Raw genomic sequence first — 57,671 nt, forward strand, 5'->3', positions numbered from 1 at the left:
CCGACTTGCTGGCCGAAAGGCCGACCTCGACCAGAAGGTCCACCACAGGGCCCAGCTCGGTGACCCGGGCGTGCGGCACCTCGGACAGGGCGGCGCCCAGCGTCGCCTCGTCCAGCTCACCGAGATCGCCCTGGCCGAACAGCGCCTTCGACGCCGCGATGACACCCGCGCACTGCGCGCCGCCGTGCACCAGCGTCGTCAGCTCCTCGGCCAGCGAGCGCTGTGCCGAACGCGCCTGCGGACGCTCCTCGGTGAGCTTCTCCAGCTCGTCGAGCTCCTCGCGGCTCTTGAAGCTGAGGATGCGCATGTACGTCGAGATGTCCCGGTCGTCCACGTTCAGCCAGAACTGGTAGAACGCGTACGGTGTCGTCATCTCCGGGTCCAGCCAGACGGCCCCGCCCTCGGACTTGCCGAACTTCGTGCCGTCGGCCTTCACCATCAGCGGCGTCGCCAGCGCGTGCACGGCGGCGCCCGGCTCCAGGCGGTGGATCAGGTCGATCCCCGCCGTGAGGTTGCCCCACTGGTCGCTGCCGCCCTGCTGGAGGGTGCACCCGTGGCGCCGGTACAGCTCGAGGAAGTCCATGCCCTGGAGGAGCTGGTAGCTGAACTCCGTGTAGCTGATGCCCTCCTGCGACTCCAGCCGGCGGGCCACCGAGTCCTTGGTGAGCATCTTGTTGACCCGGAAGTGCTTGCCGATGTCCCGGAGGAACTCGATCGCGGACAGGCCCGCGGTCCAGTCCAGGTTGTTCACCATCGTCGCGGCGTTCGGGCCCTCGAAGGTGAGGAAGGGCTCGATCTGCCCACGGAGCCGCTGGACCCACGCGGCGATGGTCTCCGGGTCGTTCAGCGTGCGCTCGGCGGTCGGCCGCGGATCACCGATCTGACCGGTCGCCCCGCCGACCAGGGCGAGCGGCTTCAGCCCGGCCAGCTGGAGCCTGCGCATCGTGAGCACCTGCACGAGATGGCCCACGTGCAGACTCGCCGCGGTCGGGTCGAAGCCGCAATAGAAGGTGACCGGGCCGTCCGCGAGAGCCTTGCGCAATGCGTCTTCGTCCGTGGACTGGGCGAACAGCCCGCGCCACTTCAGCTCGTCGACGATGTCCGTCACGGTCGTTTCTCTCCTCTGGGCATGCGAATGGTTCGATGGGTTGTCCGGTCAGTCTATGGCGGTCATACGCCCCGGCTGACCGAGCTCATGTGGAAGTCGGGGATACGCAGCGCCGGCATGGCGGCCCGGGTGAAGTAGTCGCCCCACTCGCGCGGCAGCGTCTTCTCCGTACGGCCGGCCTCCGACGCCCTCGCCAGCAGCCCGACCGGCGACTCGTTGAACCGGAAGTTGTTCACCTCGCCGACGACCTCGCCGTTCTCCACCAGATAGACCCCGTCCCGGGTCAGACCGGTCAGCAGCAGGGTGGCCGGATCGACCTCCCGGATGTACCAGAGGCAGGTCAGCAGCAGGGCCCGGCCCGTCGTCGCGGCCACCATCTCCTCCAGGGACCGCTCACCGCCGCCGTCCAGCACCAGATTGTCCATCGAGGGCGCCACCGGCAGACCGGTCAGCTCCGCGGAGTGACGGGTCGTGGTCAGCCGCTCAAGCCTGCCGTCCTTGATCCAGTCGGCCGGAGCCAGCGGCAGCCCGTTGTCGAAGACCGAGGAACCGTCGCCCGACGCGTGCGCGATCACGAAGGGGGCTGCTTCGAGACCGGGGGCGTGCGGATCGCTGCGCAGGGTCAGCGGCAGCTCCGAGAGCGTCTCGCCGACCCTCGTGCCCCCGCCGGGCCTGGAGAAGACCGTTCGGCCCTCCGCGGCGTCCCTGGCACTCGCCGACCAGTACTGATAGATCAGCAGGTCGGCCACCGCGGTCGGCGGCAGCAGCGTCTCGTAACGCCCGGCCGGCAGCTCGATCCTGCGCTCCGCCCACCCCAGGCGCTGCCCCAGTTCCGCGTCCATGGCCGCCGGGTCGACGTCCTCGAAGTCCCGGGTGGCCCGGCCCGCCCAGGCCGAACGCGTCCGGTCGGGGGACTTGGCGTTCAGCTCCAGCGTCCCGTTCGGCTGGTCGTGGCGCAGCCGCAGCCCCGCCGATGTGCCCAGATAGGTGGAGTTCAGCTGGTGGTGGGCGAAGCCGTACAGCTGGCGGCCGCCCGAGCGTGCCCGTGCGAAGGCGTCGCCGAGCGCCGGGGCGAAGTCGGCGAAGACCTCGGAGCCGGTCTCGGCCGGCGGTTCGGTGAAGTCGGCCGACACCGGGACCCCGGAGACCAGCGGCTGCGCGTCCTCGGCGGCCTCGGCACCGCGCGCGGCGGCCTCGGCGGCCCGGACCAGCGGCTCCAGGTCGTCGGCGGTGACGGCAGAGCGGGACACCACACCGGACGCCGTGCCCTCGGCGCCGTCCACGGTCGCGATCACGGTCAGGGTCCGCCCCCGCGTCACCCCGTTCGTGGTGAGCGCGTTGCCCGCCCAGCGCAGATTGGCGGAGGAGTTCTCCTCCGCGATGACCACGCAGCCATCGGATGTGGACAGCTCCAGTGCGCGCTCGACGATCTCGTACGGCCTGCTGACGCGGCTCATCGCCCGCCCTCCTGCGTGGTGTTGAGGATGTTCACGCCTCGGAAGAGGGCGGAGGGACAGCCGTGCGAGACGGCCGCGACCTGGGCCGGCTGGGCCTTGCCGCAGTTGAAGGCGCCGCCCAGGACGTAGGTCTGCGGGCCGCCGACCTTCTCCATGGAGCCCCAGAAGTCCGTCGTCGTCGCCTGGTAGGCGACATCGCGCAGCTGACCGGCCAGCTTGCCGTTCTCGATCCGGAAGAACCGTTGCCCGGTGAACTGGAAGTTGTACCTCTGCATGTCGATGGACCACGACCGGTCACCGACCACATAGATCCCGCGCTCCACCCCGCCGATCAGGTCCTCCGTGGAGAGCCCGCCCGGATCGGGGCGCAGCGACACGTTCGCCATGCGCTGCACCGGGACGTGCTCGGGGGAATCGGCGTACGCGCACCCGTTGGACCGGCCCTGGCCCGTCAGCTTCGCGATCCGCCGGTCCGTCTGGTAGCCCACCAGCGTCCCGTCCTTGATCAGGTCCCAGGACTGGGCCTCGACGCCCTCGTCGTCGTACCCGATCGTCGCGAGGCCGTGCTCGGCGGTGCGGTCACCGGTCACATTCATCACGGGGGAGCCGTACGTCAGCTTCCCCAGCTGGTCGAAGGTCGCGAACGACGTGCCCGCGTACGCCGCCTCGTAGCCCAGCGCGCGGTCCAGCTCGGTCGCGTGGCCGATCGACTCATGGATGGTCAGCCAGAGATTGGACGGGTCGACGACCAGGTCGTACGTCCCGGCCTCGACGCTCGGTGCCCGCATCTTCTCGGCCAGCAGCCCCGGGATGCGCTCCAGCTCGGCGTCCCAGTCCCAGCCCGTGCCCGTGAGGTACTCCCAGCCCCGGCCCACCGGCGGGGCGATCGTCCGCATCGAGTCGAACCCACCGGTCGCGGAGTCCACCGCCACCGCGGTCAGCTGCGGATGCACCCGCACCCGCTGTTGGGTGGTGACGGTGCCGGCGGTGTCCGCGTAGAACTTGTTCTCGTGGACCGTCATCAGCGAGGCGTCCACATGGGCCACCCCGTCCGCGGCCAGCAGCCGCGAGCTCCACTCCGCGAGCAGCGCCGACTTCTCCGCGTCCGGCACGGAGAAGGGATCGACCTCGTACGACGACACCCAGGTCCGCTCGCCGTGCACCGGCTCGCCGGCCAGCTCCACGCTCTCCTCCGAACCGGCCGCCGCGATCACCTTCGCCGACAGCTTCGCCATGGCGACGGCCCGCGAGGCCACCTTCGCCGCCGCGTCCATCGTCAGGTCCACCCCGGACGCGAACCCCCAGGCCCCGCCGTGCACCACCCGGACCGCGTACCCGGTGTCGGTGGTGTCCGACGCACCCGAGGGACGGGCGTCCCGCAGCCGCCAGGAGGCGCCGCGCACCCGCTCGAACCGGAAGTCCGCGTGTACGGCGCCGAGCGCACGGGCGCGGGCGAGGGCCGCGTCGGCGAGGGCACGCAGCGGCAGGGCCAGGAACGACTGATCTACCTCGTGGGCCACGCGGGCCTCCCCTTCTCCACTTCTGAACATGTCTCCGCAGTGAATCATGGGGGTTCGCGGCACTTCCGTGCTCCGGTTTTACGCTGCCGTGCCCCGCCCGGACCGTTCTGTAGGGATCCAACAGTCGCGGCCCGGCGGCGCTGTCAGAGGCCGATTCCTTGGATGAGGGGTGGTACCGATAGGTTTTCGATGTACCAGACCGTCAAGGAAAGGGTGATCCGTTGAGCCGCTCGGTTCTCGTCACCGGAGGAAACCGGGGCATCGGCCTCGCCATCGCCCGCACCTTCGCCGACAACGGCGACAAGGTGGCCGTCACCTACCGCTCGGGGGAGCCGCCGCAGGAGCTCACGGACGCGGGCGTCCTCGCGGTCCGGTGCGACATCACCGACACCGAACAGGTGGAGCAGGCCTACAAGGAGATCGAGGAGAAGCACGGTCCCGTGGAGGTTCTGGTGGCCAACGCCGGTATCACCAAGGACCAGTTGCTGATGCGCATGTCCGAGGACGACTTCACGTCCGTGGTCGACACCAACCTCACCGGCACCTTCCGCATCGTCAAGCGGGCCAACCGCGCGATGCTGCGCGCGAAGAAGGGCCGTGTCGTCCTGATCTCCTCCGTCGTCGGCCTGCTGGGGTCGGCCGGACAGGCCAACTACGCGGCGTCCAAGGCGGGCCTGGTCGGCTTCGCCCGGTCGCTGGCCCGTGAGCTCGGCTCGCGGAACATCACGTTCAACGTCGTCTCGCCCGGGTTCGTCGACACCGACATGACCCAGGTGCTCACCGACGAGCAGCGCAAGGGCATCGTGTCGCAGGTGCCGCTCGGCCGCTACGCGCAGCCCGCCGAGATCGCCGCCGCGGTGCGCTTCCTCGCGTCCGACGACGCGTCTTACATCACTGGAGCCGTCATTCCCGTTGACGGCGGATTGGGCATGGGTCACTGATCACCATGAGCGGAATTCTCGACGGCAAGCGCATCCTCGTCACGGGTGTGCTGATGGAGTCCTCCATCGCTTTCCACACCGCGAAGGTGGCCCAGGAGCAGGGCGCCGAGGTCATCCTGACGGCCTTCCCCCGGCCGACGCTGACCCAGCGGATCGCCAAGAAGCTCCCGAAGCCCGTCAAGGTCCTCGAGCTCGACGTCACCGACAACGAGCACCTGGACCGGCTCGCCGGCCTGGTCAAGGACGAGCTCGGTTCGCTGGACGGCGTCGTGCACTCCATCGGCTTCGCGCCGCAGGACGCGCTCGGCGGCAACTTCCTGAACACCCCCTTCGAGTCGGTCGCCACCGCGATGCACGTCTCGGCGTTCTCGCTGAAGTCGCTCGCGATGGCCTGCAAGCCGCTGATGGGCGACGGCGGCTCGATCGTCGGCCTCACCTTCGACGCGCAGTTCGCCTGGCCGCAGTACGACTGGATGGGCCCGGCCAAGGCGGCCCTGGAGGCCACCTCCCGCTACCTCGCGCGTGACCTGGGCAAGGACGGCCTGCGCTGCAACCTGGTCTCCGCCGGGCCGCTCGGCTCCATGGCCGCCAAGTCCATCCCGGGCTTCACCGGCCTCGCCGACGTCTGGAACCACCGCTCGCCGCTCGAGTGGGACATGGACGACCCCGAGCCGGCCGGCCGCGCCATCGTCGCGCTGCTCTCGGACTTCTTCCCGAAGACCACGGGCGAGATCATCCACGTCGACGGCGGCGTGCACATGATCGGCGCCTGACCCGCCACGGCTGACGGACGGCCGCGTACCCCTCGCCGGGGTGCGCGGCCGTCGTGCGTGGCTGAGGGAGCCCCCGGCGCTCAAGTCGAAAAGATGGCCGTTCCACCGCAGAATGTGGTGGAAGCGGACTTTTGGTCAGGCTGTGGGGAGGAGATCGCTGTGCGCTCCACACGTCGCCGAACCTGGGCCCTGCTCGCAGCGGCGGCCGTCGTCGCGGGGCTCCTCGCCCCGGTCGCCGTGAGCGCGGCCAACCGGGCGGGAAGCGGAGCGGCAGCGCCGCACGTGCCGGATCCGGAGCCCTCGGGCGCCGAATGCCGTACGTCGGTCGAGGGATCCCGGGTGGTCGCCTACTGCCACAATCCGTATCCCACCACCGATCACGTCCGGCTCCACACCGAGTGCGCGCGCTGGTGGGACGTCGACGCCGACGGTGCCGCGGTCGCCGTGCGGCCGGGCCGCACGGTCAGGATCGAGGACCGCTGCTGGAAAGAGGTCGAATCGGCCTGGGTCAGCCACTCGGCGGCCTCGTGAGCGGCCGGCCCCTCAGACCCGCTCGCGCAGGCAGTCAAGGGCGTGCGCGGCGGCCTCGGCGGCGGCCGTCTCCGCGTCGCCCGCGCGAATCGCCTCGACCAGGCGTGCGTGGTCCATGAGCTCCGTGGGCCCGAGCTTCGAGCCCACGTCGTCGCGCAGGTAGTCGCGGAGCAGATCGTTCAGGTCGGCGTAGAGCTCGGTCAGTACGTCGTTGTGCGAGGCGGCCACCACGGCGAGGTGCAGGGTCGCGTCCGCCGCCACGAATGCCTCCGCGTCCCCCGACCCCCAGGCCTCCTCGCGCCGCGCCATCAGCAGGTCCAGCTGCCGCAGGTCCCGGTCCGTGCGGCGCAGGGCGGCGAGCCTGGCCGCCGATGACTCCAGCGTGGAGCGCAGCTCGCCGACATGGCGGGGGTCGGCGTCCGCGAACCGGCGCTGCATCACCCCGGCCAGCTCACTGGTCGCCACCACATACGTGCCGGAGCCCTGACGGATGTCCAGCAGCCCGTTGTGCGCCAGGGCGCGCACCGCCTCGCGCACCGTGTTACGGGCGACCCCGAGCTGTTCGACGAGCTCGGGCTCGGTGGGGATCCGGGAGCCCACGGGCCATTCACCCGTGGTGATCTGGTTTCTCAGCTGGGCAATCACCTGGTCGGCGAGAGCCGAACGCCGTGTCGACGTCAGCGCCATGGTGCTCCTTGCTCCGGGGGTGGACAGCAAATCATCCCATGATTCTATGATGGGTCTCATGCGTCATGACGAGTCCCCGACCCTGAGCCCGCCCGCCGCCCCCGGCACGCCCACCTCCGGCAGCCCCACGCCCGGACCCTCACCCTGGGTGCTGCGGATCCTCACCGTCGGCCTGGTGCTCGCCGCGCTCAACCTCCGCCCCGCCATCACCAGCCTCGGCCCCCTCCTCGAAGAGGTCAGGGACAGCCTGCACATGAGCGGCAGCGTCGCCGGTGTCCTCACCTCGGTGCCGCCGCTCTGCTTCGCGGTGTTCGGCTTCATGGCGCCGCGGCTCGCCCGCCGGTTCGGGCCCAGTGCCGTCGTCTGCGCGGGCATGGTGGCCATCGCCGCAGGCCTGCTGCTGCGCCCCTTCGTGGGCGGCACCGCGGGGTTCCTGGCCGCCAGCGCACTCGCCCTGATGGGCATCGCCGTCAGCAACGTCCTGATGCCCGTCATCGTCAAGCGCTGGTTCCCCGACCGGGTCGGCACCATGACGGGTCTCTACTCGATGGCCCTCGCCCTCGGCACCGCTCTCGCCGCCGCCCTCACCGTGCCCCTGACGGACGCGCTGGGCGGCAGCTGGAAGACCGGTCTTGCCGTCTGGGCGACTCTTGCCGCCGTCGCGATCCTGCCCTGGCTGCCCTTCGTGAAGGACCGCAAAAACGCCTCGGGACCGGCCGCGGCAGCCCCGGCCCCCGTGCTCCGCATCACCCGCAGCCGTACGTCCTGGGCGCTCGCCTGCTTCTTCGGGCTCCAGGCGACGGCCGCGTACATCACGATGGGCTGGATGCCGCAGATCTTCCGTGACGCGGGTATCCCGGCGGGCACCGCGGGCGTCCTGCTCGCCGTGACCATGGCCATGGGCGTCCCCCTCGCCTTCGTCATCCCCCGGGTCGCCACCCGGCTGCGTACCCAGGGCCCGATCGTCCTCGTCCTCAGCGGCTGCGGCCTCATCGGCTACGGGGGGCTCTACCTCGCCCCGGCCGGCGGCGCCTGGCTCTGGGCGCTGCTGCTCGGCATCGCCAACTGCGCCTTCCCGCTCGCCCTCACCATGATCGGGATGCGTGCGGGGACCGGCGCGGGCATCGTCAGGCTCTCCGCCTTCGCCCAGTCCACCGGCTATCTGCTCTCCATCCCGGGTCCGCTGCTCGTCGGCGTGCTCTACCAGCACAGCGGCGGCTGGGGCCTGCCGCTCACCCTCATGGCGGCCCTCCTCGTGCCGCAGACGGTCGCGGGAGTGCTCGCGGGACGGGACCGGAAGATCGAGGACGAATGCTGAGATGCGAGACTGGGCGCATGCCAGTGCTCGATCCGAATCCTCAGAACGGCCAGAAGAAGCTTCTCCTCGTCCTCGGGACGATGCTTCTCATCTCCGTGATCATCGGTGTGATCGCCACGATCGCCTCACCCTGACCCTGCGGTCGCCCCGCCCGGGGTGGGGCCAGCCCCCCTGTCCCCTAGGGGGTCAGGTTCAGGGTCGAGTGGGTGGGTCACCGGATGGGACCGCCGCCGCCCGGCCCGTAGGTTTTCGGTAACACAGCCGAGGACCCACGGAGGCGGACATGTCGGCCCCTACGCACACCCAGACCCGCCGTGCCACGGACGCCGTGGACGTCCGGCTGCCGTGGTGGGCCGTCGCGCTGCCCGGCCTCGCCTTCGCCGCGCTCCTCCTGCTGATCATGGACCCGGGCCAGGCGCACGCCGCGGCCGGGGGCTCCTCGATCGGGGGCTCGGCGATCGTGCAGCTGCTCGGGCACATCCTGGGTCTGATGCCCGCCTGACCGGCCCCGTACACCCCCCGGCGCCCGGCAATCGCTCCCGGTGGACGAGCACGTCAACACCCTGCGCCCGCCCGCACATTTCGTGCGAAGCTGAGGTGTATGAGCGTCGATACACCTCGCAGGATCGTCCTTCTCAGGCATGCAAAGGCGGAATGGTCGCAGCAGTCCGACCATGAGCGGCCACTGGCGGAACGGGGCAGGAAGGACGCCCCCGTCGCCGGCCGCAAGCTGGCCGATTCAGGAACCGTCTTCGACCTGGCCCTGTGTTCGACCGCGGCCAGGACCCGCGAGACCTGGAAGCTGGCGGTCCATGAATTCGCGCAGCGCCCCAGGACCGTGTACGAGGAGAGGCTGTACGAGGCCTCCCTCGGCGAACTGATCGCCCTGTTCGGTGAGACCCCCGACGATGTGCGCAATCTGCTGGTCATCGGCCACAACCCCGGCATGCACGGTGCCGCGGACGCCCTCTCGGGCGGGGCCGACGGCGATACGCTCGCCCGTATGACCAGGGACGGCTTCCCGACGGCCGCCTACGCGGTCATCGAGTTCTCCGGCCCGTGGAAGAGCCTGGAACACGGCGTGGGAAAGCTCGTCGACTACTGGACGCCGAACGACTGACCGACGGCACACGCGACGGCAGGCGTACGAAGGGGCGCCGGCACACCTGGTGTGTGCCGGCGCCCCTCGCGTCGTGCGGGGCCGGGCCCGGTCAGTCCACCACCACGCCGTCGGCGGTCTCGACCTCTTCGCGGGTGATCCCGAGCAGATACAGCACGGTGTCGAGGAACGGCACGTTCACCGCCGTGTGGGCGGCCCGGCGTACCACCGGCTTGGCGTTGAAGGCGACCCCCAGACCGGCGGTGTTCAGCATGTCCAGATCGTTCGCGCCGTCACCGATCGCCACCGTCTGCTCCAGCGGCACCCCCGCCTGCTCGGCGAAGCTGCGCAGCAACCGTGCCTTGCCCGCCCGGTCCACGATGTCGCCCACGACCCGGCCGGTGAGCCTGCCGTCGACGATCTCCAGCGTGTTGGCGGAGGCGAAGTCGAGCCCGAGTCGCTCCCTGAGGTCGTCCGTGACCTGGGTGAAGCCTCCCGAGACCACGCCCACCTGGTAGCCCAGCCGCTTCAGTGTCCTGATCAGGGTGCGGGCGCCGGGTGTCAGCCGGACCTCGGCCCGCACCTTGTCCACCACCGACACATCGAGCCCGGCCAGCAGCCGCACCCGCGCGTGCAGGGACTGCTCGAAGTCCAGCTCGCCGCGCATCGCCCGCTCGGTCACCGAGGCGACCTCGGCCTCACAGCCCGCATGGGCCGCGAAGAGCTCGATGACCTCGTCCTGGATGAGCGTGGAATCCACATCCATGACGACCAGCCGCTGCGCACGGCGGCTCAGCCCGGCCGACATGACGGCGATGTCGACACCGATGTCGGCGGCCTCCGTCGCCAGCGCGGTCCGCAGGTCCTCCGTCGCGGTGCCGGACACCGCGAACTCGACGGCGGTCACGGGGTACTTCGCCAGGCGGAAGATGCGGTCGATGTTGCCGCCGGTGGAGGTGATCCTGGCCGCTATGGCCGCCGTCGACTCCGCGGTCAGCGGCTGCCCCAGCACGGTCACATGGGACCGGCCGTAGCCCCGGGGGCGGTTGTCGCCCGTGCCCGAGATGATCTCCGCCTGGAGCTTCAGCGACTCCGCCCAGCTGTGCACGGTCGCCCGGAGGTCGCCCTCGGCCGTGCCGCCGGGCTCGGGCGAGGTCACCAGGGCGCACAGGACGATGCGGCCACGGGTGACGACCTGCTCGATGTCCACGACATCGACCGCCCAGGCGGCCAGGGTGTCGAAAAGCCCGGCCGTGATGCCCGGCCGGTCCTTCCCGAAGATCTTGACGAGAAGCGTGGGGGCGTCCGTGCCCCGAGGAGACTCGGGAAGCTCAGGAGACCGGGGTGACCGAGATGGCTGAGGTGCGCTCATGGTGATCCCACCGTATAGGTCCACGGGACGAGGTCCGAAGCCGTCCCGAGTGACGGACAGCCGCCGTTCGGGTCCCGAAGGAGCGGCAGGTCCGATGGACGGGCGTCCCGGATTCGGTAAACGGACGCCTCGGATCCTGCGAACGGAGGCCTCGGATCCTGCGAACTGGCGCCTCGGATGAACACCCACGACCCATTTGTCCCGAGTCGCCGGAGGCAATGCCGAGCCTCCGCGCCGTCTTCACGCCGCCCGGCTTTCCGTTACGGGACAGCTCCTGGAATAGTTCCCCACGATGTTCAGCATCCCTAGGCTCCCTGCGACGGGGGCGACACGGGGGACAACTAGTGGGGCGCGGAGTGCCGGAACTCGTACTGGAATTGAATGGCAGGACCTGGGCGCTCGATCCGTCCAGGCCGTACACCCTCGGACGTGATCCGCAGGGCGATGTGATGATCGACGACGCCAGGGTGTCGTGGCGGCATGCCACGATCAGCTGGAACGGCCGTGCCTGGTCCATCGAGGACCACGGCAGCACGAACGGCACCTATGTGCAGGGCCGGCGTATCCAGCAGATGGAGATCGCCCCGGGGACCTCGGTCCACCTGGGCAACGCCACCGACGGCCCGCGCCTGAATCTCACCGCCGCGGCGGCGGGCGCCGCGGTCCATGGCGGGAACGCGGCGGGCGTACCGCAGGCGTCCGCGCCCCCGGTGCGGCAGCATGCCCCGGCCCAGCAGCAGCCGCCTCAGCAGCAGGCCCCGGCCGGCTGGTCCGGCGGTCAGGCCCAGCAGCAGGGCGCCTGGCAGCAGCAGCCTCCGGTCCCGCACCAGCAGGGCCACGCGGGCCCGCCCGGTGCGGGCGGGCAGGGGGGTGCCGGGACGCCGCCGGCGTACGGCGACCGCAGTCCGACGACGTTCCACCAGCTGGACCTCGGCCGGGTCATGCGTATCGGTCGTGCGCTGGAGAACGAGCTGGTCGTCTCCGACCTCCAGGTCTCGCGCCTGCACGCCGAGTTCCGGGCGACGCCCGACGGCCGCTTCGAGATCCGTGACCTCGGATCGCACAACGGCACCTATGTCAACGGCCAGCCGCTCAGCAAGTCCGGCTCCGCGCTCATCGGCCCGAACGACACCGTCGGTGTCGGTCACTCGACCTTCCGGCTGGTCGGGGACCGGCTGGAAGAGTTCGTCGACACCGGTGAGGTCTCGTTCTCGGCCCGTCACCTCACCGTCACGGTCGACGGCGGGAAGAACATCCTCAAGGACGTCTCGTTCGGCGTCCCCGAGAAGTCCCTCATCGCCGTCATCGGCCCCTCGGGCTCCGGCAAGTCCACCCTGCTCAAGGCGCTCACCGGCTACCGGCCCGCCAACCAGGGTGACGTCCTCTACGACAACCGGAACCTGTACAAGCAGTTCGCCGAGCTGAGGCAGCGCATCGGTCTGGTCCCGCAGGACGACATCCTGCACAAGGAACTCACGGTCACCAAGGCGCTCAGCTACGCCGCCAAGCTCCGCTTCCCCTCGGACACCACCGAGGCCGAGCGCACCGCCCGGATCCATGAGGTACTCGCCGAGCTCAAGCTCGACATCCACAAGGACAAGAAGGTCACCTCGCTCTCCGGCGGCCAGCGCAAGCGTGTGTCGGTCGCCCTGGAGCTGCTGACCAAGCCGTCGCTGATCTTCCTGGACGAGCCGACCTCCGGCCTCGACCCGGGCATGGACCGCGACGTCATGCAGCTGCTGCGTGGTCTCGCCGACGACGGCCGTACGGTCCTGGTGGTCACGCACTCCGTGGCCGAGCTGGCCATCTGCGACAAGCTCCTGGTGATGGCGCCCGGCGGGTCCGTCGCCTACTTCGGTCCGCCCGAGGAGGCGCTGAACTTCTTCGGCTACACCTCCTGGGCCGATGTCTTCTCCGCGTTCGAGAACTACCGCGACTACGACTGGGCGGGACGCTGGCGCGGCTCGCAGCACTACCAGATGTACGCCGCGGACATCGACGCCGTCGCCGCGCAGCCCGTGCACATGCCTCCGCCGCAGCAGATCCGGCCCCCGAAGCCGCAGGGCTGGACGGCGCAGCTGCTGACGCTGATGCGCCGGTACATCTCGGTGATCGCGTCCGACAAGGGCTTCCTCGCCCTGATGGTGATCCTGCCGGCTGTGCTCGGCATCGTCAGCGTGGTCATCCCCGCCGAGTTCGGGCTGGCGGAGCCCGATCCGCCGTCCCGCTTCAACGGCAAGGCCGGGACGATCATGCTGATCCTCGCGGTCGGCATGTGCTTCGCCGCCGCGGCCAACTCCGTACGAGAGCTGATCAAGGAACGGGTGATCTACGAGCGGGAACGGGCCACCGGGCTCTCCCGTTCCGCCTATCTGCTGTCCAAGGTGATCGTCCTCGGTGTGATCACCGCCTTCCAGGGCGTGATCATCTGCGGGATCGGCTTCTCCACCCGCGATCTGCCGGAGGAGGGGCTGTTCATGTCCCCCGCCGTGGAGATCTGCCTGTCGATCATCGTGCTCGGGTTCGTCTCGATGATGTTCGGCCTGATGATCTCCGCGCTGGTGAAGACCGCCGAGAAGACCATGCCGCTGCTCGTCATGTTCGCGATCGTCCAGGTCGTCTTCACCGGTGTGCTCTTCCAGGTCTACGGATCGCCGGGCCTGGAGCAGTTCGCCTGGCTGATGCCCTCGCGCTGGGCGGTGGCCGCAGCCGGTACGACGCTCGACCTGGCCCACCTCATGCCGCCGTGGGACCCCAAGAAGCCGACCGACCTGGACCCGCTCTGGGAGCACTCGGCCGGACAGTGGGGCGTCAACATCACGGTGATGCTCGTGATGAGCGCCGTGCTCTTCTTCGCGGTCTCGCGGATGCTGCGGCGCCACGAGCCCGAGGTGATGCGCAAGTGACGCCCGCAGGGCCGTGACGCCCGCCGGGCCGTAATGCCCGCCGGGTCCGCTCCGGACCTGGAAACGCCCGAGGGCGGCACCCCGCGGGGTGCCGCCCTTCGGCATGTGCCGGCCGGTCACGCGACGCTGCGGACCGGCAGGTCGGCTGCTATGCCAGGCCTTGCTCGGTGCGTGGCTCAGTAGGCGCTGTCGACGTTGTCGATCGAGCCGTACTTGTCAGCGGCGTAGTTGGCGGCCGCGGTGATGTTGGCGACCGGGTCGTACTGGTCCTTCTTGGTGCCCTTGACGTGGTAGAAGTCGAAGGTCGGCTTGATGACCTGCAGCAGACCCTTCGAGGGGACGCCGTTGATCGCGTTGATGTCCCAGTTGTTGATGGCACGGGGGTTACCGCTGGACTCACGGATGATGTTGCGGTGCAGGCCCTCGTACGTACCGGGGATCTTCTTGTCCTTCATGATCGCCAGGGACTCGCGGATCCAGCCGTCCAGGTTGTTGGCGTAGACCGGCTTGCGGTCGGCCGCACGGCTGGCCTTCTTGGCGGAACGCTTCTTCGCGTCGGCCTTGGCCTTCGCGGCGGCCTTCGCCTTGGCGGCGGCCTTCTTCTTCTCGGCGGAGTCCTTGCTCTTGGCCGCGTCAGCGGCCTTCATCAGCTGCTCGGCCGTCGAGTTCTTCTCTATGGTGCTGGACTGGACGCTCTTCGCCTTCGAGCCGGTGTAGGCGACCGGCGCCGCGGCCGATGAGGCCTGCGGCTCGGCCTTGGCCGAAGCGTCGTGGGGGATGAGCGAGAAGGAGACAGCGGCGGCGGCCAGGGTCGAGACCCCCGCGACGGAGAGCTTCTGCGCCTTGTTCAGACGACGGCTACGGCTGGAGATTCGGGACACGGACATACAGTCGTACCTCTTCGAATTGCAGGGGGTCCTCGGCGAGGACGCAGACGGAAGAAGCCGGGGCATCTCCGTCGGGGACAGATGCAATTCTTAGCGCCAGCAAAATGGCCTGGCAAAGGTGTGACGTACGAAGCTGTGTAGTGGACCGGGGTCTCGTTCATGCCTCCTTGTCCGGTTTGAACCCCGGCAAGTTGCCCGTTTTGCTCAAACTATCCGTCTTCGTAAGTGACGTGGGTCCTATGCCTGGGCTCACACGGGGACCCCTTCGCACTCACAAAAAGTTGCTTCAGTAATGCGGAGCGTAAGCGACTTTTCGGGCGGGACGCCTATGCGGCGGGGGGCAGTAGAAGGTGGGCGTCCCCGAACTCGTGCCAGAGATACCGGTGGGCCAGCGCCTGGGCGTACCCGCGCCGCAGAGCCTCCCGCCCCGCGACCGCCTCCAGCATCAGCAGATGGGAGGCCGCCGGCTCGTGCAGCCCGGTCAGCAGCCCGTCCACCACCCGCACACCCCGCTGCGGCGTCACCACCAGATCCGTCCAGCCCGCCGCCGCCCGCACCACCGCGTCCTCACCCGCCGCCGACTCCAGGGCCCGCACCGCCGTCGTCCCCACGGCGATCACCCTGCCCCCACCGGCCCGAGCGGCGTTGACCAGCCACGCCGTCGTGCGCGGCACCTCGAACCGCTCCGGGTAGGGCGGCTCGTGCACCTCCGCCGATGCCACCCCCGTATGCAGCGTCAGCGGTGCGAACTGCACCCCGCGGCTCACCAGCGCCGCCACCAGCCCCGCCGTGAAGGGGCGTGCCGCACTCGGCATCTCCGCCGAACCGCTCCCGTCGGGCGACGGCACGGCGAACACCGTCCGGTACGCCGACAGCGGCTGGTCCCGCTCCGTGTACGCGTACCGGATCGGCCGCCCGTACCTGCTCAGCAGGCCGGGCACGTCCCGTGGCACCCGCGCCCACCAGAGCCTGGCCCCCTCGCGCGGCCCGAGCGGCTCCTCCAGGACCAGCACCCCGCCGCCCGGGAGCCGTACCGCCGCTCCCGCCGGGCCGCCGGGACGCGGCCGGGTGGTCCCGTCGCCGTCCGGCCCGCGCAGCTCCACCGCCCACCGCCCGTCCTCACCCCGGGTCGAGAAGTGCACGACGACCGGCTCGCCGCCGATGCGCCCGTTCACCGCGGCCGCCAGCGTCATCGACGTATTGACCACCAGCACGTCCCCGGCCCGCAGCTCACCCGGCAGCTCACCGAACCGCCGGTGCGTGACCGCGCCGCCCCGCGAGACCAGCAGCCGTACGTCGTCACGCCCCGCGCCCCGCTGCTCGGCCGGCACCCGAGCCGAGAGCTCCTCGGGCACCCGCAGGGAGTCGAGCGCCGTCACCGCTCCGCCCGCCGGTCCGTGTCCAGCAGTGCGGAGGCCGTGTACCTGCCACCCGCGGGGCGCAGCTCCAGCAGCCGGACGAAGGCGGGCGCCACGCTCGTGGGGTGCGGCCGGGGATCGCTGTCGTCCGGCACCGCCGCCGTATAGAGGTCCGTCCCCATGTCACCGGGGTCCACCGCCCACACCCGCAGCCCCGGCTCCTCCTCGCCGAGCACCGCGCTCAGCTGGTCGAGCGCGGCCTTCGACGCCCCGTAACCACCCCACGTCCCGTACGGCTCGGTGGCCGCGTCCGAACTCACCGTGATCACCGCCCCGGCCGCCGAGGCCCGCAGCAGCGGCAGCGCCTCCTGCACGAGCCCGAGCGCCGCCACCACATTCGTCTCCAGCGCCTGCCGCAGCCCCTCCAGCGGCAGCGCATCGAGCCGCACCAGCGGCTCGGCACCCAGCGCGCTCGCATTGCTCACCAGTACGTCGAGACCGCCCAGCTCCCCGGCCGCCGCGACCAGGGCCGCACGGTGCGCCGGGTCCGTGACGTCCCCGGCCACGGCCACCACCCGCGTCCCGTGCCGGCCGCCCAGCTCCGCCGCCGTCTCCCGGAGCGCCCCGGCCGACCTGGCGCCCAGCACCAGATCCCAGCCCCGTTCCGCCAGAGCCGCGCCGAGCGCGCGCCCCAGCCCCTTCGATCCACCCGTGATCACCGCGACCGGCATGACAGCCATCCCCTCGATCCTCGTGGACTTCCGACGCCATCAACGTAGGAACCCGGTGAGGCCCGCCGCCTCGTCCATCGGCCGCAGCCGCCGACAGCACTTGGAACTAGGTCCTTTCGTTTGGATCAGGCCGGATCAGGGAGCGGGGTCTGGTGCCGTGCATCGCAAGGCGGAGGAAGGCGACAGGGCGGAGCCCTGGCAACTGACGACAACGCCGCGAGGTGCGGCACCAGACCCCGCGAGCCCGGCCTGATCCAAACGAAAGGACCTAGGTCCCGGGCCCCGGATGACGGAGGTCCACAGCCCGATACGGCGGCCGTATCCCCGCCGGTACGGTGAGCACATGAGTCATCGCCCGCCCTCCGGCCTCGCCGCGGTCAGTGCCGCACTGCTCGCCATGAGCAGGCACCTGGAGATGCGTGACGTCCTCAAGACGATCGTCGCCTCGGCCCGCGAACTGCTGGACGCCGAGTACGCCGCCCTCGGTGTGCCGGACGACCACGGGGGCTTCGCCCAGTTCGTCGTCGACGGGGTCAGCGACGACCAGTGGAAGGCCATCGGACCGCTGCCGCGTCAGCACGGCATCCTCGCGGCGATGCTCCAGGAGGCGAAGCCCCAGCGGCTCGCCGACGTCCGCGAGGACCCACGCTTCGAGGGGTGGCCCGACGCCCACCCCGACATGTCCGACTTCCTCGGCCTGCCCATCCAGGACGGCGACGAGACCATCGGCGCGCTCTTCCTCGCCAACAAGCGCTGCCCCAGGCCGACGGGCGGCTGCAACTTCACCGAGGAGGACGAGGAACTCCTCGGGATCCTCGCCCAGCACGCGGCGATCGCCCTCACCAACGCCCGGCTCTACGAACGCAGCCGCGAGCTGACGATCGCCGAGGAGCGCTCACGGCTGGCCCATGAGCTGCACGACGCCGTCAGCCAGAAACTCTTCTCGCTCCGCCTCACCGCCCAGGCCGCCGCCGCCCTCGTCGACCGCGACCCGGCGCGCGCCAAGGGCGAGCTCCAGCAGGTCGCGGCCCTGGCCGGGGAGGCCGTGGACGAGCTGCGCGCGGCCGTCGTCGAGCTGCGCCCCGCCGCCCTGGACGAGGACGGCCTGGTCGCCACGCTCCGCACCCAGATCCAGGTCCTCGACCGCGCCCACGCCGCGCGGGTCACCTTCGAGAGCGCCGGCGTGCGCGCCCTGCCCTCCGCCCAGGAGGAGGCGATGCTCCGGGTCGCCCAGGAAGCCCTGCACAACGCCCTGCGTCACTCGGGCGCCGGGCAGGTCACCGTCACGCTCGTCCGGCGCGCCTCGGACACCGTGCTGCGGATCACCGACGACGGCCGCGGCTTCGACACCCACGCGGTCCGGCGCGCCGGGCGCCATCTGGGCCTCGTCTCCATGCGGCACAGGGCCGCCGGGGTCGGTGGCCGGCTCACCGTCGCCTCGGAGCCAGGCCGGGGCACCACGATCCGGATGGAGGTCCCCTGTGGCTGACAAGATCATCAAGGTGCTGCTGGTCGACGACCATCAGGTGGTCCGCAGGGGACTGCGTACGTTCCTGGAGGTCCAGGACGACATCGAGGTCGTCGGGGAGGCGTCGGACGGTGCCGAGGGCGTCGCCAGGACCGAGGAGCTGCGGCCCGACGTGGTCCTGATGGACATCAAGATGCCGGGCACGGACGGTATCGAGGCGCTCCGCAGGCTCAGGGAGCTGGAGAGCCCGGCCAAGGTGCTGATCGTCACCAGCTTCACCGAGCAGCGCACGGTCGTGCCCGCCCTGCGGGCGGGGGCATCGGGCTATGTGTACAAGGACGTCGACCCGGACGCCCTGGCCGGTGCCATCCGCTCGGTCCACGCGGGCCATGTCCTGCTCCAGCCCGAGGTCGCGGGCGCGCTGCTGGCCCAGGACGACACGGGCAACGGCACGGGGCGGGGGAGCACCCTGACCGAGCGGGAGCGTGAGGTGCTCGGACTGATCGCCGACGGCCGGTCCAACCGGGAGATCGCCCGCGCGCTGGTCCTCTCGGAGAAGACGGTGAAGACGCACGTCTCGAACATCCTGATGAAGCTCGATCTCTCGGACAGGACCCAGGCCGCGCTGTGGGCGGTCCGGCACGGAGCGGCGGGCTGACGGGAAGCGCTCCCGTCAGCTGCGGCCGAACAAGCGGACGGTTCCACTCCAGTCCGAGATTCATACTGTCGGGTGGATGTCACCCGGACGGCGCATCCTTCGCGCCGTGACGGCGTTCTCCATGTGTGCTGCGGCGGTCGGCCGCAGCGATGCGAGGAGGATCCTGAAGTGAAGAACCTGAAGAAGGCCGCAGCCGTCACCATGATCGCGGGCGGAATCATCGCCGCCGGTGCCGGAGCCGCCTCCGCCACGGACCACGGCGGCGCCGGGGCCCACGGCACGGCCGTCGGCTCCCCGGGCGTGGTCTCGGGCAACGTCGTCCAGGTCCCGGTGCACGTCCCGGTCAACGTGGTCGGCAACACGGTCAACGTCGTGGGCCTGCTCAACCCGGCCTTCGGCAACCTCGGCCTGAACGGCTGACCGACGCCTCGCACCCCGCCGCCGGGAGGGCTCGCCCGAGCCCGCCCGGCGGTCGGGGGACGCTCGTATCGGTCCCACCGGCGAGGTCCCCGTCACGCCCCCTCCTACCGCGCCTGCTCCTCCACATACGCGTTGTACGCCGCGACCTGCGCCCGCCGCGCCACCCGCTCCACCGGCCGCAGCGCCTCACCCCGGGCCGCGATCTCGGACGCGCTCACCGCCCCGCCGTGCCCGTTCTCATGGGCCACCGCCACCAGCAGCCCCACACGCTGGGCCAGTTCGAGCACCCGGACCGCCCGCGGCGGATAGCCGGGCGCCAGCACCTCACGCCCCCGCTCCGCGCGCGCCCGGTAGGCGTCCACCGCGGCCTCCGCGACCGGCCCCGACCCCGCGACATCCAGCCGCGACAGCACCGCGGTCGCATCCCGCAACGCCTCGGCCAGCTCCCGCTCCGCCTCGCTCAGCGACGGCACATCGGCCGGCGGCGCCTCCCGTACGGCCAGGCAGCGCCAGACCACCTCGACATGCAGATCACCGGCGGGCCCCACCTCGCTCACCTCCGGTACGAGGCCGTACGCCGCCCCGGACATGACCACGGCCTCCTCCGCCTCCAACGCCCTGGCGTTGAAGTCCGGCGGACCGCTGAGCCCCAGCGGATGCCCGGGCACCGGGAGCGCGACCCGGAACCCGGTCGCGCCGAGCCTCCTCAGCCGGCCGAGCGCCAGCGTGAGCCCGACGGGCCCCGCCTCACCCGGCAGCCCGTCCACGCGGTGCACCGCGTCGTCGCCGACGATCGCGAGCGCCACGTCGTCCGGCGACACAAGTCCTGCCAAAAGCGCGTTTCCCCATGCGGCAAGCCGCCCTGAGCGTGGTTCCGAAAGCATGGGAACAGCCTAGGGAACAGCCCCAGGGCCTGAGCACTCCTCGGGTGGCGTAGGTTTTCCCTGGGAGCTGTGCCCCACAGGCACGCGACGATCTCGACACTGCATGGGGAGACAACGCGCCATGAGCGATGTACTGGAGCTGGTGGACGTATCCGTGGTCCGCGACGGACGCGCTCTGGTGGACGACGTCTCCTGGTCGGTCAAGGAGGGGGAGCGCTGGGTCATCCTCGGCCCCAACGGCGCCGGCAAGACCACCCTCCTCAACATCGCCTCCAGCTACCTCTTCCCCAGCTCCGGCACGGCCAAGATCCTCGGTGAGCGGCTCGGCGGGGTCGGCACCGACGTCTTCGAGCTCCGTCCCCGTATCGGCATCGCCGGGGTGGCCATGGCCGAAAAGCTCCCCAAGCGCCAGACCGTGCTCCAGACGGTGCTCACCGCCGCGTACGGCATGACCGCCACCTGGCACGAGGACTACGAGGCCGTCGACGAGGAGCGCGCCCGCGCCTTCCTCGACCGTCTCGGCATGACCGATTACCTCGAACGCAAGTTCGGCACGCTCTCCGAGGGCGAGCGCAAGCGCACCCTGATCGCCCGCGCCATGATGACCGACCCCGAGCTGCTCCTCCTCGACGAGCCGGCCGCCGGACTCGACCTCGGGGGCCGCGAGGACCTGGTCCGCAGGCTCGGCAGGCTGGCCCGTGACCCGTACGCCCCCTCCATGGTCATGGTCACCCACCATGTCGAGGAGATCGCGCCCGGCTTCACCCACGTCCTGATGATCCGTCAGGGCAAGGTGCTGGCCGCCGGCCCCATGGAGACCGAGCTCAGCTCCCGGAACCTCTCCCTCTGCTTCGGTCTGCCACTCGTCGTCGAGCACCACGGCGACCGCTACACCGCCCACGGACTGCCCCTCGGGCAGTAGTCGCACCACAGCCAACCTCCCCTGCGCCCTGTCGGGGAGGGTGCCCGCGGTCCTACGATGACCATGTGGACATCGACGCGTGGGTGTGGTGGCTGATCGGTGCGGTGGGACTGGGTATTCCCCTCGTCCTGACCGCGATGCCCGAATTCGGGATGTTCGCCGTCGGAGCGGTGGCCGCGGCCGTCGTGGCGGCACTCGGCGGCGGCATCGTCGCCCAAGTCCTGGTCTTCGTCGTGGTGTCGGTCGCCCTGATCGCGGTCGTCCGCCCGATCGCGGCCAGACACCGGTCGAGCCAGTCCACGCACGCCACCGGCATCGACGCGCTGAAAGGCCGTCAGGCGGTCGTCCTGGAGCGGGTGGACGGCGCCGGAGGGCGCATCAAGCTCGCCGGCGAGATCTGGTCCGCGCGCTCCTTCGACGGCGACCAGACCTTCGAACCCGGGCGCCAGGTGGACGTTGTGGACATCGAAGGCGCGACGGCTGTGGTCATGTGAGCGAACCGGTCACACCGCAGGCCACAGTCTGCCAAAATCGAAGTCGATCATCATGACTGACCATGTGACGGTGATGACCGTACGACAGCCATGACCGTTCGATCTCGATCACCGCGATCCATCGGCAACCGAAGGGCACGAGGCACACGATGCAACCGATCATCATCGTCCTGATCATTCTGGTGGTGCTCGTCTTCATCGCCCTGATCAAGACGATCCAGGTCATCCCGCAGGCCAGTGCCGCCATCGTGGAGCGCTTCGGCCGCTACACCCGCACGCTCAACGCCGGGCTGAACATCGTCGTCCCGTTCATCGACTCCATCCGCAACCGGATCGACCTCCGTGAGCAGGTCGTCCCGTTCCCGCCCCAGCCGGTGATCACCCAGGACAACCTCGTCGTCAACATCGACACCGTCATCTACTACCAGGTGACCGACGCCCGGGCCGCCACGTACGAAGTCGCCAGCTACATCCAGGCGATCGAGCAGCTGACCGTCACCACGCTGCGGAACATCATCGGCGGCATGGACCTGGAGCGGACCCTGACCTCCCGCGAGGAGATCAACGCGGCACTGCGCGGGGTCCTCGACGAAGCCACCGGCAAGTGGGGCATCCGCGTCAACCGCGTCGAGCTCAAGGCCATCGAGCCGCCGACCTCCATCCAGGACTCGATGGAGAAGCAGATGCGCGCCGACCGTGACAAGCGCGCGGCGATCCTCACCGCCGAAGGCATCAGGCAGTCCGCGATCCTCACCGCCGAGGGCGAGAAGCAGTCCGCCATCCTGCGCGCCGAAGGTGAGGCCAAGGCGTCCGCACTGCGCGCCGAGGGCGAGGCCCAGGCCATCCGTACGGTCTTCGAGTCCATCCACGCCGGAGACCCGGACCAGAAGCTCCTCTCGTACCAGTACCTCCAGATGCTCCCGAAGATCGCCGAGGGCGACGCCAACAAGCTCTGGATCGTGCCCAGCGAGATCGGCGACGCCCTCAAGGGCCTCAGTGGTGCCTTCGGCAACCTCGGAGGCGGCGGCGTACCCGGCTTCAACACCGGTACGGAACGACGGGAGCAGCCCCCCGTCGAGTGACCGGAGGACACCTTCGTGCATGATCGGTCAGGCCCCTCGACCTCGATGGCGGGGAGGCGTCACTGACCATCGAAGGAGATGGCCTTGTCCATCTGGGAAATTCTCGCGGTGTTCGCGGCCGGGGTCGGCGCCGGCACGATCAACACCATCGTCGGATCGGGAACGCTGATCACGTTCCCGGTCCTGCTCGCCACCGGACTGCCCCCGGTCACCGCGACCGTGTCGAACGCCCTCGGCCTCATCCCCGGCTCCATCAGCGGCGCCATCGGCTACCGCGCGGAACTCGCGGGCCAGCGCCGCCGCATACTGAAGCTGTGCGGGGGCGCGCTGATCGGCGGACTCACCGGAGCGACCCTCCTGCTCGCCCTGCCGTCCACGGCGTTCGAGACGATCGTCCCCGTCCTGGTGACCCTCGCGCTGGTCCTGGTCATCCTGCAGCCCCGCATCAGCAAGGCGGTCCAGCGCCGCCGCGAGCGCACAGGCACCGCCGCCCGCCTCGACGGCGGACCCCTCCTGTTCACCGGCATCATGCTCGCCAGCGTCTACGGCGGCTACTTCACGGCGGCCCAGGGCATCATCTACCTCTCCCTGATGGGCATGCTGCTCGACGACACGATGCAGCGCCTCAACGCCGTCAAGAATGTCCTCGCCGCCGTCGTCAACAGTGTCGCCGCACTGTTCTTCCTCTTCGTCGCGGACTTCGACTGGACGGCCGTCGTCCTGATCGCGGTGGGCTCCGCGATCGGCGGCCAGATAGGCGCCAGGGTCGGCCGCCGGCTCAGCCCGACCTTCCTGCGTGCCCTGATCGTCGTCGTCGGCACGGCGGCCATCGTCCAACTGCTTCTGCGCTGACGGAAGAAGCCCGCCCCTCCGGCAGGGAGGAGCGGGCTCGGCAGCTGTTGCCGCCGGGTCCCGCGGGACCCGGCCAGGCGGACCAGGTGCTCACGCCGCCGAGTGTGCCAGCCACTCCGGAAGCGCCGACCTGTCACCGGCCCCCATCGCGAGCAGCATCGCGTCCGCGGGCGACGGCACGAACGGCTGACGCAGCAGCGGCATGCCCGCCTGCTCCGGAGTCCTGGCGGCCTTGCGGTGGTTGTCCTCCGCGCACGAGGCCACGGTGTTCAGCCAGCTGTCCCGGCCGCCCTGGGCCCTCGGGACCACATGGTCCACGGTGCTCGCCCGGCGCCCGCAGTACGCGCACCGGTGCTGGTCCCGTATGAGCACACCCCTTCTGGACCACGGCGCCTGTCTTCGGAACGGCACCCGGACGTACCGGCAGAGCCTGATCACCCGGGGCACCGGAATATCCACGGCGGCCCCACGCATACGGAGGCCGGGATGCGACTGCTCGACGACGGCCTTGTCCTGGAGGATCAGAACCACCGCACGGTTGAGAGTCACCGTCGACAGCGGCTCGAAGCTCGCGTTGAGTACAAGTGTGTCCCGCATCCCGCCCACCTCCCGTGTGCCGCCCGTAGCCGGCGGGCCCGGATCAACTCTGGCCGGGTGAGCCGTGATGGACAACGCAATAAAAAGTGCCCTGCCCTGATCTCTCCAAGACCAGGGCAGGGCAAACAACAGGCGAACGCTCAGCTTTCGGGGGCGGCGTACTCCCCGATGAGCTGGGCGCGGCCCAGGGTGTGGAACCGCAGGTTGAATCCGACCACGGCGGGCGAGGCGTCACTGTCAGGGCCGAGCTTCTCGGTGTCCACCGCGTACACGGTGAAGACATAGCGGTGGTTCTCACCGGCAGGAGGCGCGGCGCCGCCGAACTCCTTCGTCCCGTAGTCGTTGCGCACCTGGACGGCACCCTCGGGCAGCCCCGCGAACGCTCCGCTCCCCGCACCCGCCGGAAGCTCGGTGACCGACGAGGGGATGTCGAACACCACCCAGTGCCAGAACCCGCTGCCCGTCGGGGCGTCCGGATCGAAGCACGTCACGGCGAAGCTCCGCGTCTCGGCGGGAAAACCCTCCCACCGCAGCTGCGGGGAGGTGTTCCCCGCGGCGAACACCTGCGCGTCCGCGAGTACGGCTCCCGGCGCGAGGTCCTCACTCACCACGCTGAACGAGGGAACCTCGGGGTGGAAGTCGTGCGGCAGCGGCGCCCTCTTCGGCTCGGTCACGTCAGCACCTCTCCTGATCGGTTTGCGGCTTCTCCCCACCGACCCTAGGCCTTGTCAGAGCCAGTTGCGCCGGCCGCCGACCTGCGCGAGCCACTGATTGAGATATGCGGCCCAGTCCGTGCCCTGGAAGTCGTGGAGGCCCACCTGGAAGGTGTGGTAGGAGTCGCTGCCCTCACTGAAGAGACCCGACTTCTTGTCCATCTCCAGGACGACGTCCATCTCGCGGTCGTCCGCGATGAAGCTCAGCTCCACCTGGTTGAGCCCCCGGTACTGCTGCGGGGGGATGAATTCGATCTCCTGGTAGAACGGCAGACGCTGCCGGGTCCCGCGGATGTGGCCGCGCTCCATGTCGGCACTGCGGAAGCTGAAACCCAGCTGCCCGAAGGCGTCCAGGATGGCCTGCTGGGCGGGCAGCGGATGCACGTTGACCGGGTCCAGGTCGCCGGCGTCCAGGGCGTGGGCGATGTCCAGCTCCGTGGTGACGCCGATGTTCATGCCGCGCAGCTGGTGTCCGGCGAACATGGTGATGGGCGTCTCCCAGGGGATCTCCAGCCCGAACGGCACGACGTGCACCGCGCCGGGCTGCACCTGGAAGGCCCCACCGAGCCTCAGCTGGGTGAACTCGATGTTCTGCTTGGTCTCCTGGTCACCGCTCTCGACCTCCACCCGGGCCTGCAGCCCGACCGAAAGCCCCTGGATCTGCTGGTCCACGGATCCGCCCTGGATCCGGACCTCGCCCTGGACCACCCCGCCGGGCACGACGTTGAGTTCGGTCAGTTCGGTCTCGACCGAAGCACCGCCGGCACCCATGCTCGCGAGCAGCCGCTTGAAGCCCATATCTTCTCCTCCTAGACGCTGACACCCCTACATACGCGGCAAGACGGTAGCCGGTTCCCGACGTGCCGAGGCCGGTACTCTCGGAGGTCATGAACGAGGGCACGGACACACACTTCACGGACCACGCGTACGGCATGGCCGGCCACGCGTACGGCATGGCCGGGCGGTCGGCATGAACGTCGGCCTCCTCGCCCATCCTGCTGAGGAGATCGCCCCCAGGCTGCTCGGGCGCGTCCTCACCTGTAGCACCCCCGACGGAACCGTGAGCATCGCCATCACGGAGACCGAGGCGTACTCCGGCACCGCCGACCCGGCCTCCCACGCCTACCGGGGCCGGACGGCCCGTAACGCCGTCATGTTCGGACCCGCAGGACACCTGTACGTCTACCGGTCCCACGGTCTTCACTGGTGCGCGAACGTCGTCACCGGGACGGACGGCATCGCCTCGGCTGTCCTCATCAGGGCGGGCAGGGTCATCGAGGGCGAAGAGCTGGCACGCGGGCGGAGAGGGGAGAAAGTCGAGAGCCCCCGACTTGCCCGGGGCCCGGGGAACTTCTGCCAGGCGCTCGGCATCACGGCAGAACACAACGGCGCGGACCTCCTGGCAGGTACCTCGGTCGTGCTGTCCGAGGGGGAACCGGTGGCTGCCGCGCTCATCAAGGCGGGTCCTCGGGTCGGCGTGAGCAAGGCCCACGACTGGCAGCACCGGTTCTACCTCGCCGGTGACCCGACCGTCTCGGCGTACCGACTGAGCCCGAGAGCCAAGCCGCTCGCCGGTGCCTGAGCTGCTCCGACCCTTACGCATGGCCCGCGGGTGCGGTCCGCCGACGCAGCGCAACTTGACTCGCCTCTGACGTTTCCCTAATGTAGTCCGAGCCGCTTGAACGGATGCAGCTGTTCTTGGCGCGGTCCATCGGACCGGGTCGAAGCATCGTGAGAGGGCCAACCACTACCTACGATTCACCCTGACGGGGTGCAATTTCGGCATGCCGAAATTCGCCTTTCGGCTCGATTATGAGCCGCCGCGGAAATCGGCTAACGTAGTGACCACGCCGAAAGGGAAACGCGAAAGCGAAGAACTGGACGCGAAACAGTGAGATCCCGCTTCGGCCGGGAATCGGACACGAAAGAGTCTGATAGAGTCGGAAACGCAAGAACACGAAGGGAAGCGCCCGGAGGGGCCCGGTGAAACGGGACCGAAGGAAGCGTCCGTTCCTTGAGAACTCAACAGCGTGCCAAAAGTCAACGCCAGATATGTTGATACCCCGGCCTGCTTCGGCAGGTTGGTGGTTCCTTTGAAAAGTCCTACCGGTCCTTCGGGTCGGGTAGGCAACAACAGCGAGGACGCTGTGAACGACCGGTCTTATTCCGACTTGGTTGTTCCGCTCTCGTGTTGTGATCCCGATTACGGGAAAACATTCACGGAGAGTTTGATCCTGGCTCAGGACGAACGCTGGCGGCGTGCTTAACACATGCAAGTCGAACGATGAAGCCTTTCGGGGTGGATTAGTGGCGAACGGGTGAGTAACACGTGGGCAATCTGCCCTTCACTCTGGGACAAGCCCTGGAAACGGGGTCTAATACCGGATAACACTCTGTCCCGCATGGGACGGGGTTAAAAGCTCCGGCGGTGAAGGATGAGCCCGCGGCCTATCAGCTTGTTGGTGGGGTGATGGCCTACCAAGGCGACGACGGGTAGCCGGCCTGAGAGGGCGACCGGCCACACTGGGACTGAGACACGGCCCAGACTCCTACGGGAGGCAGCAGTGGGGAATATTGCACAATGGGCGAAAGCCTGATGCAGCGACGCCGCGTGAGGGATGACGGCCTTCGGGTTGTAAACCTCTTTCAGCAGGGAAGAAGCGAAAGTGACGGTACCTGCAGAAGAAGCGCCGGCTAACTACGTGCCAGCAGCCGCGGTAATACGTAGGGCGCAAGCGTTGTCCGGAATTATTGGGCGTAAAGAGCTCGTAGGCGGCTTGTCACGTCGGATGTGAAAGCCCGGGGCTTAACCCCGGGTCTGCATTCGATACGGGCTAGCTAGAGTGTGGTAGGGGAGATCGGAATTCCTGGTGTAGCGGTGAAATGCGCAGATATCAGGAGGAACACCGGTGGCGAAGGCGGATCTCTGGGCCATTACTGACGCTGAGGAGCGAAAGCGTGGGGAGCGAACAGGATTAGATACCCTGGTAGTCCACGCCGTAAACGTTGGGAACTAGGTGTTGGCGACATTCCACGTCGTCGGTGCCGCAGCTAACGCATTAAGTTCCCCGCCTGGGGAGTACGGCCGCAAGGCTAAAACTCAAAGGAATTGACGGGGGCCCGCACAAGCAGCGGAGCATGTGGCTTAATTCGACGCAACGCGAAGAACCTTACCAAGGCTTGACATATACCGGAAAGCATCAGAGATGGTGCCCCCCTTGTGGTCGGTATACAGGTGGTGCATGGCTGTCGTCAGCTCGTGTCGTGAGATGTTGGGTTAAGTCCCGCAACGAGCGCAACCCTTGTTCTGTGTTGCCAGCATGCCCTTCGGGGTGATGGGGACTCACAGGAGACTGCCGGGGTCAACTCGGAGGAAGGTGGGGACGACGTCAAGTCATCATGCCCCTTATGTCTTGGGCTGCACACGTGCTACAATGGCCGGTACAATGAGCTGCGATGCCGCGAGGCGGAGCGAATCTCAAAAAGCCGGTCTCAGTTCGGATTGGGGTCTGCAACTCGACCCCATGAAGTCGGAGTTGCTAGTAATCGCAGATCAGCATTGCTGCGGTGAATACGTTCCCGGGCCTTGTACACACCGCCCGTCACGTCACGAAAGTCGGTAACACCCGAAGCCGGTGGCCCAACCCCTTGTGGGAGGGAGCTGTCGAAGGTGGGACTGGCGATTGGGACGAAGTCGTAACAAGGTAGCCGTACCGGAAGGTGCGGCTGGATCACCTCCTTTCTAAGGAGCATCTAGGTTCCTTTCGGGGAATCCAGAGACCATTTCGTCGGCAAATGTTCGACGGTGGTTGCTCATGGGTGGAACGTTGACTATTCGGCGCGACAGGTTGTTTTCACTAGTACTGCTTCGGCGTGGAACGTGAGGGTGATCGGTCGGGTCGGGCACGCTGTTGGGTATCTGAAGGTATGGCCGTAAGGCTGCCTTTGGTTGCCGGCCCCAGTGAACTCGCCTGTAAGGGTGGGGTGGTGGGTGGCTGGTCGTTGTTTGAGAACTGCACAGTGGACGCGAGCATCTGTGGCCAAGTTTTTAAGGGCGCACGGTGGATGCCTTGGCACCAGGAACCGATGAAGGACGTGGGAGGCCACGATAGTCCCCGGGGAGCTGTCAACCAAGCTTTGATCCGGGGGTTTCCGAATGGGGAAACCCGGCAGTCGTCATGGGCTGTCACCCGCTGCTGAACACATAGGCAGTGTGGAGGGAACGAGGGGAAGTGAAACATCTCAGTACCCTCAGGAAGAGAAAACAACCGTGATTCCGGGAGTAGTGGCGAGCGAAACTGGATGAGGCCAAACCGTATGCGTGTGATACCCGGCAGGGGTTGCGCATGCGGGGTTGTGGGATCTCTTTTTCATAGTCTGCCGGCTGTGAGACGAGTCAGAAACCGTTGATGTAGGCGAAGGACATGCGAAAGGTCCGGCGTAGAGGGTAAGACCCCCGTAGCTGAAACATCAGCGGCTCGTTTGAGAGACACCCAAGTAGCACGGGGCCCGAGAAATCCCGTGTGAATCTGGCGGGACCACCCGCTAAGCCTAAATATTCCCTGGTGACCGATAGCGGATAGTACCGTGAGGGAATGGTGAAAAGTACCGCGGGAGCGGAGTGAAATAGTACCTGAAACCGTGTGCCTACAAGCCGTGGGAGCGTCGCTGTGTGTGCTTGCACATGCAGTCGTGACTGCGTGCCTTTTGAAGAATGAGCCTGCGAGTTAGCGGTGTGTAGCGAGGTTAACCCGTGTGGGGAAGCCGTAGCGAAAGCGAGTCCGAATAGGGCGTTTGAGTTGCACGCTCTAGACCCGAAGCGGAGTGATCTAGCCATGGGCAGGTTGAAGCGGAGGTAAGACTTCGTGGAGGACCGAACCCACCAGGGTTGAAAACCTGGGGGATGACCTGTGGTTAGGGGTGAAAGGCCAATCAAACTCCGTGATAGCTGGTTCTCCCCGAAATGCATTTAGGTGCAGCGTCGTGTGTTTCTTGCCGGAGGTAGAGCACTGGATAGGCGATGGGCCCTACCGGGTTACTGACCTTAGCCAAACTCCGAATGCCGGTAAGTGAGAGCGCGGCAGTGAGACTGTGGGGGATAAGCTCCATGGTCGAGAGGGAAACAGCCCAGAGCATCGACTAAGGCCCCTAAGCGTACGCTAAGTGGGAAAGGATGTGGAGTCGCAGAGACAACCAGGAGGTTGGCTTAGAAGCAGCCATCCTTGAAAGAGTGCGTAATAGCTCACTGGTCAAGTGATTCCGCGCCGACAATGTAGCGGGGCTCAAGCGTACCGCCGAAGTCGTGTCATTCACACATATAGGGCCAACGCCTGTGTGGATGGGTAGGGGAGCGTCGTGTGCCGGGTGAAGCAGCCGTGGAAGCGAGTTGTGGACGGTTCACGAGTGAGAATGCAGGCATGAGTAGCGATACACACGTGAGAAACGTGTGCGCCGATTGACTAAGGGTTCCTGGGTCAAGCTGATCTGCCCAGGGTAAGTCGGGACCTAAGGCGAGGCCGACAGGCGTAGTCGATGGACAACCGGTTGATATTCCGGTACCCGCTTTGAAACGCCCAGTACTGAATCAGGCGATGCTAAGTCCGTGAAGCCGGCCTGATCTCTTCGGAGTTGAGGGTAGTGGTGGAGCCGATGAACCAGACTTGTAGTAGGTAAGCGATGGGGTGACGCAGGAAGGTAGTCCAGCCCGGGCGGTGGTTGTCCCGGGGTAAGGGTGTAGGACGCACGGTAGGTAAATCCGTCGTGCATATAGTCTGAGACCTGATGCCGAGCCGATTGTGGTGAAGTGGATGATCCTATGCTGTCGAGAAAAGCCTCTAGCGAGTTTCATGGCGGCCCGTACCCTAAACCGACTCAGGTAGTCAGGTAGAGAATACCGAGGCGTTCGGGTGAACTATGGTTAAGGAACTCGGCAAAATGCCCCCGTAACTTCGGGAGAAGGGGGGCCATTTCTGGTGATCCGATTTACTCGGTGAGCTGGGGGTGGCCGCAGAGACCAGCGAGAAGCGACTGTTTACTAAAAACACAGGTCCGTGCGAAGCCGTAAGGCGATGTATACGGACTGACGCCTGCCCGGTGCTGGAACGTTAAGGGGACCGGTTAGTGCACTTTCGGGTGTGCGAAGCTGAGAACTTAAGCGCCAGTAAACGGCGGTGGTAACTATAACCATCCTAAGGTAGCGAAATTCCTTGTCGGGTAAGTTCCGACCTGCACGAATGGCGTAACGACTTCTCGACTGTCTCAACCATAGGCCCGGTGAAATTGCACTACGAGTAAAGATGCTCGTTTCGCGCAGCAGGACGGAAAGACCCCGGGACCTTTACTATAGTTTGATATTGGTGTTCGGTTCGGCTTGTGTAGGATAGGTGGGAGACTTTGAAGCGGCCACGCCAGTGGTTGTGGAGTCGTCGTTGAAATACCACTCTGGTCGTGCTGGATGTCTAACCTGGGTCCGTGATCCGGATCAGGGACAGTGTCTGATGGGTAGTTTAACTGGGGCGGTTGCCTCCTAAAGAGTAACGGAGGCGCCCAAAGGTTCCCTCAGCCTGGTTGGCAATCAGGTGTTGAGTGTAAGTGCACAAGGGAGCTTGACTGTGAGACCGACGGGTCGAGCAGGGACGAAAGTCGGGACTAGTGATCCGGCAGTGGCTTGTGGAAGCGCTGTCGCTCAACGGATAAAAGGTACCCCGGGGATAACAGGCTGATCTTCCCCAAGAGTCCATATCGACGGGATGGTTTGGCACCTCGATGTCGGCTCGTCGCATCCTGGGGCTGGAGTCGGTCCCAAGGGTTGGGCTGTTCGCCCATTAAAGCGGTACGCGAGCTGGGTTTAGAACGTCGTGAGACAGTTCGGTCCCTATCCGCTGTGCGCGTAGGAATATTGAGAAGGGCTGTCCCTAGTACGAGAGGACCGGGACGGACGAACCTCTGGTGTGCCAGTTGTTCTGCCAAGGGCATGGCTGGTTGGCTACGTTCGGAAAGGATAACCGCTGAAAGCATCTAAGCGGGAAGCCTGCTTCGAGATGAGTGTTCCCACCACCTTGAGTGGTTAAGGCTCCCAGTAGACGACTGGGTTGATAGGCCAGATGTGGAAGCCCGGTAACGGGTGGAGCTGACTGGTACTAATAGGCCGAGGGCTTGTCCTCAGTTGCTCGCGTCCACTGTGTTGTTCCCAGGCCACGAACAGTCGTGCTGGTTGAACAGCTTCACTACTTAAACTGAAAAGTGTGCTTGTTCGCTAAGTGCCGATACTCTGCATTGCGGAGTGGCCGATAGTGTTTCGGTGGTCATTGCGTTAGGGAAACGCCCGGTTACATTCCGAACCCGGAAGCTAAGCCTTTCAGCGCCGATGGTACTGCAGGGGGGACCCTGTGGGAGAGTAGGACGCCGCCGAACAATCTTTCAGGACCCCTGGTCCCAGCGTTCATGCTGGGGCCGGGGGTCTTTTTTTGTTTGCCGAAGCGCGTCGGATGGTCGGCTGCGCGAGAATGTCTGTGGTACCCGATGACAGGAGTCACCCCCATGTCCACCAACTCTTCCGACGACCGTCCGGAGCGCGAGCCGCGTCGCCGGGACGCCGGTGACAGGGGCGGCTTCCGAGGCGGCCGTGACGACCGGTCCGGTGCGCCTCGCCGTGACAGCGACCGCGGGAGTGGCTTCCGCCGTGACGACCGCGACCGTGGTCCCCGTCGGGACGACAACCGCGGTGCCGGCACCGGTGGTGGCGGTGGGTTCCGTCGTGATGACCGTGACCGTGATCGGGGTCCGCGTCGTGAGGATGACCGTGGTGGGTATCGCGGTGGTCAGCGTGATGACCGTGGTGGCCGTCCTGCTGGTGGGCGTCCTGCGGGTGGGGGGTTTGATCGTCGTGATGACCGGCCGCGTGGCCCGCGCCGTGACGACGACCGTTCCGGTGGTGGCTTCCGGCGTGACGACAGTCGCGGTGGTGGTGGCTACGGTGGCGGTGGCTTCCGGCGTGATGACCGTGATCGTGATCGTGGGCCGCGTCGTGAGGATGACCGGTCGAGCAATTTCCGTCGTGACGACCGGGCTCCGCGTCGTGAGGACGACCGTGGCGGCTACCGCGGTGGGCGTCCTGCGGGCGGTGGGTTTGATCGTCGCGATGACCGGCCCCGTGGCCCGCGCCGTGACGACGACCGTTCCGGTGGCGGTTTCCGCCGCGACGACAGCCGCGGTGGCGGTGCCTCCGGTGGTGGCTTCCGGCGTGATGACAGTCGTGGCGGCGGTGGCTACGGTGGTGGCGGGTTCCGTCGTGATGACCGTGACCGTGACCGTGATCGGGGTCCGCGTCGTGAGGATGACCGTGGTGGGTATCGCGGTGGTCAGCGTGATGACCGTGGTGGCCGTCCTGCTGGTGGGCGTCCTGCGGGTGGGGGGTTTGATCGTCGTGATGATCGGCCGCGTGGCCCGCGCCGTGACGACGACCGTTCCGGTGGTGGCTTCCGGCGTGACGACAGTCGCGGTGGTGGTGGCTACGGTGGCGGTGGCTTCCGGCGTGATGACCGTGACCGTGATCGTGGGCCGCGTCGTGAGGATGACCGGTCGAGCAATTTCCGTCGTGACGACCGGGCTCCGCGTCGTGAGGACGACCGTGGCGGCTACCGCGGTGGGCGTCCTGCGGGCGGTGGGTTCGACCGTCGCGACGACCGGCCCCGTGGCCCGCGCCGTGACGACGACCGCTCCGGTGGCGGTTTCCGCCGCGACGACAGCCGGGGTGGCAGCGGTGGCGGCTTCCGCCGTGACGACCGGGGCCGGGACCGTGGTAACGACCGGGGTGGCGACCGCGGTGGTTATCGGGGCCGTGATGACCGTGGCGGTTACCAGGGGCGTGACGACCGCGACCGTGAGCCCATCAAGCGGCTTCCCATTCCCGACGACGTCACCGGTCAGGAGATCGACAAGGACGTCCGGCAGGAGCTGATGAGCCTGCCGAAGACCCTCGCCGAGGACGTCGCGCGGAACCTCGTCATGGTTGCGCGTCTGATCGACGAGGACCCCGAGAAGGCGTACGCGTACTCGCGGATTGCCCTTCGGCTGGCGTCCAGGGTTGCCGCGGTACGTGAGGCCGCGGGGTTCGCCGCGTACGCCACGCAGAAGTACTCGGAGGCGCTGGCGGAGTTCCGTGCGTCGCGCCGGATGACCGGCTCTGTCGAGCTGTGGCCCGTCATGGCCGACTGCGAGCGTGGACTTGGCCGGCCCGAGCGCGCCATGGCCATGGCCGGTGAGCCCGAGGTCCAGAAGCTGGACAAGGCCGGACAGGTCGAGATGCGTCTGGTCGCTGCGGGTGCCCGCAGGGACATGGGGCAGATCGACGCCGCGATCGTCACGCTGCAGAGCCCCGAACTCGCCTCCAACGCCGTCCACTCGTGGACGCCGCGTCTGCGGTACGCCTACGCCGACGCGCTTCTGGAGGCAGGCCGCGAGGGCGAGGCCCGTGAGTGGTTCGGGAAGGCGCTGGAAGCCGACAAGGACGGCGCGACCGACGCGTCCGACCGGCTTGCCGAACTCGAGGGTGTGGAATTCGTCGACGCGCTCGGCGACGACGAGCACACGGATGGCGAAAGCCGCTCCATCGACGCCATCGACGCCCCGTACACGGACGCCGATGACGAGGACCACGACGGTGACGACGACGAGTCCGCCAAGGCCTGAGCGTCGCTGAAGCGGCACAGCACACAGCACATGAGAGAGGGCGGCACCCGCAACGGGTGCCGCCCTCTTCTTCGTTCGGAGCCGGTGTTCGGAGCTGTGGGATTTCGGAGCTGTGGGATCACGAGCTCCTGGCGGCTCAGCCGACGTCGAGACTGCGCAGGACCAGCCCCGTCGCCGGCTTGGGGCCGAACGAGGTCGATTTGCGGGGCATCGTGACGCCCTGTCTCGCCAGGTCCCGGACCACGTCCTCGCGCACGGGGTGCATCAGTACGGCCGTGGCGTCGTGCCGTTCCGCCTGCTCCACCGCCGCAACCGTGTCGTGGATGTAGGCGATGTGGTCGGGTGCGTCAGGGATCCGCCACACCTCGTCGAGGAGCGTGGAGTGCAGCACGGTCGCGTCGAGCGTGCGCCAGGCCGCCGGCCGGTCGGTGCGTACCGTGCGGGCCAGCAGCTCCTTGTCCGGGCGGTCCACCAGGTGGAAACGGCCGTCGCCCGCGAGCAGGTAGGCGTTGCCGTCGGCGGAGGCTTCCGCGAGGGCGTCGAGTGCCTGGGGCAGGGTGCCGTCGACGGGCCGTACGCGGAACCTTCCGTCGAGGGCGCGGAGCGCATCGGCGACCGGGAAGCGGTGCAGCAGGCGGTGGATGGAACGGACCCGCAGTGGATAACGGGCGGTGTCGACGAGCAGGACGAGGCCGAAGTCCCAGGGGCCTGGGGTGGACCGCTCCTGCTGGAGCCGCAGGTAGGTGGCCCAGCGGTGGTGGCCGTCGGCGATCAGCGCCTGACGGTGGAAGAGGTCGGACTCGATCTCCGCCTGTTCCGCAGGATCCCGGACCGCCCAGAGACGATGGCTGAAGCCGTCCTCGGTTGTCGTGGTGAGCAACGGAGGCCGTTCCACGACGCGTTCGATGACCGCTGCCGTGCCGCTCGGCCCGCCGTCGCCCGCGTAGCTGAGGAGCAGGGGTTCGAGGTGGGCGGCCGCGGTGCGCATGAGGTCGGCCCGGTCCTCGACGACGTCGGCCATGACGTCCTCGTGCGGCAGCACCACGCCCTCCGACGCGGGGGAGAGGGCCAGGGCCCCGATCACACCGCGCTGGAGGAGGTCGTCGGCCCGCTGCTCGTAGACGTAGAGCACGGGTTCCGGGTCCGGGGCGAGGACGCCCTCCGCGAGCCAGCGTTGCAGGGTGTCGGCGGCCTGCTGGTGGCGTGCGGCGGCCGTGCCGGCCTGCGGGAGGATCAGCCGCACGATGTTGTGCGGGTCCGCGGACTCCAGGTGGTGCAGGCCGTCGGGCCGTACGACCACGTCGTACGGGGGTGAGGTCACCGCGGCGAGGCTGCCCACCCGTTCGGGGACGTAGCGCAGTCCGCGGAAGGGGATCAGCCGCAGTCCCTGAGCGACGGCGGGCCCGGATGTGTTCATGCGCGCATCGTATGTGCGCTCCCACTGTGCGAGATGATCGGGGTGAGAGGTATGGAAAGAGGAGCACACACATATGAGTCAGCAGTACAGGTCCCGGCCGCTCGCGAGCAGTGCGGCGCTGAGTGAGGCGTACGACACGGCGCTGCTCGATCTCGACGGGGTGGTGTACGCGGGCGGGCACGCCATCGTCCATGCCGTCGAGTCGCTCGGCAGCGCGCGCGAGGGCGGCATGCATCTGGCGTACGTGACGAACAACGCGCTGCGTACGCCGGACGCGGTGGCTGAGCACCTGACGGAGCTCGGTGTGCCGGCCGATGCGGCGGATGTCATCACGTCGGCGCAGGCGGTGGCCAGGCTGATGGCCGATCAACTGCCGTCCGGGGCCAGGGTGCTCGTGGTCGGCGGCGAGGGGCTGCGGGTCGCGCTGCGTGAGCGTGGCCTGGTGCCCGTGGAGTCGGCGGACGAGGACCCGGTCGCCGTGGCGCAGGGCTTCGGCGGGCCCGATCTGGCGTGGGGCAGGTTCGCCGAGGCGGCGTACGCGATCTCGCGTGGGGCCGTGTGGTTCGCGTCCAACACGGACCTGACGATCCCGGGCGCCCGGGGTATCGCCCCTGGCAACGGTGCTGCGGTCGAGGTCGTCCGCATCGCGACGGGTGCCGAGCCGCAGGTCGCGGGGAAGCCGCTGCCGCCGATGCACCGCGAGACCGTGCTGCGTACGGGGGCGAAGCGACCGCTGGTCGTCGGGGACCGGCTGGACACGGACATCGAGGGCGCGTTCAACGGCGGTGTGGACTCGCTGCTCGTCCTCACCGGAGTGACCGACGCGGCGCAGCTGATCGCGGCAGTGCCCGAGCACCGCCCGACCTATGTGGACCGGGACCTGCGCGGGCTGCTCACGGGGCAGCCCGAGGTGTCGGAGGCGGACGGCGCGTTCCGCTGCGGGGGCTGGACCGCCGTGGTGCGCGAGGACGCGCTGGTGCTGGAGGGCGGCGGCGAAGGCGAGGGTGAGGGCGAAGGTGGCGTGATCGACGGGCTGCGGGCCCTGTGCGCGGCTGCGTGGACGCATGCCGGTAAGGGCTCGTGCCGGCTGGACGCGGAGAAGGCCGTGGCCAGGCTCGGGCTGTAGCGAGGGGTGGCCAGGACGGTTGTCAGGACGGCTGCCAGGACGGTGGCGAGGGCGGCGCCCCCGGCCGCCGAAAGCGGAGGATAGGCTACCCTAACCCGGTGTTGGTCGAGAGTCCTTCTGAAACGAACGCCGGTCCCACGGCCGCGCCTGACGAACGCCCGCGCGCAGGCCGCCACGCGGTACGCGCCGCGGGTCTGCTGGTAGCGGTCGGCGTGCTGGTGCTGGTGTGCCTCGCGAGTGTCGCGATCGGCGCAAAAGCGCTGCCCCTCTCCGAGGTGTGGCACGGGCTGTTCCACTACTCGGGCAGCAACGGTGACGTCCTCGTACGGGATGTGCGGGTGCCACGTACCGTGCTCGGGCTGATCGTCGGGGCCGCCCTCGGGCTGGCCGGTGCGGTGATGCAGGCGCTGACCCGCAACCCGCTGGCCGAGCCCGGTCTGCTGGGTGTCAACGCGGGCGCATCGGCGGCCGTGGTCTCCGCCATCACCTTTCTCGGCGTCACCTCGCTGACCGGTTATGTCTGGTTCGCCTTCGGCGGCGCCGCGATCGTGTCCGTCGCCGTCTATCTGCTCGGCGGCAGCCGGTCCGCGAACCCCGTGCGGCTGGCGCTCGCCGGTACGGCGGTCACCGCGGCGCTGTTCGGCTACGTCAACGCCGTGCAGCTCCTCGACTCGGCGGCCCTGGACCGGCTGCGCTTCTGGACCGTCGGCTCGCTGGCCTCCGCGAACCCGGAGACCGTCGGCAAGGTGTGGCCGTTCATCGCCGTCGGTGTGCTGCTCTCCCTGCTCATCGCGCGGCCGCTCAACGCGCTGGAGATGGGTGACGACACGGCCAGGGCGCTCGGTGCGCATCTGACCCGTACCCGCGTCCTCGCGATGGTGGCCGTCACCCTGCTCTGCGGTGCGGCGACCGCGGCCTGCGGGCCGATCGTCTTCGTCGGGCTGATGATCCCGCATCTGGTCCGCTCCCTCACCGGCCCGGACCTGCGCTGGATCCTGCCCTACGCGGCCGTCCTCGCGCCCGTGCTGCTGCTCGGCGCCGACGTCGTGGGCAGACTCGTCGCCCGCCCCGCCGAGTTGCAGGTCGGCATCGTCACCGCGCTGCTCGGCGGGCCCGTCTTCATCCATCTCGTACGACGCAAGAGGATGGCCCAGCTGTGAAGGCCGCACAGGACACCACGAAGACGGTCCACGCCGTGCGGACGGCCGGCGGGCTCTCCTTCCGGGTGGACGCACGGGCCTTCGCCGTGATCGTGCTGCTCATCGCGGCGGCGGCCTTCGCCGCCGTGGTGCTGATCGGCAGTGGCGACTACGCCATGTCGCCCCGGCAGGTCGTCACCACGCTGTTCGGTGACGGAACCTTCCAGCAGGAGTTCATCGTCACCGAACTGCGGCTGCCCAGGGTCCTCGTCGGCCTGCTCGTCGGCGCCGCGCTCGGGGTCGGCGGCGCGGTCTTCCAGAGCATCTCGCGCAACCCGCTCGGCAGCCCGGACGTCCTCGGCTTCGGCCAGGGCTCGGCGGTCGGCGCCCTCGTCGTCATCGTGCTCCTGCACGGCGGGCCCACCGAGGTCGCGGCGGGCGCCGTCGGTGGCGGGCTGCTGACGGGCGCCGCGGTGTACCTGCTGGCCTGGAAGCGGGGGGTGCACGGCTACCGGCTCGTCCTCGTCGGCATCGGAGCTGCCGCGATGCTCACCGCCCTGACCCATTACCTGATCACCAAGGCCGACCTGGTCGACGCCACCCGTGCCGTCGTCTGGATGACCGGCTCGCTGGACGGCAGGGACTGGGCCCAGGTCTGGCCGCTGCTCGCGGTCTGCTGCGTCCTGATCCCGCTGGTACTCGGCCACGGCCGGGCGCTGCGCATGATCGAGATGGGTGACGACTCCGCCCACGCCCTGGGCGTACGGGTGGAACGCACCCGGCTCATCCTGCTGAGCTGCGCCGTGCTGCTCGTCGCCGTCGCCACCGCCGCCGCAGGACCCATCGTCTTCGTCTCGCTCAGCGCGCCGCAGGTCGCCCGGCGCCTCACCCGCGCGCCCGGCCCGAACCTGGCAGCGGCGGCCGGCACGGGAGCGGCCCTGCTGCTCGTCGCCGACTGGGCCGCCATGAACGCCTTCGGGGACCGCCAGCTCCCGGTCGGCGTCATCACCGGTGTGCTCGGCGGCTGCTACCTGCTGTGGCTGCTCGTGTCCGAGCGCAGAGCGGGCCGCATATGAAACCGGACGGCCCACCGCACCTGAGTCCCGGCAGACCGGATCACTCGCAGACCATCCCCACAGACTCCGGGAGTACGACCATGCAGCGCCTCACCGCAGATTCGGTGACCCTGGGCTACGACCAGCGGGTCATCGCCGAGAACCTCTCGGTCGAGATACCCGACAACTCCTTCACGGTCATCGTCGGCCCCAACGCCTGCGGCAAGTCGACCCTGCTGCGGGCCCTCTCCCGGATGCTGAAGCCGGGCGCGGGGGACGTCCTGCTGGACGGGCAGTCCATCCACCGGCTGCCCGCGAAGAAGGTCGCCAGGACGCTGGGCCTGCTGCCGCAGTCCTCCATAGCCCCGGACGGCATCACCGTCGCCGACCTGGTCTCGCGTGGCCGCTACCCCCACCAGGGGCTGCTGCGCCAGTGGTCGCCCGAGGACGAGCGGATCGTGAAGGAGTCGATGGAGTCGACCGGTGTCGGCGAGCTCGCCGACCGTTACGTCGACGAACTGTCCGGCGGCCAGCGCCAGCGCGTCTGGATCGCCATGGCTCTCGCCCAGCAGACGCCGCTCCTGCTGCTCGACGAGCCGACGACGTATCTCGACATCCAGCACCAGATCGACGTACTCGACCTCTGCGCCGAGCTGCACGAGACACAGGGCCGCACCCTCGTGGCCGTGCTGCACGACCTCAATCACGCCGCCCGGTACGCCACCCACCTGATCGCCATGCGTGAGGGCGCGGTCATCGCCGAGGGTGCGCCGGGCGATGTCGTCACCGCGCAGCTCGTGGAGGACGTCTTCGGGATGCGCTGCCAGGTCATCGACGACCCCGAGACGGGAACGCCGCTCGTCGTGCCCGCCGCCCGCAAGAAGCGCATGGCGGCCTCCGCCTGACTCCGCCGCCCTGCCTCACAGCCTCACAGCAGCGACTTGAGCTTCAGCAGATCGCGGAAGCCCGCCTCCAGACGCACCCGGCCGGAGCCCCAGGCCTTCGCGAAGTTCAGCTCACCGCCGACCATGGCGACCAGGTCGTCCCCGGTCATCGCGAGCCGGATCTCGGCCTTCTCCCGGGGCCGTCCCTCGTAGGTGTCCAGCACCTGGATCCGGCCGTTCGCCAGCCGTCCGGTGAACGTCACGTCGAGATCCCTGATGTGGCAGCTCAGCGAGCGGTCGAGGTCGGCGGCACCGCGTACGTCGCCGTCGGCGCCCGCCAGGTTGTCGGAAAGTGTGTCGAGTGCACTGCGGCACTCCGCCATGGTCGCCATCGTCACCGACGGTACACCGGCCCTTCGAGGTAGCGTTCCCGCATGAGCGACTGGATGCCGGGGCCTGACACGGATCAGCACGGCGGGGCGGCGGATCCGCACGAAGAGGCGACGGAACAGGGCACGGAGCCGGACGAAGTGGCCGGGCAGTCTCCCGTGCCCTCCTTCGACCCCGCCCCGCCCGCGCCCCTCGGGGTCGGGCGCACCCCCACGGGGCACGCGGGCGTGGACGCGCGCCTCGAGCGGCTGGCCGATGCCGACCACCTCGTGGCGGACGGCCACACCGAGGTGTACGAGGATGTACACCGTGGGCTGCGTGAGGAACTGACCGCGCTGGACGCACGTCCCGCAGCACCCGGCCCCGGACCCGCACCCGCACCCGCACCCGCGCACGACAACAGGAGCTGAACCGAACGTGGCAGGAGTGGCACGTCGCCGCCTCGACGCCGAGCTGGTACGCCGCAAGCTGGCCCGCTCGCGCGAGCACGCGAGCCAGCTGATCGCGGCGGGGCGGGTGACCGTCGGGGGGAACACCGCGACCAAGCCGGCCACCCAGGTCGAGACCAGCGCCGCCGTCGTCGTCGTCAAGGACGACGACGACCCCGAGTACGTCTCGCGCGGCGGGCACAAACTCGCGGGCGCCCTCGCCGCCTTCGGGCCCCTGGGTCTGAAGGTCGAGGGCCGGCGCGCACTGGATGCCGGGGCCTCGACCGGCGGCTTCACCGATGTGCTGCTGCGGGCCGGTGCCGGCCATGTCGTGGCCGTGGACGTCGGCTACGGGCAGCTCGCCTGGTCCTTGCAGTCCGATGACCGGGTCACCGTCAAGGACCGTACGAACGTACGTGAGTTGACGGTGGAGCAGATCGACGGCGAGCCGGTGGACCTGGTGGTGGGAGACCTGTCGTTCATCCCGCTCGGCCTGGTGCTGCCCGCCCTCGCGCGCTGTGCGGGCCCCGACGCCGACCTGGTGCTGATGGTGAAGCCGCAGTTCGAGGTGGGCAAGGAGCGCCTGGGCAGCGGCGGGGTGGTCCGCAGCCCCGAGCTGCGGGCCGAAGCGGTACGGGAAGTGGCGCGCAGGGCCGGTCTGCTCGGCCTCGGCGTCCAGGGAGTCACGGCGAGCCCGCTGCCGGGCCCGTCGGGAAATGTCGAGTATTTTCTGTGGCTGCGGGCCGGCGCACCTGAGCTGGATCCCGCCGATGTCGACCGTGCAGTGGCGGAGGGGCCCCGTTGACGACGCATGCGGAACGATCCGGTAACACGGAACAGCCCGGGAACGCGGAAGCATCCGGAAACACCGAACCGTACGGCAACACGGAACAGCCCGGGAACGCGGAACGCACCGTCTTCCTCCTGGCGCACACCGGCCGTCCGGCCGCGGTCCGCAGCGCGGAGCTCGTCGTCCAGGGCCTCCTGCGCAACGGCCTCGGTGTCCGGGTGCTGGCCGTGGAGGCCCAGGACCTGCCGCTGCCCCCGTCCGTGGAGACGGTCACGGACGCGACGCCCACGGCCGTGGACGGCTGCGAACTCCTGATCGTGCTCGGCGGCGACGGGACGCTGCTGCGCGGGGCCGAGATCTCCCGCGCCTCCGGGGTGCCGATGCTCGGGGTCAACCTCGGGCGGGTGGGCTTTCTCGCCGAGGCCGAGCGTGACGACCTCGACAAGGTCGTCGACCGGGTCGTCACCCGTGCGTACAAGGTCGAGGAACGGATGACGCTCGATGTCGTCGTGCACAGCAACGGCGACATCGTGCACACCGACTGGGCGCTCAACGAGGCCGCCGTCCAGAAGGTCTCGCCCGAGCGGATGCTGGAGGTCGTCCTGGAGATCGACGGCCGCCCGGTGACCGGCTTCGGATGCGACGGGATCGTCTGCGCCACCCCGACAGGCTCGACCGCGTACGCCTTCTCGGCGGGCGGCCCCGTGGTCTGGCCCGAGGTCGAGGCGCTGCTCATGGTGCCGATCAGCGCCCACGCGCTGTTCGCGAAGCCGCTGGTGACCTCGCCCGACTCGGTGCTGGCCGTGGAGGTCCAGCCCCACACGCCGCACGGGGTCCTGTGGTGCGACGGGCGCCGCACCGTCGAGCTGCCCGCCGGGGCCAGGGTGGAGGTGCGGCGCGGTGCGGTGCCCGTACGTCTCGCGCGGCTGCACCAGGCGTCGTTCACCGACCGTCTGGTGGCCAAGTTCGCACTGCCCGTACAGGGCTGGCGGGGTGCTCCGCACTGATTTCCCCGGCCCCTGCTCACACCCGCCCGAGTGAATCCGTCACCGGGGCCCGTCGCACAGTGGGCCCCGGACCTCGTAAGGTCATGTCCGTGTTGGAGGAGATGCGGATACGGTCGCTCGGAGTCATCGACGACGCGGTGGTGGAGCTGTCACCCGGTTTCACCGCGGTGACGGGTGAGACCGGCGCGGGCAAGACCATGGTCGTCACGAGCCTCGGGCTGCTGCTCGGCGGGCGCGCCGACCCCGCCCTGGTGCGGATCGGGGCCAAGGCCGCGGTCGTCGAGGGCCGGATCACGGTGTCCGGGGGCGACGCGGCGGCGGTACGCGCCGAGGAGGCCGGGGGCGAGATCGAGGACGGTGCGCTGATCGTCAGCCGTACCGTTTCCGCGGAAGGGCGCTCCCGGGCACACCTCGGGGGCAGATCCGTGCCCGTGGGGCTGCTCGCCGAGCTCGCCGACGACCTCGTCGCCGTGCACGGCCAGACCGACCAGCAGGGACTGCTCAAGCCCGCACGGCAGCGCCAGGCCCTCGACCGGTACGCCGGCGGCCGGGTGGAGGGCCCGCACGCCAAGTACACGGCGGCCTACCGGCGGCTGCGCGCGGTCGTCACCGAGCTCGACGAGCTGACCACCCGGGCCAGGGAGCGTGCCCAGGAGGCGGATCTGCTGCGTTTCGGCCTCGACGAGGTCGCCGCGGTGGAGCCGCTGCCCGGGGAGGACACCGAACTCGCAGCGGAGGCCGAGCGGCTCGGCCACGCGGAGGCGCTGGCCTCCGCCGCTGCCCTCGCCCATGCCGCTCTCGCGGGTGATCCTGAGGACCAGGAGGGCGTGGACGCCACCACGGTGGTCGCCGCCGCGGGACGGTCCCTGGACGGCGTACGGGCGCACGACCCCGCACTGGCCGCGCTCGCCGACCGGATCGGCGAGATCTCGATCCTGCTGGCCGATGTGGCGGGGGAGCTCGCCGGATACGCCGACCAGCTGGACGCCGACCCGCTGCGGCTCGCCGCAGTGGAGGAGCGGCGCGCCGCGCTCACCGCGCTCACCCGTAAGTACGGCGAGGACATCACCTCGGTGCTGGCCTGGGCCGAGGACGGTGCCTCACGGCTGACCGAACTGGAGGGCGACGACGACCGCATCGGTGAGCTGACGGCCGAGCGCGACGCGCTCCGCGGTGAACTCTCCGTCCTCGGCCAGGAGCTGACCGACGCGCGCACGGAGGCGGCGGCCCGTTTCGCCGATGCCGTCACCGATGAGCTGGCGTCGCTCGCGATGCCGCACGCCCGGGTCTCCTTCGCCATCCGGCAGACCGAGGCGCCGGACGAGGAGTCCGGCATCGACATCGGCGGCCGGAGCGTGCTCTACGGGCCGTCCGGCGCCGACGAGGTGGAGCTCCTGCTGGCGCCGCACCCCGGTGCGCAGCCCCGGCCGATCGCCAAGGGCGCGTCCGGCGGTGAGCTGTCGCGGGTGATGCTCGCCGTCGAGGTGGTCTTCGCGGGCTCCGACCCCGTGCCGACGTATCTCTTCGACGAGGTCGACGCGGGGGTCGGCGGCAAAGCGGCCGTCGAGGTCGGCCGGCGGCTGGCGAAGCTCGCCAGGTCCGCGCAGGTCGTCGTGGTCACCCACCTGCCGCAGGTGGCGGCCTTCGCCGACCGGCAGCTGCTGGTCGAGAAGACCGTGGACGGATCGGTGACCAGGAGCGGTGTCACGGTCCTCGAAGGCGAGGACCGGGTGCGGGAACTCTCCCGGATGCTCGCCGGGCAGGAGGACTCGGAGACCGCCAGGGCCCATGCCGAAGAGCTGCTGGAGACCGCGCGAGCGGACGGATAGACGGACAGGCAGCTGGACGGACAAGCGGCCCGCAGGCGTCAGCCGGGGCCGCCCGCCTCACTCGTACGGGTGGGGTGGGCCGTCCCGCCGCCGACGTGACGACGGGAACAACGTTTCGTCAGTCCCGGAACGCGCGTACGGACTGGCATCCTTGGCGCTGTACTCACCACCGACTCGGGATCCAGGGATCCCCGGGAGCCAATCAACGTGTCTCAGCTGCGTACGGTCCAAGTCCTGGGCGGCGGTGCCGGAAGCAGCGCTCATGTCAGCGCGCTCGCCGCGGGTCTTGTCGCCCGGGGCGTACAGGTCACCGTGTGCGCTCCCGCCGGTTCCGGCCGCGCCCACGGCCTTCCCGCGACGGGCGCCCGCTTCGTCGCGGTGCCCCGGCGCAGTGACCCCGCGGCCGTCGCCGCCCTGCGTACCGCCTGCACCGGGGCTGACATCGTCCACGCCCACGGGCTGCACGCCGCCGTACGCGCCGGGATCGCGCTCTGCGGCCGGGGCGTCCCGCTGGTCGTGACCTGGCACACCCGTGCCCATGCCGACGGCACCAGGGGCCGGCTGCTGCGGCTGCTGGAGCGAAGAGCCGCCAAGGCGGCCGCCGTTGTGCTGGGCACCTCGTGGGAGCTGGTCGACCGGGCCCGCCGCCGGGGCGCGAGGGACGCCAGGCTCGCGCCGGCCTCGATCCCCGCGAGCCGCTACTCCGGCGGCGTCGACGACGGCAAGACCCGCGCCGAACTGGGCGCGGTCGGCAGGCCGTTGCTGGTGTCGGTCGCGCAGCACGGGCACGAGACACTGCTGGACGCGGCGCGCGCCTGGCGTGCGCTTGACCCCGTGCCGCTGCTGGCCGTCGCGGGGGAGGGGCCCCGGGCGGGCGCCCTGCGGCGCCGGATCGCGGCGGAGGAGCTGCCCGTGGTCGTCGCCGGCGGCCCCGACGACGTCGGCGGACTCCTCGCCGCCGCCGACATCGCCGTGCTGTCCGGGATCGGCGACGGCGGGCCGCTGCTCGCCCAGGAGGCCCTGCGGCTCGGGATCCCGCTGGTGGCCGCCCGCGCCGACGGTCTGCCCGAACTCGTGGGCGATGCCGCCGAGCTGGTTCCCTACGGCGACGCCGAGGCGCTCGCCGGTGCCGTCGCACGGCTTCTCGACGACCCGGGCCGGCGGGAGCGGCTCGCGGACTCGGGGCGTGTGCAGGCCGCCGGCTGGCCCACCGAGGACGACACGATCGCCCATGTGCTCTCCGTCTACGACGAGTTGGCACAGCCCCTGACCGCCGCGCGCGGCTGATCTCAGCGGATGTGGCGGCGCGCCCGCAGGGCCAGGCTCAGCGCCAGCACGGAGCGCGGGTCGTCCAGATCGGTGCCCAGCAGCTCGCCGATGCGGGCCAGCCGGTTGTAGAGCGTCTGCCGGTTCAGATGCAGCTCCCGGGCGGCCTCCGCCTTGCGGCCCGCGTGCGCGAGGTACGCCTCCAGCGTGGGCAGCAGCACGGGACGCGACGTGCGGTCGTGCTCGCGCAGCGGCCCGATCGCCCGGTCCACGAACGATTCCAGATCCTGATGGTCCCGCAGCCGCCACAGCAGCAGATCGATGTCCAGGCCGCGCGCGTCGTACCAGGGGCGCTCGGCGAGCCCCTGCGCGGCCGTCGCCGCGTCCGCCGCGTGCCGCAGCCCCGCGCCCGCCGATGCCCAGCCGCCCGCGGCCCCGACCACCACGACGAGCGGGGTACGGTCCCCTGCCCGCTCCAGGCCGGCCCGCGCGGCGCCCGCCCGCAGCGCGGCCGCCACCCGGTCCGCGAGCGCCGTGCGCGCCGTCCCCGGGCGCAGCGCCAGCAGCAGCGGGATCCTGCCCTCCACCGGGCGCACCCCCACCAGGACCGGCGCCCCCACCGCCGCGATCTCCTCCGTCACGGCCCGTGCCAGCAGCGCCCAGCTACCCGAAGGCGCGGACTCGGGAGGGAGCCGCATCACCACGGGCAGCAGCGGATCCCCGCCGGACCTGAAGCCCAGGACTCCGGCCTGCGCGGGGGCGTCATCGGGGGCGATCCGGCCCTCGGCGAGATCCGTGAGGAAGTCGCCGCGGCCCCGCGCCGCCACCTCGTCCTCCTGGCGGGCCTGCATCAGCACGACCGCGAGGATGCCCGCGGCCCGCTCGGCCGCCATCCGGTGCACCGCCGCCAGGGGGCCCGACACCGCGAGCAGCACCAGCCTGGCCCGTACGGAACCGGCCCCGAGGCCGCCTCCCGGCACCTCCACCAGGACCGTGCCCGCCGGCGGCTCCGCACGGGCCGCACGGGCCCCGCGCAGCCCCTCCCAGACCTGGAGCGGATCGGCGCCCACCTGCCCGGCACCGGCGCCCGCCGCGAAGAGCAGCCGGCCGTCCGGGGTCTCCAGGAACACCGGATTCGCGGCGAAGTCCGCCAGGATCCCCAGGACCTGCGGCACCCCGCCACCGCCGAGCACCGCCTCCGTGCACCGCCGGTGCACCTCCTCCGCCCGCCTGAGCAGGGCGTAGTGGCCGTTGACGATCTCGGTGTGGATCTCCTCGGTCACCGCCACGAACGGCACCTCGCGGTGCAGCTGGACGAGCGGCAGCCCCGCCGTCCGCGCCGCCTCCACGATCGCCGTGGGCAGCCGGCCGAAGCGCGGGCCGAGCTCCACGACCAGGGCGGCGATGCCACGGTCGGCCAGCCTGCGGACATAGGCGCGCTGCTCCGCCGGCCTTGACCCGAGACCGAGCCCTGTCGTGAGGAGCAGCTCCCCGCCCTTGAGGAGGTCGGGGAGGTTCGGCGCCTCGCCGGCGTGCACCCAGCGCACCGTACGCTCCAGCCGGTCCGCGCAGGCCAGCACCTCCGGGAGCCCGCCGCGCAGCCCCGGAAGCTCCAGGGCCCGCCGCACGGTGATCCCGCCCTCTGCCTCCACCGGCCCCTTCGCTCCCGTTCGTGCGCGTCGGCGCTCCTGCTCCGGCCCGCGGGCAGATCAGCCGGCGTACGCCCCGCTGGCCGTCAGCCGCAGCGCCGTGTCGATCAGCGGCACATGGCTGAACGCCTGCGGGAAGTTGCCCACCTGACGCTGGAGCCCCGAGTCCCACTCCTCGGCCAGCAGGCCCAGGTCGTTGCGCAGGGACAGCAGCTTCTCGAAGAGCCGGCGTGCCTCGTCGACCCGGCCGATCATCGCCAGGTCGTCCGCCAGCCAGAACGAGCAGGCCAGGAACGCGCCCTCGTCCCCTTCGAGGCCGTCGACACCCGCGTCGTCACCCTCGGTGGGATAGCGCAGCACGAAGCCGTCCTCCGTGGACAGCTCCCGCTGGATCGCCTCGATCGTGCCGATGACGCGCTTGTCGTCGGGCGGCAGGAAGCCCATCTGCGGGATCAGCAGCAGGGACGCGTCCAGCTCCTTCGACCCGTAGGACTGGGTGAAGGTGTTGCGCTCCTTGTCGTAGCCCCGCTCGCAGACATCGCGGTGGATGTCCTCACGCAGCTGGAGCCACCGCTCCAGCGGGCCCTCCACGTCGCCGGACTCGATCAGCTTGATCGTGCGGTCGACGGCGACCCAGGCCATCACCTTGGAGTGCACGAAGTGCCGGCGCGGCCCGCGCACCTCCCAGATGCCCTCGTCGGGCTCGTCCCAGTGCTTCTCCAGATAGTCGATCAGCCTGAGCTGGAGGCCCATGGCGTAGTCGTTACGGGCAAGACCCGTCATGTGCGCCAGGTGCAGCGCCTCGGTGACCTCGCCGTACACATCGAGCTGGAGCTGGTTCGCCGCGCCGTTGCCGACCCGGACCGGGCCGGAGTTCTCGTACCCCGGCAGCCAGTCCAGCTCTGCCTCGCCGAGCTCACGCTCGCCCGCGATGCCGTACATGATCTGCAGGTTCTCCGGGTCGCCGGCGACGGCCCGCAGCAGCCACTCGCGCCAGGCGCGGGCCTCCTCGCGGTAGCCCGTGCGCAGCAGGGAGGACAGCGTGATCGCCGCGTCCCGCAGCCAGGTGTAGCGGTAGTCCCAGTTCCGCGAGCCGCCGATGTCCTCCGGCAGGGAGGTGGTCGGCGCGGCCACGATGCCGCCGGTCGGCGCGTAGGTGAGCGCCTTCAGCGTGATCAGCGAACGGACCACGGCCTCACGGTAGGGGCCGTGGTAGGTGCACTGTTCGACCCACTCGCGCCAGAAGTTCTCCGTCGCCTCCAGGGACGACTCCGGCTCCGGCACGGAGGGCGGCTCGTGGTGCGAGGGCTGCCAGCTGATGGTGAACGCGATCCGGTCGCCGGGCGCCACGGTGAAGTCGGAGTACGTCGTCAGATTCCGGCCGTACGTGTCCGCGTCCGTGTCCAGCCACACCGAGTCGGGCCCGGCGACGGCGACCGTACGGCCGTCGACCTTGTGCACCCAGGGGGTGACCCGCCCGTAGCTGAAACGCATGCGCAGCTCGGAGCGCATCGGCACCCGGCCGCTCACGCCCTCCACGATGCGGATGAGCTGGGGGGCACCGTCACGCGGCGGCATGAAATCGGTCACCCGGACCGTGCCGCGGGGCGTGTCCCACTCGGATTCCAGGACGAGCGAGTCGCCACGGTAGCGGCGGCGGTCCGCGGTCGGCGGCTCCGTCCCTTCGGGATGTGCGGGTCCCAGTCGCCAGAAGCCGTTCTCCTCGGTGCCGAGAAGTCCGGCGAAAATCGCGTGTGAATCGAAGCGGGGGAGACACAGCCAGTCCGCTGTGCCGTCCCGGCAGACCAGGGCAGCGGTCTGCATGTCTCCGATGAGTGCGTAGTCCTCGATGCGCCCGGCCACGTGCGTCTCCAGTCGAACGGCCATGTCGCCCCGCAGGGCGCTTACTGCTGGTCAAGGGGTCGTTGTAATAGAACCGACGAGCTCTTGCACGGGTGAGCGGGCTGGGGTGGTGCCGCTGGGCCGCGGCCGACTCGGCAGCGAATGTCCGAGCAGGATACGACGCACCTGGGGCTTCCGCGCACCGTCCGCCGGTTGTCGGTCGACCGTCACCCTTCGTCCATCATCCGTCACCGTGAAATGCGTGGGACCTGCGACAAACGTGCTGATCCTGTGCCCACCGGGGGAGGGTGCGGACGGAAGCGGCCCCTCTTCGTCGCTGTTACCCTGGTAGCCCGTGGACCGGTGGTCGTCCCGACAGGTGACGAGACCCCCGAACCGCAGCGACGGCACCGCAGGAATTCTCCTTACGGCACGCCGGCACGCACCTCACGATCGCGACCACGGGAGCCCCCTTTGGCTATGCAGCCCACATCCACGACGACCAAGCACATCTTCGTCACCGGGGGTGTCGCCTCCTCCCTCGGCAAGGGTCTGACTGCCTCCAGCCTGGGTGCCCTGCTCAAGGCGCGTGGCCTTCGGGTCACCATGCAGAAGCTCGACCCCTATCTCAACGTCGACCCCGGCACGATGAATCCCTTCCAGCACGGTGAGGTGTTCGTCACCGACGACGGCGCCGAGACCGACCTGGACATCGGGCACTACGAGCGCTTCCTGGACGTCGAGCTCGACGGTTCGGCCAACGTCACGACCGGGCAGGTCTACTCCCAGGTCATCGCCAAGGAGCGGCGCGGCGAGTACCTCGGCGACACCGTCCAGGTCATCCCGCACATCACCAACGAGATCAAGCACCGCATCCGCCGGATGGCGACCGACGACGTCGATGTCGTCATCACCGAGGTCGGCGGCACGGTCGGCGACATCGAGTCGCTGCCCTTCCTGGAGACCGTCCGCCAGGTCCGCCACGAGGTCGGCCGCGACAACGTCTTCGTCGTGCACATCTCGTTGCTGCCCTACATCGGCCCGTCCGGCGAGCTGAAGACCAAGCCCACCCAGCACTCCGTCGCCGCCCTGCGCAACATCGGTATCCAGCCGGACGCCATCGTGCTGCGCGCCGACCGCGACGTGCCGACCGCCATCAAGCGCAAGATCTCGCTGATGTGCGACGTCGACGAGGCCGCCGTGGTGGCGTGCAAGGACGCCCGGTCGATCTACGACATCCCCAAGGTGCTGCACACCGAGGGCCTGGACGCCTATGTCGTCCGCAAGCTCGACCTGCCCTTCCGTGACGTCGACTGGACCGTCTGGGACGATCTGCTGGACCGCGTCCACAACCCCGACCACGAGGTCACGGTCGCACTGGTCGGCAAGTACATCGACCTGCCCGACGCCTACCTCTCGGTCACCGAGGCGATCCGGGCCGGCGGCTTCGCGAACAAGGCTCGCGTCAAGGTCAAGTGGGTCGCGTCCGACGACTGCAAGACCCCCGCCGGCGCGCAGACGCAGCTCGGTGACGTCGACGCCATCTGCATCCCCGGCGGCTTCGGCGAGCGCGGTGTGGTCGGCAAGGTCGGCGCCATCCAGTACGCCCGCGAGAACAAGGTGCCGCTGCTCGGCCTCTGCCTCGGCCTCCAGTGCATCGTGATCGAGGCCGCGCGTAACCTCGCCGGGATCCCCGACGCCAACTCCACCGAGTTCGACGCCGCCACGGGCCACCCCGTCATCTCCACGATGGAGGAGCAGCTCGCGTATGTCGAGGGCGCGGGCGACCTGGGCGGCACCATGCGGCTCGGCCTGTACCCGGCGAAGCTCGCCGAGGGCTCCCTGGTCCGCGAGGCGTACGCCGACGAGCCGTACGTCGAGGAGCGCCACCGCCACCGCTACGAGGTCAACAACAGCTACCGCACGGAGCTGGAGAAGAAGGCCGGCCTGGTCTTCTCCGGCACCTCCCCGGACAACAAGCTCGTCGAGTACGTCGAATACCCGCGCGACGCCCACCCCTACCTGGTCGCCACCCAGGCGCACCCGGAGCTCCGCTCCCGCCCGACCCGCCCCCACCCGCTCTTCGCCGGCCTGGTGAAGGCCGCCGTGGAGCGCAAGGTCGCGGCGCGGGGGACCGGAGCCGACGCGTAGGCGCGTCCCGAGGCGATACGGTTGACCGGGGTACGGATCCTTCACCGGATGCGTGCCCCGGTTTCTGTTTTGTTCGTGGGAGGACGTACATGGGTTTCCAGGACACGCCCGAGGAATGGCAGGTCACCGCGTCGGTGACCCCCTTCACCGGTAACAAGACCAGCGTCCGTACCGACGACGTCGTGATGCCCGACGGAAGCGTCCACAGCCGCGACTACCAGGTCCACCCCGGTTCGGTGGCCGTGCTCGCGCTCGACGGGGACGGCCGCGTCCTCGTGCTCCGGCAGTACCGTCACCCGGTGCGCCACAAGCTCTGGGAGATCCCCGCCGGGCTGCTCGACATCCCCGGCGAGAACCCGCTGCACGCCGCGCAGCGCGAGCTCTACGAGGAGGCGCACGTCAAGGCCGAGGACTGGCGGGTGCTGACCGACGTCTACACCACGCCCGGCGGCTGCGACGAAGCCGTGCGCGTCTTCCTGGCGCAGGACCTCTCGGAGGCCGAGGGCGAGCGCTTCGAGGTCTCCGAGGAGGAGGCCGACATGGAGCAGGCGCGGGTGCCGCTCGACGAGCTCGTACGGGGTGTGCTCGCCGGCGACCTGCACAACAACTGCCTGGTCGTGGGCACCCTGGCGCTCACCGCTGTGCTCGCGGGCGACGGCGTGGACTCGCTGCGCCCGGCCGACGCCCCCTGGCCGGCGCGCCCGTTCGAGGCCTGACCGGTCCGGCCCGTCCTCACCACGGGGCGGGCCGACGCCCGGCGGACCAGGGGCCGATTGCCCGGCCGCCCAGAGGCCGATCGTATGAAACGCTGATCCGATCGAGGGATGTCTCTGCCGCGCTCGGCCGTGATCGTCCGCACCACTGAACTACGCTCGAAAGGCCCCGACCGGACTTCCGGCGGGCAACCGCGTGCAGCGAAGTGGAGCGTGGCCCGTGACCGATCAGGCGGTGGACACCAGCGGCCCTGCGCAAGCGGCGGGGATGGCGGGAGCCAAGGAGCCGCCGGACATCGCCACGCATCAATTCTTCGGCCGCGCACGAGAGTTGAAAGCCCTTCAGGAAGACATCGGGCGAGCGGGCCTCGACACACTCGCAGGCCGTAAGGCCGCGCGCGCCCGGGTGCTGCTGATCGCGGGACGGCCCGGATCCGGACGCACCGCGCTCGCCTCCGAACTCGCCCGTGTGCTCGCGGAACCCGGCGACTATCCCGACGGGGTGTTCCGGATCTCGCTGACCGAACCCGGCGGCGAGCGCGTCCCCGGTGAACGCACCGCACGCGCGCTCCTGGAACTGCTCTCCGTCGCCACCCCGCCCGGAGCCGACGAGGACGAGCTCTCCGAGATGGTCCGCGAGGCCTTCGCCGTACGCCGGGCGCTGATCCTCCTGGACGACGCGATCGACGCCGAGCAGGTCGATCCGCTGCTGCCCGACAACCCCGACTGCCTGGTCGTCGCCACCTCGACCGGCCCGCTCACCGGCATCCCCGGTGTCCGCCCGTGCACCATCGGAGGGCTGGACTCCGACTCGGGGGTGCGGCTGCTCGCCCGCACCATCGGCCAGGTCCGCATCACGGTCGATCCGCGGACCGCCGAGGCGCTGACGCAGGAGTGCGGTGGGCAGCCCGCCGCACTGACCCTGATCGCCGGGTGGCTCGCCGCCCGGCCCGGAGCGTCCGTCGCCGATGTCGCCAAGCAGCTGCGCGACCAGCGGGAGGGCAGCGAACAGCCGGGCGGCGACCGCCCGTTGGCCCGGGCCTTCCGGCTGGTCCACGAGTCGCTCCCGCCGGCCGCGGCCCGGATACTGCGGCTGCTCGCCCTCGCCCCCGCCGGGCTGGCCGACGCCCACACCGCATCGGCGCTGGCCGGGTGCTCCGTGTCGGCCGCCGACGGCATCCTGGAGGACTTCGTCCGCCACGGGCTGCTCAGGACCAACGGCGCCGATCTGCCGCAGTACGAGATGCCCGGCTGCCTCGCCCCGCTGGTGCGCACCGCGCTGGAGGAGCGGGAGCGGCCCGCCGAGATCCAGCTGGCCAGGGCCAGGCTGCTGGAGCGGACCGTGCGCAGGCTCCAGGCCTGCCGCGCGGTGACCGAACCCGAGGGCTCACCGGCCCGCCGCCGGCTCGACGGACTGCCGCGCTCGCTGCGCTTCCCCGGCCCGGAGCCCGCCGCCGAGTGGCTGCGGATCAGGGAACCCTCGCTGCTGGCCTCCGCCCGCGCCGCGGTGCGGGACGGGGACCTGGACACCCTCGCCCGCAGACTGGTGGCCGCGCTCGTCCGCGCCCTCGCCGTACACCGGGGCACCGAGGCCGCCGCACCCGTGCTGTACGGGCTGCACGCGCTGGTCCTCGATGTGGCCGAGCGCCGTGACCTGCCCCGTGAGAAGGCCGCCGCCCTGCTCAATCTCGCCGATCTGGACGCCAGGACCGGACGTACGCGGGAGGCGCTGACCCGCTACCGGGCGGCGCTGGACGCCGGACGCGCGGCGAACGACCTCTACGCGACCGGCAGGGCGATGGAATCCGCAGGCGGCGCCTACGCGGAGCTCGGGGACTTCAACCGGGCGTCCGACTGGTACGGCCGGGCGCTCGCGCAGCGCCTCACACAGGGCGAGCGGGCCGACGAGGCGCGGCTGTACGGACGGCTCGGAGCGGTCCACACCTACGCCGGGCGTTACGGCGAGGCACTGCGCAACTGGCGCGCGGCCGCGGCCTGCCACCGCAGGCTCGGGGACGTACCCGCCCAGGCGCGCGCGCTGAGCGAGGTCGCGCGGGTGCAGGAGTACGCGGGCCGGCCGCAGGAGTCGCTGCACACCTGCCGGGAGGCCGTCGACCTGGCGCGGCGGGCGGGTGACGTGCGCCTCCAGGCCGCGCTGGAGCTCAGGCTGGCGGACACCCTGGACCGGCTCGGGGACCCGGCGGCGGCGCGTCTGCACCGGGCGACGGCGGACAGGCTGCTGGGCGAGGAGGGCGCCACCTACGAAATCCGTAGTCCTTCGATCGAAAGTTAATGCTTTGTAAGGCTAGACAGCGAGAAGCCCTTCATTAATGATGGCTCTGCCGCGTACCCCTGCGGTGTCTCCCCCTATGCTTGATTCATGCGGGTAACACCCGTCATGTCCGAGCGACACTCCGAGCCAAGGACCGTGATCGACGTGAAGGTCGGCATCCCCCGCGAAGTCAAGAACAACGAGTTCCGGGTGGCGATCACCCCCGCCGGAGTGCATGAGCTCGTCCGCCACGGCCATCAGGTCCTCGTCGAGCGGCACGCCGGTGAGGGTTCCTCCATCCCGGACGAGGAGTACATCGCCGCCGGTGCGCGGATCCTGCCCACCGCCGACGAGGTCTGGGCCGCGGCCGACCTGCTGCTGAAGGTGAAGGAGCCGGTCGCCGAGGAGTACCACCGTCTCCGCAAGGGGCAGACGCTCTTCACCTACCTCCACCTCGCCGCCTCCCGCGCGTGCACGGACGCCCTGCTCGCCTCCGGCACGACCGCCATCGCGTACGAGACCGTCGAGACCGCGACCCGCGCGCTGCCGCTGCTCGCCCCCATGTCCGAGGTCGCGGGCCGGCTCGCCCCGCAGGTCGGTGCGTACCACCTGATGCGTTCGGTCGGCGGGCGCGGTGTGCTCCCCGGCGGTGTCCCCGGCACGGGATCGGCCAGGGCCGTCGTCATCGGCGGCGGGGTCTCCGGCTGGAACGCCACGCAGATCGCCGTCGGGCTCGGCTTCCATGTGACGCTGCTCGACAAGGACATCAACAAGCTGCGCGAGGCCGACAGGATCTTCGGCACGAAGGTGCGGACGGTCGTCTCCAACGCCCTCGAACTCGAGAAGGCCGTCGTCGAGGCCGACCTCGTCGTGGGTGCCGTGCTGATCCCGGGGGCCAAGGCGCCGAAGCTGGTCACCAACGACCTCGTCGCCAGGATGAAGCCCGGAAGTGTTCTTGTCGACATTGCGATCGACCAGGGAGGCTGCTTCGAGGACTCACATCCGACGACGCACGCCGAGCCGACCTTCACCGTCCACAACTCGGTCTTCTACTGCGTCGCGAACATGCCGGGCGCCGTGCCGAACACCTCCACCTACGCGCTCACGAACGCCACACTGCCCTACATCCTGGAGCTCGCGAACCGGGGCTGGGCCGAGGCCCTGCGCCGTGACGCCGCACTGGCCAAGGGGCTCAACACCCATGACGGCCAGGTGGTTTACCGCGAGGTCGCCGAGGCGCACGGTCTCGACCACGTCGAGCTGAGCGCGCTTCTGGGCTGAGTGGTCAACCCGATCCGTCAACCTCATGCGTCCGGCCGGACCTTGCTCAGCGAGGTCCGGCCGGACGCATGAGGGGCCCCGGCCCAACGTGCCGGAGACATGGCCCTTCTGCCCTTTTTGCACCCCCGCGAAAGGTGCGCCCCGGGCACTCCGCGCTCTTGACAGAGGGGTGTTCGATTGCCGACACATCGGGCCGGGTCCGGCGGATTGTGTTGCTGCGAACCGGTGACACGCCATAGAGTCGCCAATCGTCGGCATGGTGCCACGCTGACCTATCGATAAGTTTCCTGGTCACATCCAAGGAGGTAAGACGACTTGTGAATGAGTCGACAATTACTCCCGGGGGTGGTCAACCAGGGATGCCTGCACGGGGTCTGAGCCCGAACGGGCTCGAAGCTGTCGGCTCCGTCGCTGTCCGCACCTTCGCCACCCACCAGCACATGACGACAGCCCCCCAGATGATGGACGGCCTACACGTGAACGCCATGGCCGGCAACGAAAGTGGCCGAGAGACCTCCCACTTCGCCGACTTCGCCGAGGTGCCCGAGGGGCACTTCTACGACCCCGATGCCGAATACGAGCCCGATCCGGAGTACGCGGCCACGCTCGCGCCCGACGCCGCCCGCCAGCGCCGCGAGCGGATCGGCCCGACCGGCCGGCCGCTGCCGTACTTCCCGATCCCCGGCCCCCTGACCGATCACGGCCCCGCGAAGATCATCGCGATGTGCAACCAGAAGGGCGGCGTCGGCAAGACCACGTCGACCATCAACCTGGGTGCCGCACTCGCGGAGTACGGCCGCCGTGTCCTGCTCGTCGACTTCGACCCGCAGGGAGCCCTGTCCGTCGGCCTCGGGGTCAACCCGATGGAGCTCGACCTCACCGTCTACAACCTGCTCATGGAGCGGGGCATGGCGGCCGACGAGGTCCTGCTGAAGACGGCCGTGCCCAACATGGACCTGCTCCCCAGCAACATCGACCTCTCCGCCGCGGAGGTGCAGCTGGTCAGCGAGGTCGCCCGGGAGTCGACGCTGCAGCGTGCCCTCAAGCCGCTGATGGCCGACTACGACTACATCGTGATCGACTGTCAGCCCTCGCTCGGTCTGCTCACCGTGAACGCGCTGACGGCGGCTCACAAGGTGATAGTCCCGCTCGAGTGCGAGTTCTTCGCGCTGCGTGGTGTGGCGCTGCTCACCGAGACCATCGAGAAGGTCCAGGAGAGGCTCAACCCCGAGCTCGAACTGGACGGCATCCTGGCCACCATGTACGACTCCCGCACGGTGCACAGCCGTGAGGTGCTCGCGCGCGTCGTCGAGGCCTTCGACGACCACGTCTACCACACCGTCATCGGACGCACGGTGCGCTTCCCGGAGACCACGGTCGCCGGTGAGCCCATCACCACGTACGCGTCGAACTCGGTCGGTGCCGCCGCCTATCGCCAGCTCGCCAGGGAGGTGCTCGCCCGGTGTCACGCCGAGTGAGTCTGCCGGGGGCCGACGAGCTGTTCCGTACGACCGGGGGGATGGGCCTTCAGGCCTCGTCCACCGCCGAGCGGCGACGCAAGGCGAACGGCGAGGCGCGGGTCCCCGCACCGGCCGCGGGAAGCGACTCGGCACCCTCGGACACCGGCCAGGGCGGCACCACGGGAAACGCGGGAAGCGGCGGTGCACCGGCCGGGGCGTCCCGGGAGGAGCACTCGGCGGCGGACTCCGACGGCGGCGGCTCACGCAGCCGCGCCGACGGGGAGGAACCCGCCGCGGCCGCACCGCCCCGGGCCCGTACGGCGCCGCCCCAGGAGGGGGCTCCCTCGGTCCAGCCGCAGCGCCAGCGCGGGGGCGGGCGGGGAGCCAACCGCCGGCCCAGCGGGCGGGAGCGCCACGACGAGAAGATCACCGTCTATGTGTCGGCCGAGGAACTGATGGACCTCGAACACGCCCGGCTCGTGCTGCGCGGCGAGCACGGACTTG

Annotated in this window: 49 protein-coding genes and 3 rRNA genes (2 of these 52 only partly in view); 36 read left to right on the top strand and 16 right to left on the bottom strand. The window is 69.6% G+C overall.

The genetic code is table 11. The features are described 5' to 3' along the window. The 3 genes from tyrS to OG623_RS28020 all read right to left on the bottom strand — a co-directional run. Positions 1-1,108, bottom strand: partial view of a tyrosine--tRNA ligase gene (tyrS, locus tag OG623_RS28010; RefSeq protein ID WP_406150237.1) — the 5' portion only. 161 nt of this gene lie to the left of the window's left edge; the window shows 1,108 of its 1,269 coding nt (coding positions 1-1,108); the start codon lies at positions 1,106-1,108; its stop codon lies beyond the left edge, outside the window. Positions 1,109-1,170: 62 nt separating this feature from the next. Further along, positions 1,171-2,565, bottom strand: a complete 1,395-nt coding sequence (locus OG623_RS28015; protein ID WP_406150239.1) for a metallopeptidase TldD-related protein — start codon at positions 2,563-2,565, stop codon at positions 1,171-1,173. After that, positions 2,562-4,085 (bottom strand): TldD/PmbA family protein, encoded by a 1,524-nt coding sequence (locus OG623_RS28020; RefSeq protein WP_406150240.1) that lies wholly within the window; start codon positions 4,083-4,085, stop codon positions 2,562-2,564. The genes OG623_RS28015 and OG623_RS28020 overlap by 4 nt, the downstream gene beginning before the upstream one ends. Before the next feature lie 221 nt (positions 4,086-4,306). On the opposite strand from OG623_RS28020, the gene fabG reads away from it, so the two are divergent. The 3 genes from fabG to OG623_RS28035 all read left to right on the top strand — a co-directional run bounded on the left by fabG (position 4,307) and on the right by OG623_RS28035 (position 6,330). Further along, the gene (fabG, locus tag OG623_RS28025; protein WP_406150242.1) at positions 4,307-5,026 is read left to right on the top strand and encodes a 3-oxoacyl-[acyl-carrier-protein] reductase; all 720 of its coding nucleotides are present in this window, start codon (positions 4,307-4,309) and stop codon (positions 5,024-5,026) included. Positions 5,027-5,031: 5 nt separating this feature from the next. Continuing rightward, entirely contained in the window at positions 5,032-5,799 is a 768-nt protein-coding gene (gene fabI, locus OG623_RS28030; protein ID WP_406150243.1) for an enoyl-ACP reductase FabI, read from the top strand. Positions 5,800-5,958: 159 nt separating this feature from the next. Next, complete coding sequence (locus OG623_RS28035; RefSeq protein WP_406150244.1) at positions 5,959-6,330, top strand: hypothetical protein; 372 nt, start codon at positions 5,959-5,961, stop codon at positions 6,328-6,330. Positions 6,331-6,342: 12 nt separating this feature from the next. Here the strand turns inward: OG623_RS28035 and OG623_RS28040 are convergent, their stop codons facing one another. Beyond that, positions 6,343-7,017 (bottom strand): FadR/GntR family transcriptional regulator, encoded by a 675-nt coding sequence (locus OG623_RS28040; RefSeq protein WP_406150246.1) that lies wholly within the window; start codon positions 7,015-7,017, stop codon positions 6,343-6,345. Between the two features lie 58 nt (positions 7,018-7,075). Here OG623_RS28040 and OG623_RS28045 point away from each other — a divergent pair, with 58 nt between their 5' ends. The 4 genes from OG623_RS28045 to OG623_RS28060 all read left to right on the top strand — a co-directional run bounded on the left by OG623_RS28045 (position 7,076) and on the right by OG623_RS28060 (position 9,455). Continuing rightward, positions 7,076-8,335, top strand: a complete 1,260-nt coding sequence (locus OG623_RS28045) for a CynX/NimT family MFS transporter (protein WP_406150247.1) — start codon at positions 7,076-7,078, stop codon at positions 8,333-8,335. 17 nt (positions 8,336-8,352) lie between these two features. Further along, entirely contained in the window at positions 8,353-8,469 is a 117-nt protein-coding gene (locus OG623_RS28050; RefSeq protein ID WP_362887559.1) for an SGM_5486 family transporter-associated protein, read from the top strand. A gap of 149 nt (positions 8,470-8,618) precedes the next feature. Then, entirely contained in the window at positions 8,619-8,837 is a 219-nt protein-coding gene (locus OG623_RS28055) for a hypothetical protein (RefSeq protein WP_406150248.1), read from the top strand. Between the two features lie 99 nt (positions 8,838-8,936). Continuing rightward, positions 8,937-9,455, top strand: coding sequence for a SixA phosphatase family protein (locus OG623_RS28060; protein ID WP_406150250.1), 519 nt, complete (start codon positions 8,937-8,939; stop codon positions 9,453-9,455). Positions 9,456-9,546: 91 nt separating this feature from the next. On the opposite strand, the gene serB is transcribed toward OG623_RS28060, so the two are convergent. Next, positions 9,547-10,806, bottom strand: a complete 1,260-nt coding sequence (serB, locus tag OG623_RS28065) for a phosphoserine phosphatase SerB (protein ID WP_406150251.1) — start codon at positions 10,804-10,806, stop codon at positions 9,547-9,549. A 344-nt stretch (positions 10,807-11,150) separates the two neighbouring features. On the opposite strand from serB, the gene OG623_RS28070 reads away from it, so the two are divergent. Further along, entirely contained in the window at positions 11,151-13,712 is a 2,562-nt protein-coding gene (locus tag OG623_RS28070) for an FHA domain-containing protein (protein ID WP_406150253.1), read from the top strand. A gap of 176 nt (positions 13,713-13,888) precedes the next feature. Here OG623_RS28070 and OG623_RS28075 read toward each other — a convergent pair whose 3' ends face one another. From OG623_RS28075 to OG623_RS28085, 3 genes are all read right to left on the bottom strand, one after another. Next, positions 13,889-14,599 (bottom strand): transglycosylase SLT domain-containing protein, encoded by a 711-nt coding sequence (locus OG623_RS28075; RefSeq protein WP_406150254.1) that lies wholly within the window; start codon positions 14,597-14,599, stop codon positions 13,889-13,891. 326 nt (positions 14,600-14,925) lie between these two features. Then, entirely contained in the window at positions 14,926-15,978 is a 1,053-nt protein-coding gene (locus OG623_RS28080; protein ID WP_406150255.1) for an S-adenosylmethionine:tRNA ribosyltransferase-isomerase, read from the bottom strand. Continuing rightward, positions 15,975-16,688: an SDR family NAD(P)-dependent oxidoreductase gene (locus OG623_RS28085; protein ID WP_406152025.1), complete on the bottom strand. Its 714-nt coding sequence runs from the start codon at positions 16,686-16,688 to the stop codon at positions 15,975-15,977. Before OG623_RS28085 ends, OG623_RS28080 begins: the two co-directional genes overlap by 4 nt. Before the next feature lie 343 nt (positions 16,689-17,031). Here OG623_RS28085 and OG623_RS28090 point away from each other — a divergent pair, with 343 nt between their 5' ends. From OG623_RS28090 to OG623_RS28100, 3 genes are all read left to right on the top strand, one after another. After that, complete coding sequence (locus OG623_RS28090; RefSeq protein WP_406150257.1) at positions 17,032-18,177, top strand: GAF domain-containing sensor histidine kinase; 1,146 nt, start codon at positions 17,032-17,034, stop codon at positions 18,175-18,177. Beyond that, positions 18,170-18,814, top strand: coding sequence for a response regulator (locus OG623_RS28095; RefSeq protein ID WP_406150258.1), 645 nt, complete (start codon positions 18,170-18,172; stop codon positions 18,812-18,814). The genes OG623_RS28090 and OG623_RS28095 overlap by 8 nt, the downstream gene beginning before the upstream one ends. A 168-nt stretch (positions 18,815-18,982) precedes the next feature. After that, on the top strand, positions 18,983-19,234 hold the full coding sequence (locus tag OG623_RS28100; RefSeq protein WP_406150260.1) for a chaplin family protein: 252 nt from the start codon (positions 18,983-18,985) through the stop codon (positions 19,232-19,234). Between the two features lie 104 nt (positions 19,235-19,338). On the opposite strand, the gene OG623_RS28105 is transcribed toward OG623_RS28100, so the two are convergent. Beyond that, positions 19,339-20,118, bottom strand: a complete 780-nt coding sequence (locus OG623_RS28105; protein ID WP_406150261.1) for a hypothetical protein — start codon at positions 20,116-20,118, stop codon at positions 19,339-19,341. Between the two features lie 121 nt (positions 20,119-20,239). Between OG623_RS28105 and OG623_RS28110 the strand changes: the two genes are divergently transcribed. The 4 genes from OG623_RS28110 to OG623_RS28125 all read left to right on the top strand — a co-directional run bounded on the left by OG623_RS28110 (position 20,240) and on the right by OG623_RS28125 (position 23,468). After that, complete coding sequence (locus OG623_RS28110) at positions 20,240-21,040, top strand: ABC transporter ATP-binding protein (protein WP_406150262.1); 801 nt, start codon at positions 20,240-20,242, stop codon at positions 21,038-21,040. Between the two features lie 65 nt (positions 21,041-21,105). After that, complete coding sequence (locus tag OG623_RS28115; RefSeq protein ID WP_406150263.1) at positions 21,106-21,534, top strand: NfeD family protein; 429 nt, start codon at positions 21,106-21,108, stop codon at positions 21,532-21,534. A gap of 149 nt (positions 21,535-21,683) precedes the next feature. Next, positions 21,684-22,616, top strand: coding sequence for an SPFH domain-containing protein (locus OG623_RS28120; protein WP_406150264.1), 933 nt, complete (start codon positions 21,684-21,686; stop codon positions 22,614-22,616). A gap of 84 nt (positions 22,617-22,700) precedes the next feature. Next, positions 22,701-23,468, top strand: a complete 768-nt coding sequence (locus OG623_RS28125; protein WP_406150265.1) for a sulfite exporter TauE/SafE family protein — start codon at positions 22,701-22,703, stop codon at positions 23,466-23,468. A gap of 90 nt (positions 23,469-23,558) precedes the next feature. On the opposite strand, the gene OG623_RS28130 is transcribed toward OG623_RS28125, so the two are convergent. The 3 genes from OG623_RS28130 to OG623_RS28140 form a co-directional block, all read right to left on the bottom strand. Further along, positions 23,559-24,065, bottom strand: coding sequence for an HNH endonuclease (locus OG623_RS28130; RefSeq protein WP_406150267.1), 507 nt, complete (start codon positions 24,063-24,065; stop codon positions 23,559-23,561). Positions 24,066-24,205: 140 nt separating this feature from the next. Next, complete coding sequence (locus OG623_RS28135) at positions 24,206-24,739, bottom strand: YbhB/YbcL family Raf kinase inhibitor-like protein (RefSeq protein ID WP_406150269.1); 534 nt, start codon at positions 24,737-24,739, stop codon at positions 24,206-24,208. A gap of 54 nt (positions 24,740-24,793) precedes the next feature. After that, positions 24,794-25,576 carry a sporulation protein gene (locus OG623_RS28140; protein ID WP_406150270.1) on the bottom strand — a complete coding sequence of 261 codons (783 nt, stop codon included), beginning with the start codon at positions 25,574-25,576 and terminating at the stop codon, positions 24,794-24,796. Between the two features lie 172 nt (positions 25,577-25,748). Here OG623_RS28140 and OG623_RS28145 point away from each other — a divergent pair, with 172 nt between their 5' ends. The 6 genes from OG623_RS28145 (at position 25,749) to OG623_RS28170 (ending at position 34,468) form a co-directional block, all read left to right on the top strand. Beyond that, the gene (locus OG623_RS28145) at positions 25,749-26,360 is read left to right on the top strand and encodes a DNA-3-methyladenine glycosylase (protein ID WP_406150272.1); all 612 of its coding nucleotides are present in this window, start codon (positions 25,749-25,751) and stop codon (positions 26,358-26,360) included. Positions 26,361-26,994: 634 nt separating this feature from the next. Beyond that, positions 26,995-28,520: ribosomal RNA gene (locus OG623_RS28150) — 16S ribosomal RNA — on the top strand. A gap of 296 nt (positions 28,521-28,816) precedes the next feature. Continuing rightward, positions 28,817-31,941, top strand: a 23S ribosomal RNA gene (locus tag OG623_RS28155). A 133-nt stretch (positions 31,942-32,074) separates the two neighbouring features. Continuing rightward, positions 32,075-32,191: ribosomal RNA gene (gene rrf, locus OG623_RS28160) — 5S ribosomal RNA — on the top strand. Together the 16S, 23S and 5S rRNA genes form the textbook arrangement of a ribosomal RNA operon. A 268-nt stretch (positions 32,192-32,459) precedes the next feature. Further along, on the top strand, positions 32,460-33,737 hold the full coding sequence (locus OG623_RS28165) for a hypothetical protein (protein ID WP_406150274.1): 1,278 nt from the start codon (positions 32,460-32,462) through the stop codon (positions 33,735-33,737). Next, positions 33,737-34,468, top strand: coding sequence for a hypothetical protein (locus OG623_RS28170; protein ID WP_406150275.1), 732 nt, complete (start codon positions 33,737-33,739; stop codon positions 34,466-34,468). Before OG623_RS28165 ends, OG623_RS28170 begins: the two co-directional genes overlap by 1 nt. Positions 34,469-34,604: 136 nt before the next feature. On the opposite strand, the gene OG623_RS28175 is transcribed toward OG623_RS28170, so the two are convergent. After that, a complete protein-coding gene (locus tag OG623_RS28175) occupies positions 34,605-35,885 on the bottom strand; it encodes a DUF1015 family protein (RefSeq protein ID WP_406150276.1) in 1,281 nt (426 codons plus the stop codon). Between the two features lie 73 nt (positions 35,886-35,958). On the opposite strand from OG623_RS28175, the gene OG623_RS28180 reads away from it, so the two are divergent. From OG623_RS28180 to OG623_RS28195, 4 genes are all read left to right on the top strand, one after another. Continuing rightward, a complete protein-coding gene (locus OG623_RS28180; protein ID WP_406150278.1) occupies positions 35,959-37,011 on the top strand; it encodes an HAD hydrolase-like protein in 1,053 nt (350 codons plus the stop codon). A gap of 98 nt (positions 37,012-37,109) precedes the next feature. Then, positions 37,110-38,171: a FecCD family ABC transporter permease gene (locus tag OG623_RS28185; protein ID WP_406150280.1), complete on the top strand. Its 1,062-nt coding sequence runs from the start codon at positions 37,110-37,112 to the stop codon at positions 38,169-38,171. After that, positions 38,168-39,226, top strand: a complete 1,059-nt coding sequence (locus tag OG623_RS28190) for a FecCD family ABC transporter permease (RefSeq protein ID WP_406150282.1) — start codon at positions 38,168-38,170, stop codon at positions 39,224-39,226. The genes OG623_RS28185 and OG623_RS28190 overlap by 4 nt, the downstream gene beginning before the upstream one ends. Before the next feature lie 80 nt (positions 39,227-39,306). Beyond that, positions 39,307-40,110 carry an ABC transporter ATP-binding protein gene (locus OG623_RS28195; protein ID WP_406150284.1) on the top strand — a complete coding sequence of 268 codons (804 nt, stop codon included), beginning with the start codon at positions 39,307-39,309 and terminating at the stop codon, positions 40,108-40,110. A 23-nt stretch (positions 40,111-40,133) separates the two neighbouring features. Here OG623_RS28195 and OG623_RS28200 read toward each other — a convergent pair whose 3' ends face one another. Further along, positions 40,134-40,481, bottom strand: a complete 348-nt coding sequence (locus OG623_RS28200; protein ID WP_406150286.1) for an alkyl sulfatase C-terminal domain-containing protein — start codon at positions 40,479-40,481, stop codon at positions 40,134-40,136. A 42-nt stretch (positions 40,482-40,523) separates the two neighbouring features. Between OG623_RS28200 and OG623_RS28205 the strand changes: the two genes are divergently transcribed. From OG623_RS28205 to OG623_RS28225, 5 genes are all read left to right on the top strand, one after another. Then, complete coding sequence (locus OG623_RS28205) at positions 40,524-40,889, top strand: hypothetical protein (protein WP_406150288.1); 366 nt, start codon at positions 40,524-40,526, stop codon at positions 40,887-40,889. A gap of 7 nt (positions 40,890-40,896) precedes the next feature. Then, on the top strand, positions 40,897-41,712 hold the full coding sequence (locus OG623_RS28210; RefSeq protein ID WP_406150289.1) for a TlyA family RNA methyltransferase: 816 nt from the start codon (positions 40,897-40,899) through the stop codon (positions 41,710-41,712). Continuing rightward, on the top strand, positions 41,709-42,704 hold the full coding sequence (locus OG623_RS28215) for an NAD kinase (RefSeq protein ID WP_406150290.1): 996 nt from the start codon (positions 41,709-41,711) through the stop codon (positions 42,702-42,704). The genes OG623_RS28210 and OG623_RS28215 overlap by 4 nt, the downstream gene beginning before the upstream one ends. 83 nt (positions 42,705-42,787) lie before the next feature. Next, complete coding sequence (recN, locus tag OG623_RS28220) at positions 42,788-44,533, top strand: DNA repair protein RecN (RefSeq protein ID WP_406150291.1); 1,746 nt, start codon at positions 42,788-42,790, stop codon at positions 44,531-44,533. Between the two features lie 207 nt (positions 44,534-44,740). Then, a complete protein-coding gene (locus OG623_RS28225; RefSeq protein WP_406150292.1) occupies positions 44,741-45,820 on the top strand; it encodes a glycosyltransferase family 4 protein in 1,080 nt (359 codons plus the stop codon). A 2-nt stretch (positions 45,821-45,822) separates the two neighbouring features. Here the strand turns inward: OG623_RS28225 and OG623_RS28230 are convergent, their stop codons facing one another. Together OG623_RS28230 and OG623_RS28235 are read right to left on the bottom strand one after the other, a co-directional pair. Beyond that, positions 45,823-47,451: a PucR family transcriptional regulator gene (locus tag OG623_RS28230; RefSeq protein WP_406150293.1), complete on the bottom strand. Its 1,629-nt coding sequence runs from the start codon at positions 47,449-47,451 to the stop codon at positions 45,823-45,825. Positions 47,452-47,508: 57 nt separating this feature from the next. After that, on the bottom strand, positions 47,509-49,311 hold the full coding sequence (locus OG623_RS28235; RefSeq protein WP_406152026.1) for a glycoside hydrolase family 15 protein: 1,803 nt from the start codon (positions 49,309-49,311) through the stop codon (positions 47,509-47,511). Positions 49,312-49,770: 459 nt separating this feature from the next. Here OG623_RS28235 and OG623_RS28240 point away from each other — a divergent pair, with 459 nt between their 5' ends. From OG623_RS28240 to OG623_RS28265, 6 genes are all read left to right on the top strand, one after another. After that, positions 49,771-51,441: a CTP synthase gene (locus OG623_RS28240; RefSeq protein ID WP_406150294.1), complete on the top strand. Its 1,671-nt coding sequence runs from the start codon at positions 49,771-49,773 to the stop codon at positions 51,439-51,441. An 89-nt stretch (positions 51,442-51,530) separates the two neighbouring features. Further along, positions 51,531-52,157 carry an NUDIX domain-containing protein gene (locus OG623_RS28245; RefSeq protein WP_406150296.1) on the top strand — a complete coding sequence of 209 codons (627 nt, stop codon included), beginning with the start codon at positions 51,531-51,533 and terminating at the stop codon, positions 52,155-52,157. A 217-nt stretch (positions 52,158-52,374) separates the two neighbouring features. Continuing rightward, positions 52,375-54,447, top strand: a complete 2,073-nt coding sequence (locus OG623_RS28250) for a tetratricopeptide repeat protein (RefSeq protein WP_406150298.1) — start codon at positions 52,375-52,377, stop codon at positions 54,445-54,447. 144 nt (positions 54,448-54,591) lie between these two features. Beyond that, complete coding sequence (ald, locus tag OG623_RS28255; RefSeq protein WP_406152028.1) at positions 54,592-55,707, top strand: alanine dehydrogenase; 1,116 nt, start codon at positions 54,592-54,594, stop codon at positions 55,705-55,707. A gap of 359 nt (positions 55,708-56,066) precedes the next feature. Further along, on the top strand, positions 56,067-57,185 hold the full coding sequence (locus OG623_RS28260; RefSeq protein ID WP_406150299.1) for a ParA family protein: 1,119 nt from the start codon (positions 56,067-56,069) through the stop codon (positions 57,183-57,185). Then, positions 57,182-57,671, top strand: partial view of a hypothetical protein gene (locus tag OG623_RS28265; protein WP_406152029.1) — the 5' portion only. Its footprint extends 107 nt past the window's final position; the window shows 490 of its 597 coding nt (coding positions 1-490); the start codon lies at positions 57,182-57,184; its stop codon lies off the right edge, out of view. Before OG623_RS28260 ends, OG623_RS28265 begins: the two co-directional genes overlap by 4 nt.

The organism is Streptomyces sp. NBC_01012 (assembly GCF_045162755.1).
GTDB lineage: Bacteria > Actinomycetota > Actinomycetes > Streptomycetales > Streptomycetaceae > Streptomyces.

Coding starts and splice junctions, on each gene's coding strand:
- OG623_RS28015 (WP_406150239.1), bottom strand. CDS start 2,565: ATGAGCCGCGTCAGCAGGCCGTACGAGATCGTCGAGCGCGCACTGGAG.
- fabI (WP_406150243.1), top strand. CDS start 5,032: ATGAGCGGAATTCTCGACGGCAAGCGCATCCTCGTCACGGGTGTGCTG.
- OG623_RS28040 (WP_406150246.1), bottom strand. CDS start 7,017: ATGGCGCTGACGTCGACACGGCGTTCGGCTCTCGCCGACCAGGTGATT.
- OG623_RS28045 (WP_406150247.1), top strand. CDS start 7,076: ATGCGTCATGACGAGTCCCCGACCCTGAGCCCGCCCGCCGCCCCCGGC.
- OG623_RS28050 (WP_362887559.1), top strand. CDS start 8,353: ATGCCAGTGCTCGATCCGAATCCTCAGAACGGCCAGAAGAAGCTTCTC.
- OG623_RS28055 (WP_406150248.1), top strand. CDS start 8,619: ATGTCGGCCCCTACGCACACCCAGACCCGCCGTGCCACGGACGCCGTG.
- OG623_RS28060 (WP_406150250.1), top strand. CDS start 8,937: ATGAGCGTCGATACACCTCGCAGGATCGTCCTTCTCAGGCATGCAAAG.
- serB (WP_406150251.1), bottom strand. CDS start 10,806: ATGAGCGCACCTCAGCCATCTCGGTCACCCCGGTCTCCTGAGCTTCCC.
- OG623_RS28075 (WP_406150254.1), bottom strand. CDS start 14,599: ATGTCCGTGTCCCGAATCTCCAGCCGTAGCCGTCGTCTGAACAAGGCG.
- OG623_RS28085 (WP_406152025.1), bottom strand. CDS start 16,688: ATGCCGGTCGCGGTGATCACGGGTGGATCGAAGGGGCTGGGGCGCGCG.
- OG623_RS28090 (WP_406150257.1), top strand. CDS start 17,032: ATGAGTCATCGCCCGCCCTCCGGCCTCGCCGCGGTCAGTGCCGCACTG.
- OG623_RS28105 (WP_406150261.1), bottom strand. CDS start 20,118: ATGCTTTCGGAACCACGCTCAGGGCGGCTTGCCGCATGGGGAAACGCG.
- OG623_RS28110 (WP_406150262.1), top strand. CDS start 20,240: ATGAGCGATGTACTGGAGCTGGTGGACGTATCCGTGGTCCGCGACGGA.
- OG623_RS28120 (WP_406150264.1), top strand. CDS start 21,684: ATGCAACCGATCATCATCGTCCTGATCATTCTGGTGGTGCTCGTCTTC.
- OG623_RS28130 (WP_406150267.1), bottom strand. CDS start 24,065: ATGCGGGACACACTTGTACTCAACGCGAGCTTCGAGCCGCTGTCGACG.
- OG623_RS28140 (WP_406150270.1), bottom strand. CDS start 25,576: ATGGGCTTCAAGCGGCTGCTCGCGAGCATGGGTGCCGGCGGTGCTTCG.
- OG623_RS28145 (WP_406150272.1), top strand. CDS start 25,749: ATGAACGTCGGCCTCCTCGCCCATCCTGCTGAGGAGATCGCCCCCAGG.
- OG623_RS28170 (WP_406150275.1), top strand. CDS start 33,737: ATGAGCCTGCCGAAGACCCTCGCCGAGGACGTCGCGCGGAACCTCGTC.
- OG623_RS28175 (WP_406150276.1), bottom strand. CDS start 35,885: ATGAACACATCCGGGCCCGCCGTCGCTCAGGGACTGCGGCTGATCCCC.
- OG623_RS28180 (WP_406150278.1), top strand. CDS start 35,959: ATGAGTCAGCAGTACAGGTCCCGGCCGCTCGCGAGCAGTGCGGCGCTG.
- OG623_RS28195 (WP_406150284.1), top strand. CDS start 39,307: ATGCAGCGCCTCACCGCAGATTCGGTGACCCTGGGCTACGACCAGCGG.
- OG623_RS28200 (WP_406150286.1), bottom strand. CDS start 40,481: ATGGCGACCATGGCGGAGTGCCGCAGTGCACTCGACACACTTTCCGAC.
- OG623_RS28205 (WP_406150288.1), top strand. CDS start 40,524: ATGAGCGACTGGATGCCGGGGCCTGACACGGATCAGCACGGCGGGGCG.
- recN (WP_406150291.1), top strand. CDS start 42,788: ATGTCCGTGTTGGAGGAGATGCGGATACGGTCGCTCGGAGTCATCGAC.
- OG623_RS28240 (WP_406150294.1), top strand. CDS start 49,771: ATGCAGCCCACATCCACGACGACCAAGCACATCTTCGTCACCGGGGGT.
- OG623_RS28245 (WP_406150296.1), top strand. CDS start 51,531: ATGGGTTTCCAGGACACGCCCGAGGAATGGCAGGTCACCGCGTCGGTG.
- OG623_RS28260 (WP_406150299.1), top strand. CDS start 56,067: ATGCCTGCACGGGGTCTGAGCCCGAACGGGCTCGAAGCTGTCGGCTCC.